The organism is Fundidesulfovibrio sp. (assembly GCF_058402725.1).
This window is the reverse complement of record NZ_JBZVFJ010000005.1, coordinates 1-57,671: the sequence shown is the minus strand read 5'-3', so window position 1 is coordinate 57,671 and position 57,671 is coordinate 1. Positions and strand designations below refer to the sequence as shown.

Here is a 57,671-nt window from a genome sequence, read left to right as displayed (position 1 = left end):
GATCTCCCGGGCCGTGAGCAGGAGCCTGGCCGAAAGCCTGGCCGTCACGTCGGGACGCGGCACGCCGAAGGAGGCCCCGCAGCATTCCACTTTCAGGGGGAAGGGCAGCACCGAGGCCCCGGCGGCCTCCATGAGGAGGTCCATGGCCATGGGGTGCTCGGGGTCGTCGAAGGCCATGAGCTCGGGGGGCCGGTTCATGATGCAGCCGTAGTAGGCCGCGACCTTCATTCCCTTGAGGGGCTTGACCACCGAGGCCCGCACCATCTCCATGCCGACGTCCTCCACGATGGCCTGGAGCACCGACCGGGCGCGCACGCCGCCCTTGTAGGGGGCGTCCAGCAGGGCGTTGGCCCGTGCCGCGAAGGCCTCATCCCGCATGCGATGGTCGGCGGTGCGCAGGTTGGTGAGGCAGCTGGGGCATGGCGTGAGCACGTCGGACCGGTCCATGGCGCGCACGCGGGCCAGGTTGCGGGCCGAGAGGGCGGCCGAGAGGGTGTGGTCCACGGCATGGGCCGGGCTTGAGCCGCAGCAGCTCCAGTCTGGCACGTCGGCGAGCTCCATGAAGAGGGCCTTGCACACGGCCCGGGTGGAGCTGTCGTACTCGACCGAGGTGCCCAGGCCCGAGCAGCCGGGGTAGTAGGCGTAGGAGAGCCCGCTCATGAACGCCCCTCCTGTTCCGCGAAGCGTTGGAAGATTTTGGCCATTTCGGCCTGCCCTTTGATGACGTGGGGTTTGAGCCCCAGCTTGTTCTTGGGCAGGATGCGCGGGGCCAGGTCCGCGTCGGTCCAGAAGCGGCCGGTGAGGAAAACGTAGCGCGCCAGCAGGCCCGCCTCGAAGACCCTGCCGTGCTTGCGCACCGAGTCCAGGAAGCTGTCCCAGAAGACCTTCACGTTGCGCTCGGTGGCGAAGCCTTCGCGCCGGGCCATGTGGCGCAGCACGTCCATGATCCGGGCCACGTCGATGTCGTTGGGGCAGCGCGTGGTGCACGATTCGCACGTGGCGCACAGCCAGATGGAGCGGCACGAGAGCGCCGCGCGACGCTGCCCCGCCTGCACGAGCCGCATGATGCGGCTCACGGGGATGTCGTAGGCGAAAGTGTAGGGACAGCCGGCCGTGCAGTTGCCGCATTGGTAGCAAAGCGCCGTGTTCTGCCCGCTCTCGGCCTGGACCCGGGCCACGAAATCCGCGTCGTACGACGCGCTCAAGTCGAGGACGTCCATGGAATGCCGCCGTGTCTTGGGGGTTTTCCGGGCAGTCCGGGATGGGATGCGTAAGGCTACAGGGCCGCGGTGTAGATGGCTTCCACGTCCTTGTCGGTGGGGCAGCGGGGGTTGGTGAAGCCGCAGGCGTCCTTCTGGGCGTTCTTGGTCATGGTGGTGATGTCCTTGGCCTGCACGTCCTTGCCGTAGCGCTTGCCCAGTTCCACCAGGCCGGCGGGGATGCCCACGTCGGTGGAGAGCTTGCGGATGGCGGAGAGGGCCAGCTCGGCGGCGGCGCGGGGGGAGAGCCCGGCGATGTTTTCGCCCATGAGCTCGGCCATCTTCACGAAGCGCTCCACCTTGGCGATGAGGTTGAACTGCTCCACGTGGGGCAGCAGGATGGCGTTGCACTCGCCGTGGGGCAGGTCGTAGAAGCCGCCCAGCTGGTGGGCCATGGCGTGCACGTGGCCGAGGCTGGCGTTGTTGAAGGCCATGCCGGCCAGGTACTGGGCGAAGCACATGCCTTCACGGGCTTCCACGTCGCGGCCGTTGGCCACGGCCTTGCGCAGGTACTTGAAGACCAGCTCGATGGCCTTTTCGGCGCAGGCGTCGGTCATGGGGGTGGCGATGGTGGAGACGTAGGCTTCCACGGCGTGGGTCAGGGCGTCCATGCCGGTGGCGGCGGTCAGGGCCGGGGGCATGCCCACCATGAGCATGGGGTCGTCGATGGCGATGTTGGGGGTGACGCGCCAGTCGACGATGGCCATCTTCACGTGGCGGGAGAGATCGGTGATGATGCAGAAGCGGGTCATTTCCGAGGCGGTGCCCGCGGTGGTGTTCACGGCCAGGTAGGGAGGCATGGGCTTGGTGGACTTGTCCACGCCTTCGAAGTCGTGGATCTTGCCGCCGTTGGCCACCACGAGGCCCACGCCCTTGCCGCAGTCGTGGGAGGAGCCGCCGCCCAGGGTGATCAGGGAGTCGCAGCCGTTCTTCTTGTAGACTTCCACACCCGCGTGGACGTTCTCGTCCGTGGGGTTGGGGATGGTGTCGGAGTAGACCACGTACTCCATCTTGGCCGCGTCGAGCAGGTCGGTGATCTGCTTGCAGATGCCGGCCTTCACGATGCCCATGTCGGTCACGATGAGGGGCTTGGAGCCGCCGAGAGCCTTGATCTTCTCGGGGATCTGCTTGGAAGCGCCAATGCCGATCAGGGTAACGCTGGGGATGAAGAATCCGTAGACTTGTTCGATGACGGCCATGACTTGCTTCTCCTTGGGTTGGGGTTGCGGTCCTGGGCCAGTGCCCGTGTCGGTCCCCAAGAGGCAAGTTTCAGGCCAACATTAAACATACATCATTTCAGTATGTTAAAAGACAGGCTTCCCGGGCGCAGCCTCTCGGCGCTTCCCATCGGCCAGGCGGACATGCGCAAAAGGCTCGCCGGAAGAGTCCGCTGCGCCCCATCAAAGGAAAATCCTGCGGCAAAACGAGCGCTTAGAGCTTCCGTGGCAAAATGACCGCGAAATCGTCACGCTCTGTGGCAAAATGACCCCTCGCAAGCGGCAGGGACGGATGAGGGAGTGATCGCGCCGGGGCGTCGTGGAAATTCAAGCAAGAGTGGCTGGCCCGCAGGCTGCGGCCAGGGGGAGAATGACCGGAAATCCGGGGTGTTTCCGTGTTCCTTTCCAGAACGCCAGGCGATGCGCGCCCGTACGGCACGCCCCGGCCGCGTTGGGGCAGGCCGCCCTGCCCCGCTCAGGGGCGGACGCCGGGGAGGCGCACGATGAAGCGGGCGCCGTGTCCCGGCGAGGATTCCACCTCGATCGTCCCCTTGTGGGACTCCGTGACGATGAAGAAGGAAACCGAAAGCCCCAGTCCCGTGCCCTCGCCCGGGGCCTTGGTGGTGTAGAAGGGCTCGAAGACGCGCCCGCGCACCTCTTCGCTCATGCCGGGGCCGTTGTCCGCCACTTCCACGGCCACGCAGTCTCCGTCGCGCCGGGCGCGCAGCGTGATGCGCGGACGCCACCCCTCGCCGGAGGCCCGGGCCATCGCCTGGGCCGCGTTCTTGAGCAGATTGATGAACACCTGCTCCATCTGGGTGGCGGTGCAGGGCACGGGGGGCAGTTCCGCGTCGTACTCGCGCTCGATGAGGATGTTGCGGAAGTCGTACTTCTTCGTGAGGTCGTAGTCGCTGGCGCAGAGTTCGACGGCCTTGTCCAGGAGCACGCGCATGTCGCAGGGCGCGCGGTGGGATTCGCTGCGTCGGCAGAACTCCAGCATGTTGGCCACCACGCGCGCCGCCCTGGCCGCGGCGTCGCGGATGCCGGTGATGATGGCGTCGAGTTCACGGTGGCCCAGGTAGGCGCGCAGGGTCTCCAGGGAGCAGCCGCAGTGGGCGGCGGCCTCCCTGTTGCGGGCCGTATCCCCGAAGAGCCGGGACTGGAGCACCTGCACCCCCTGAAGGATGCCGCTCAGCGGGTTGTTGATCTCGTGGGCCATTCCGGCGGTGAGCCCGGCGATGCACATCATCTTTTCGGTCTGGACCATGAACTCCTGCAGGCGCTTGCGCTCCGCGATGTCGATGCCGATGCCCGCGAAGTAGCTTTTGCCCTCCAGCGTCAGGGGAACGGCCGTGAAGTAGTAGAGGCGGTGGCTGCCGTCCTTGTTGCGCAGGTTGCCCTCGGCGCTGGAGAAGCCGTCGCTGCCGATGCGCTCCACGGCCTTGACGATCTTCTCCATTTCTCCGGGATCGTCCCTGTACCAGTCCATCAGGGTCATGCGGGAGAGTTCCTCGGAGGAATAGCCCGTCAGCTCCTCGTGCTTTTTGTTCCAGCGCACGAGACGCCCTTCGGCGTCGTAGAGATAGAGCAGTCCCGGGACGCTGTTCATGATGGCGTCGGTGAAGGCCTTCTCGCGCTGGGCCTCCTCCTGGGCCAGTTTGCGGCCCGTGATGTCGCGGGCCGAGACGAGCAGGCGGTCCTCGCCGCCGACACACGCCCTGCGGATGCTCACCTCCTGCCAGAACAGGCTGCCGTCGCGCTTTCTGGCCCTCCATTCGAAGCGCTGCCGCTCTCCCCGCGCGGCGCGTTCCATGAACTGGCGAGCGTGCTCCTGATCGTAAGGAGGGACGCAGGAACTCAGCTCCGCCACGTCCAGCCGGAGCATTTCCTCCTTGGTGTAGCCGTATTCCTCGCAGGCGCGGCGGTTCACGTCCAGGATGGCCCCGGTGTCCGGGTCGTGGACGAAAAGGCATTCGGTGACGGAATCGAAGATGGTGCGGAACTTCCTCTCGCTCTCCAGATGGCGCAGGGCCACGGCGCGGCTGGAGCGCAGCAGATCCTCCTGGCGGCGGATCAGGTAGGCTTGGCGCGAAAACATGTTGGCCATCAGGGAGAGGGCCTCGGCGACCTTGCGGAACTGCTCCTCGGACATCACGGTCACTTCGTCCAACGCCTCGCGGAACTGTTCCCTGTCCGCGCCGATGACGTCGGCGTAGGCCAGCAGGTCCCCCAGCGTCTGGGACTCGTCGCGCACCTGCCCGATGAGCCAGTTGGCCACGTGGCGCCCCTCCACGTGGATGCTTGCCCCCGCGTCCCAGAGGCCGCCGCTCAGGCAGGGCTGCACTACGGGCCCGGCGGGGTCGTAGCGCCCCAGGCACGCGTCGGAGCGGCGGCAGTTCTCCCGGCCCTTTTCGGTCTGGCGGATGATGTCCTTGCAGAGACGGCAGAAATTGCTGGGCCGGGTGACCGGCGTGCCGTCGGGAAGCGTGATGAGAGAGGCCACGCCCGTGGCCTGGGCGAAGGCGTCCTGGATGCGCTGGAGTTCGTCCAGGTCGAAAAGGGAAGCGAAGTCCGGCTCGCGGGAGCCGTTGCCGTCCGTTGCCATGCGGGCCTCCCGGAAACTGGCGCGCCCGAGAGGCGTCCTGCGGGGAGACCCAGGGACGCCGGGCGTAGGAGTCGATTACCCCCTAAAGGACGCTTCGGGCAACACAAGATTCGCCCCCGCTTGGATGCGGACGCGCGGCGACACGGCGGACAGGGAGGAACGGCTACTTGTCCAGGCGGTTCTGGATGAAGGCCAGGGTCTTCTCGGGCAGGGCCTTTGGGGACGCCTCGCCGCCCAGTTCCGAGAGGTCCTGGGTGATGGTGAGCATCAGGTCGGTGAAGCGCGACTGGTTGCGCAGGCGCTCCCGGGCGTCCTCGCTGAACCAGGCCTCCTTGAGCAGTTCCGAGGCGTGGTGGTGGATCATCAAGGCGATGGGCTTGGGCATGGAGGCGTAGGTTTCGAGCATGCCGGCCTTCATTTCGTCGATGCTGTCGAGGAATTCGGCGAACTGGGTGGTCTGGCGCTCCTCTTCCAGGCGGATGCGGTTGCGCTCCTCCCGGTAGCGAATGTCCATGGATTCCAGGGCGTGCTTGAGCTCCAGGCGGGCCACCTCGCGGTCGTGCTGGAGCTTGTCCAGTTCGGGCAGGTTGGCCTTCTGCCACTCGGCGGATTCGCTCTTCAGGGTGCTCATGAGCCTGCCGATGAAGCGGCCCACGCGTTCGGAAAAGGCCATGGTCACGTCTCCTGCCGGAGGAAGCGCTCCAGCTCGCGGGAAAGCCCGTCCTGCGCGCTGCCTTCGATCAGGGCGTGCAGGGCGTGGAGTCTCTCGAAGTCGAGCCCGGCCACGGCCTCGCGCACCAGGGACTCGGCCTCGTGACGGACCCAGGGGGACAGCTCGCGGCGGCGCATTTTCAGACCTGCACGGACCAGGGACGACAGTTCCTTGATGTTGCGCCGTTGCGTCTTGTGCACCAGAAGCTTGCGGCGCTCCAGGGACTTCTCGCGCAGCCTGCGGCAGAGGCGTTCGTGCCGGGCGGCGGCCCCGCGCAGCAGGGACTCCCGCTTGTGGACGAGCACCACCAACCCCACGCCCACGGCCAGCGCCAGGGCGTAGCCCAGCACGGCCGAGGAGGCCAGGGAGACGAGCAGGAGCTCCCGGAAGTCCATGGCCCGCCCCGGCGCTGGGGGACCGCCCTCCCCTAGCGCTTCTTGGCGGCGCGCCTGGCGCGCAGCCAGTCGTACCAGGGCTCGAGGCCCTCGCCGGTGCGGCAGGACACGCCGAAGACGGTGATGTCCTTGTTGAGGGCGCGCATGAAGCCTTCGGCGCGCTCCATGTCGAAGTCCACGTAGGGCAGCAGGTCCACCTTGTTGAGCAGCGACACGGAACTGAGGTTGAACATCAGCGGATATTTCTCGGGCTTGTCGTCGCCCTCGGTGACGGAGAGCAGCGTGACCTTGGCGTCCTCGCCCAGGTCGAACTCGGCCGGGCAGACCAGGTTGCCCACGTTCTCGATGAAGAGGATGTCCAGCCCCTCGATGTCCAGCTGCTTGAGGGCCTCCAGGATCATGGAGCCGTTGAGGTGGCAGCCGCCCTCGGTGTTGATCTGCACGGCCTGCGCGCCGGTGGCGGCCACGCGGCGGGCGTCGTTGTCGGTCTGGAGGTCGCCCTCGATGACGGCCATCTTGAACTCGGGGGCCAGGTCGCGCAGGGTGCGCTCCAGGAGGCTGGTCTTGCCCGCGCCGGGGGAGCTCATGAGGTTGAGCGAGAGGATGCCGCGCGCGGCCATCATCTCGCGCAGTTCCCCGGCGAGGCGGTCGTTGGCTTCCAGGACGTTGCGGATCACGGATACTTTCATGCTCACTCCGCTTCGATGAAGTCGATGTAGAGTTCCTTGCCCGAGAGCACGGCGTGGCCGAACTCCTCGCCGCAGGCCGTGCAGGGGACGAGCAGCCGGTTCGTGCCCTCGGGCGTGAATTCGGCGGCGCACTTGAAGCAGCGGTAACGGGCGGGGATTTCTTCCAGCTCGAACACGGCCGATTCCAGGGGCGTCTGGGCCGTGAGGGCCATGAAGCCCGTGTCCAGGGCCTCGGGCACGGTGTTGGTGAGGCGGCCGAACTTGACCTTGACCCGGATGAGCCGGGTCAGGCCGTTCTTCTCCATTTCCTGCTGGACGATGTCCAGGATGGACTGGGCGATGGACATTTCGTGCATGGCGGCCCCGGTTGTGGCTCAAATGGGTGTGAAACACAAGGCCGCGGCCCAGGCCAGGGCGGGCAGCAGGTTGCCCACCTTGATGCGGGCCAGCCCCAGGAGGTTCACGCCGATGGAGAGGATGAGGAAGCCCCCCACGCTGGAGAGCTGGGCCAGCAGCTGGGGCGTGGCGAACTCGCGCACGCTGCCCGCCGCAAGGGTGATGGCCCCCTGGTAGAGCAGGATGGGGACGGCCGAGAACATCACGCCCACGCCGTAGGTGGAGGCCAGAGGGATGGACGCGAAGCCGTCCAGGGTGGCTTTGGTGAAGAGTATGGTAGGGTCCTGGCGCAGGCCGTCGTCGATTGAACCCAGGATGGCCATGGAGCCCACGCAATAGATGAGCGAGGCGGCCACGAAACCCTCGGTGAAGAGGGCGTTGCGGGAGCGGGCCAGGGCCTTGAGGCGCTCGCCCATGGACTCCAGGCGGTCCTCGATGCGCAGAAGCTCGCCGCAGATGCCGCCCAGCACCAGGCTGAAGACCATCAGGAGCGGACGGTCGAAGGCCAGGGCCATCTGGAGCCCGATGACCAGGACGGCCAGCCCCAGCCCCTGGAAGACGATCTTCTTGACGTTCTCCGGGAAACGGCCGTGCATGAGCAGGCCCACGAGGCTCCCGGCCACGATGGCTCCGGCGTTGGCGAGGGTTCCGACTGGCATGTCCATGGGGCAACCGGGCTACCAGCAACCGGGCGCAAGCTCAAGCGATTCTTGACAGCGCCCGGAGCTTGACCTAGATAGACAGACCCTTGCCGGGATGGCGGAATTGGTAGACGCAGCGGACTCAAAATCCGCCGGTCGCAAGGCCTTGGGGGTTCGAGTCCCCCTCCCGGTACCAAGCAATGACGCGGGTTGCGGGCGGCTTAGCTGGTGAAGCTAGGCCGCCCGCTTGCTTTTTTGCCGCCTTGCTGTTCCCCGTCCGGCATCTCTGACGCAAGCCTAAACATTCGGTTCGCGGAGCCGATAGGAAACGTTTGAGGACGTTTCCGACCGCACCGAGAGTTCCGCCCGCAGATGCGCGGCAAGATTGGAAGGCTTGTCGGACTGGCACTGGACGGCACGCGTGGGAAAGGTTACAGGTAGCGATACTAATTCAGTGAATTGCACACGCTCGAACGGCAGGAAGCATTCCCGAGGGGACCGGGACCTGAACCACCCATGTAAATCAGGAGTAAGGCCATGGCGACGTTAAGCGGCAGCGGTGGACTCTTCGACTTTTCCAGCCTGTTCGCGAACCTGGGGGGCACAGGTTTGTCCGGCACCGTGGTCGGCGGCACGGGTTTCGACCTGACCTCCCTTTTCGGCGGCGGGACCAACTCCACAGTTGTCGGCGGAACCGGATTCACCGTAGGCTCCCTGTTCGGGCAGGGCACCACCGGCACCGTGGTCGGCGGCACGGGTGTCGACCTGACCTCCCTCTTCAGCGGCGGGACCAACACCACAGTTGCCGGCGGAACCGGCTTCACCGTGGGCTCCCTGTTCGGGCAGGGCACGACAAGCACCGTGATCGGCGGCACGGGTGTCGACCTGACCTCCCTCTTCGGCGGGAGCGGAAGCACCGTTGTCGGCGGCACGGGCCTGGACCTGACTTCGCTTTTCGGCGGCTCGTCCAGCAACCTTTTGAGCGGCTTCGCGTCGTCGGGCAGCACCCTGGACTTCTCTTCGCTCTTCGGCAGCGGCGGAACCACGTTCAACTTCTTCAGTTAGCGCCGCCTGTCACGGCAGGGCGCAAGGGCCTCCGGCCAAGCTCCGTACGTGGTTTCGGTGGAGAGGCTCTCGTATCATGCAGGACAAGCGAATGGATGTCTTCGGCCTCTGCTCGGCGGAGCACCTCCCGACCTTCAAGGGCGTTCTCGAGGCCAACGCACCCGCGGGCTGCCAAATCCATCTGGTCGGCAACCTCTCCGCCCTCCGGCTTGCCCTCGACAAGGCGGGTCCGGGGGTTCGCCTGCTCTCCTACCTGCACCACGAGATCATCCCCGCCGATGTCCTGCGCCGTTTCGATCTGGGGGCCTACAATTTCCACCCGGCAACGCCGGACTATCCCGGCACGGCCCCGGAGGCCTGGGCCTGCTACGAGAAGGCACAGACCTTCGGCGCAACGCTCCACGAAATGACCGAGAGGGTCGACGAGGGCCCCGTCCTCGACGTGGCCCGGCTCCCCGTCCCCCCCGGATCGCACCGTCTGGTCTACGCCGAAACCGCCCGCCGGATGGCGCACTCCCTCCTCTGCAAGCTGGCCAGGCAGCTCACCTCGCCCGGCATGATCCCCTCCGCCTCCGGATACGCCTGGACGGGAACGAAGCGGACCACGGCGGACTACCAGGCGATGGTGCAACTGCGCCCGGACATCGCCCCTGACGAGTTGCACCGGCGCATTCTCAGCTTCGGCCCCCCGGAAGTGGCTGGCTTTTCCCTGGAGTTGCACGGCGTGCGGTTCGTCATGCTCACGTCCTCGGGCATCAAGGGCCATTTCGACCCGATCCAGCACGACGCCGTGAGCGGATGGGCCCTGCACATGGCTTTCCCCACGCGGCGGCTGGACATGAAAATCACGGTGGACGGCAACCGGGATTTCACCGTGCGGGCGGATCGTTACCGCGCGGACGTGCTGGAGGCCGGGCACGGCGACGGCTACTGCGGCTTCAACTGGGAGATTCCCCTCGAATACCGGGACGGGCTGCCCCACAGCATGGAGGTCAGCGTGGCCGGAACCCCGCTGATGGGCGGGCCTCGCCTTTACTCCCACGCCCCATGCCCAACCCCTCCCGGCCAGTCATGACGCCAGACGATCCGGTCTCCCTCAGATTCCGACAGGACGGCGAGGAACAGAACGCCAAGACGCCCTCGGAGCCGGTGTTCGAGAAGCACAACTTCGGAACTTCGTCGCTCTACGGCCGCACGGAACGCAACATCACGTTCAGGCAGCGCGGCGTGCACGACGAGAACAAGTACGAAAGCGCCTTTCCCCGTGCCTATCTGGAAATCCTGCGTTCCGCATTCCGGATGGTTTCCATGTTCTTCAAAAGATAACGACGCAGCCCAGACTGGAAGCCGTTCATGTCCGTATCCTTCGACCAGCCCAACTCCGGCCTGCTCTGCCTGGTCCTGGTCCTTCGGCATTACCATCAGGACGTCACGCCCGAGAGCCTGATCCATAAATACACCCTCACGGAAGAGCAGATCGATCCCGCCCTCATGCTCAGGATCGTCCGCGAGCACGGCTTCAAGAGCAAATTGACCAAACTCACGTCGGAGAAGCTGTTCCGCCTCGGCGAAGCCTACCCTGTCATCGCCCTCCTGAAGGACGGGCGCTACATCATCCTCTCCGGCGTGCGCGGCACCAAGGACCAGGGCGACATCGCCTACGTGGACCCCGCCAGCGGGGTGATGCAGTTCCAGTTCTGGACCAGGGAGCAACTGGATGCCGTCTGGGACGGGAAGATCATCTTCCTCAAGAAGGAATACCGCGTCACGGACGAGGACCAGCCTTTCGGCCTCTCCTGGTTCATCCCCGAGATGTTCCGACAGAAGAAGGTGTTCCGCGACATCGCCCTGGCGACGCTGGCCACCAACGTGCTCAGCCTGTCCTTCCCCATGTACATGCAGATCGTGCTGGACAAGGTGGTGGGCAACCAGAGCGTTCAGACGCTGACGGTCCTTTCCGTAGGCCTGCTGGGCGTCTACGTCATCGAGGGCCTGCTCAACTACCTGAAGCGGTACATGCTCCTCTTCGCCACCAACAAGATGGACCTCAGGCTGGCCAAGGTGGTCTACAACCACATGCTCCGGCTTCCCATCGACTTCTTCGACCACACGCCGTCGGGCGTGCTGCTCAAGCACATCGCGCAGAAGGACCGCATCCGCGAATTCATGACCGGACGCGTGTTCATGTCCGTGCTGGACATGTCGATCCTGCTTGTCCTCTTGCCGCTCCTGTTCTTCTACAGCAAGGTCCTCACGGCCGTGGTGCTGGGCATCGCACTGATCATCGCCTGCATGATGGGCCTGGCCATGCGCTCCTTCCGCACCAGACTCAAGACCCACTACCGCGCCGAGGCGCTGCGCAACTCGCACCTTGTGGAATCGGTGCGCGGCATCCACACCATCAAGTCCCTGTCGCTTGAGCCCCTGCACACCAAAACATGGGAGAACTCCAGCGCCAAATCGGTGATCACCTCGTTCGGCGTCCAGAAACTTTCGGCCATCCTTGCCTCGTCCACGGGGTTTCTCAAGCAGCTCACGGGCCTGCTCATCGTCTGGATCGGCTCCACGCTCATCTTCGACAACGAGCTCTCGGTCGGCTCCGTGGTGGCCTTCCAGATGCTGGGCAGCCGCGTGACCGAGCCGCTCGTGCAACTGGTTTCGATCATCCACGAATACCAGGAGATCGGGCTGTCGGTGACCATGCTGGGCGAGATCATGAACCGGCCGACGGAGCGCCCGCTCAACTCGCGCGGGCTCGTGCTGCCCATCGCGGGGAGCATCGCCATCGAGCGGGTCACCTTCCAGTACGCGCCCGGCGCCCCGCCCGCGCTGGAGGACGTGTCCCTGCACATCCCGCAGGGAGCGGTGATCGGCGTCGTCGGGCGCTCCGGCTCCGGCAAGTCCACCCTCACGCGGCTGATCCAGGGGCTCTACCCGGTGCAGCGGGGCAGGATCGCCGTGGACGGCAACGACCTGCGCGACATCGAGCTCTCCCATCTGAGGCGCTCCATCGGGGTGGTCCTCCAGGAGAATTTTCTCTTCCAGGGCAGCGTCCGGCAGAACATCGCCGCCGCCAACCCCAGGGCCACCTTCGAGGAGATCGTCATGGCTTCCCGGCTCGCGGGGGCCGACGAATTCATTCAGAGGCTGCCCCAGGGGTACGACACGGCCATCGTGGAGGGCGGCGCGAACCTCTCGGGCGGGCAGCGCCAGCGCATGGCCATCGCCCGCGCCCTGCTCATGCAGCCGCGCATCCTGATCCTGGACGAGGCCACCAGCGCGCTGGACGCCGAGTCCGAGTCCATCATCCAGGCGAACCTGGCCGGCATCGCGCACGGGCGCACGATGATCATCGTGAGCCACCGCCTCTCCATGCTGGCCTCTGCGCACAGCATCGTGGTTCTGGACCAGGGAAAACTCATCGCCAACGCGCCGCATCATGAATTGCTCCGGTCGTGCAAGCTCTACGCGGACCTGTGGCACAAGCAGAACAGGCACATCGTGAGCGCATCGCTGAACGCGCCAGGCGTGTGAACGGAACAGTATGGCCCAGAACCTGCCCAAGAAAATAGAGAACAAGAACAACGTCCTGGATATCTATCCGGAGGCGGTCCATTTCCTGCCGGACCACCTCGAAATCGAGCACGCGCCCCTGCCGAGGGCCGCGCGGCTCACCACCATCGCGCTGATCACGCTGATCGCCTTCCTGACTCTCTGGGCGTGCCTTGCCGATGTGGACATCGTGGTCAACGCCAAAGGGAAGGTGGTGGCGCAGGGCAAGGGCCTGACCATCGCCGCGCTCAACGACTCCACCGTCAAGTCGATCGAGGTGCGCATCGGTCAGATCGTCAAGCCCAACGAGGTGCTGGTCACCCTGGACCCGACGGTCCCCGAGGCCAACGAGGCCCAGCTGCGTTTCAACCAGGCCCGCGCGCGCCTCGTGCTGTCACGCTTGAGAAGCGAACTCTCCGACACGCCTTTCACGCCCTCCGCAGAGGCCTCACCCTCCGAGCAGTTCCTGCAGCGCAGGCTCCACGCCGACCGCCTGGAAGAGCACCGCGCCAGGTTGCGCGGTTACGATTCGCGCATCGCGGAGGTCACCGGCAACGTCCAGTCCCTGGAGCGCCAGGTGGCCACGTCGGCACGCCAGGAGAACATCGGCCGAGAGGTGCTGGGCATGCGTTCCGAGGTGTACAAGCAGGGCGTGGACTCGAAACTCTCCTATCTCGACGCGCAGAACGCCCACGCCAACCTGATCGCAAACAACGAAAGGACCAAAAAGGACCTGGAGGCCTCCAAGAAGCTGCTGGTCCAGATCCAGGCGGAAAGGGAAGCCTACGTCAAACAGCGCCACAGCAGCCTCTCGCAGGAGATCGCCGACAACGACAAGGAACTGGAGGCCATCGGCAACGAGCTGGCCAAGGCAACCCGCCAGAGGGAGCTTTCCACGCTCACCTCGCCGGTGCAGGCCATGGTTCTGGACATTCAGAAATATCCGAGCTCCAGCGTGGTGAAATCCGGCGAGCCCATCCTGGTGCTTGCGCCCATGCAGTCGCCTCTTGAGGCGGAGGTGTACATCGAACCGCGCGACATCGGCTTCATCAGGGCCAACGACCCCGCCGCGATGAAACTGGAGGCCTTCCCGTACCACCGGTACGGCATCATGCACGGCAAGCTCCGATCCGTGGGCGAGGACTCCCTCGTCAAGGACGCCGCCGGACACGGCCCGACCGCCTACTACCCGGCGCGTCTGGAGATCAGCGACGTTTCGAAGCTCAGGAACCTTCCCGGCGATTTCAGGCTCATTCCGGGGATGACCCTGGAGGCCAACATCACCGTGGGGCAACGCAAAGTGATCACCTACCTGCTGTACCCCATACTGCGAGCCATTGACGACTCGATCCGCGAACGCTAGCCCGACACCCGAGGAGCGCACGATGGACACTTCCGCCAGCCACTCGCCGCACGCCGCAGGCAACCACACCCCCCCCCTGCTCGTGCCGGAGTTGAACCTCATCCCCTTTCCGCCAGGACGCTACCTCGTCTCCATCGCACGCATGGACCATCCCCCGCGCGAAATCGTCGGAGTCCAGTTTCCCAACGTGCTCGCGGCGGCCCTCCCCTCGTCCGCCTGCGCGACCGTGGACGGCAAGCCGTCGGCCTGGATCATCGGAACGGGCAATCCCGTCACGGTGGAAGTGGGCGCGCCGGGGGCGATCGTGGCCTTCATCACCCTGAGGCCCGGCGACTTCGCCACGAGCGGGGTGCACGTGAACGTCGTGAAGCTGGGGCCCGCCCCGGTCCGTGAGCAGCCGGGCCAGGCGCCTGATCCTTTCGCGGCCAATGCGCCGGGCAGCCCCGGCGGCCACTTCGCTCCCTTGCACGGAAGCCCCTCGGCTGCGGCGACCGGACGTCAGGACCCCGCGCGGTCACTGGCCTCGCCTTTCGGCCCGGGCGTCGCCCCCCCAAAGGCAACCTGGGCAGGCAATTCCGCTCCGGGAGCCCAGCCCCGGCCTGCGGCGTCGGACCCACGCACCCCGGCAGGGCTCCCCCAGGCCAGGCCTTTTGTCAGCCCCTACGCGCAGCAAGGCTTCAAACCTCCCTTCGATGCCGCCTGCGGAGCTGGCGCGCCCCCCGTACGGCCGGCAGGCGGTTTCCATGCGCCGCGCAACGCCCCGATGGTCCAAACATGCGGACACATCCAGAGCCGGGGAGACGTGATGGCCGAGTCGGGGAGGCCCGTCGGCTCGCCCCAGTCGCGCCTGCGGCTCGAGGCCGTGGCCTTCAAGCCGGAAGGCATCCCCGCCGGAGACCTGGAGTACGCGACCGTTGCCCACGACGGCGCCATGAGCCCCTGGACCTCGTTCCCGTACTTTTCCGGCTCAAAGGGCATGGGATTGCCCCTCTCCGGGTTTGTGGCACGGCTTGGCGGGGAGTCCGCCGAACGCTACGACGTGGTTTATTCCGGCACCTTCATTCAGGCCGGGCAGTCGGCCGAATGCGTCAACGGCCAGTTCCTTCACTCCAACGTCCCCGGAGACGCGCTGGAGTCCTTGTGGCTGCGGATTGTCCCCAGGCGCTGACCCCCTCCTGCACGGGGGAGCGCGAAGCATGATCTCCGTGCTTTTCGTCCACCGGAGCTTTCCAGGCCAATTCATCGGCCTGGTTTCGCATTTTCTCAGGCGCGGCGACGCCCATGTCGCCGCGATCTGCGAGCGCTCCGGCGCGGCCCCCGTCTTCGGCGTTCGTTATTCCGCTTATGACGCGCCGGGCCGGGCCGGCACGGGCGTCCATCCGTATGCGGAACACACGGACCATCACGTGCGGCGTGGAGCCGCCGCCTTCGATGCGGCGCTCGCCTTGAAGGACGCCGGATTCTACCCGGACGTCATCTATGTCCATCCCGGCTGGGGTGAGGCTCTGTTCCTGCACGACGTGTTTCCGCGAGCAAAGAGCATCGTCTACTGCGAGCATTTCTACAGAATGCACGGTGCGGACGTGGGGTTCGATCCGGAGTTTCCCCTGCCCCTCATGCAGGCTCCTCTGCTGGCGCTGCACAACCTGCCAACCCTGCACGCGCTCAACGCATGCGATGCCGCCGTGAGCCCGACCCTCTGGCAGCAACGGGGCTTTCCCGCCCATTGGGCCGACAGGATCAAGGTGCTCCACGAGGGCGTGGACACAGACCTGATCAAGCCCGACCCGCGGACGTGTTTCACGCTTCCCGGCGGTCGCGTCCTGCAATCCGGCGACGAGATCGTCACGTTCCTCTCCAGGACTCTGGAGCCATACCGGGGGTTCCACATCTTCATGCGCGCCCTGCCCCGACTCCTGGAGCTTCGTCCCAACGCACAGGTGCTGGTGGCCGGCGGTGAAGGCCGCGGATACGGACCCCGCCCGCCCGACGGCGCGCAAGGCTGGCGGGAGGCGTGCCTCCGTGAGAATCCCGTCGATCTGGACCGGGTGCATTTTCTCGGCCCCCTGGCCTATCCAGACTTCCTCAAAGCGCTCCAGGTATCTGCCTGCCATGTGTACCTCACCTACCCCTTCGTGCTCTCCTGGTCGCTGATCGAAGCTCTCGCGGCTGGCTGTCTGGTGGTCGGTTCCTCCACGCCGCCGCTCCTGGAGGTCGTCGAACACGGACGCAACGGACTGCTCACGGACTTTTTCGACGCCCCAGCCCTGGCCCGCATCATCGCAGAGGCGCTCGCAGACGATGCGTGCAGCGCCGGGATACGCCGTGAAGCCCGCCGGACGGCAGTCGAACGATTCGACCGTCACAGGGTCTGCCTACCGGCGCACCTCGAACTCCTCAAGGAACTGCTCGGAGGACGTGCGCAGTGACGCTCCGGCGCGCAGACCCGCCCCTGTCCGGATCCCTCGAAAAGGATCTGGCCCAGGTCGAGGCGCTCCTCGCCCGGGGAGATGTACAGGCGTCCATCGACCGATCGCACAGGCTGCTCGGCAACCAGGCAACCCATGCGGAAGCCTTGTTGCGCCTTTGCCTGCTCTACCGCAGGGCAGACTTGCACGGCCAGGCGTTGAAATTCTCGGACCGCATGGCCAGACTCGCCCCGAAAACGCCGGAGACGCGGAGCCTCAACGCCAGTTGCCTGTTCGACGCCGGGTTGCCGGGGCTGGCCCACAGAGAAGCGCTTGCCGCCCTTGCTCTTGATCCCGTGGACCTCGAAGCCCTGCGTGTCGTCCTGAAATCATCGCCCGCAGCCGAAGACGGAACATGCCTGGAAGCGCATGCTGCGACGCTGCTGCGCGAAGGCGACCCGGAAAAGGATGCAGCCCTTGTGCTGGCCTACCTGGCGAGCATAAGCCAGGGGGCGCCGTTCGGGATGGTTTTCGCGTCAGACGGCATGCTCACGGGGTTCGCCCTGTGCCTGGCCAACCCTGACGAGACGTTCGAGGTTGAACTGTCGCTGGGGAATATCTCCCTGGGCAACCTGAGGGCAGATCAGGACCACTTGGCGTTGCGTCTGGCAGGGCTGCCGGGGGACCATGCTTTTGTGCAGCACATCCCCCCGGAACTCATGGACGTGGAACTCACGGCAAGGATTGCGCCCGGCAAGCTCTGCACGGGTGCTCCGCTCCGTCCATCCGACGCCCGGATGCACGTCGAGGGGCGTGTTTTCACTGAAGAGGACGGGACGATCGTTGGACATGCATGGCAAAGGGGCAAGCCCGGGAAAAGGCTCGTCGTCGAATTGGAGGGCGAATCGGGAAAGCGTCAGCGTGTCTTGGCGTCCTCTTTCCGGGAAGAGTTGGTGGACGAGGGAGTTCACGACGGCAAGCACGGCTTCAGGGTCCGTTGGCCCTTGACCGATGGAACGGCCTGCGAAACCGTGCGGGTTCGTGAACACAGGTCCAATCAGGAATTACAGGGCTCCCCGTTGGTCGTGTTCGACGCGGACACACTTGCGGACGCACTGCAAGAGATGAACGGCTGGCTGAGGCAGGTGGGCGAGAATCCGGACGATCCCCCGCCATTGCCTGCATCGTGCCGCAAACCCGTTCTGGACCTTTTGCGAAACAGACAGGCCAAATGGATCCGCTTATTGCAATCATTGACGGCAAAAATGCAGCAAGGTTGACGGTTTCGTGGTCACAAAAACTGTTGACGTCATCATTCCTGTCTACAAGGATTATTCAGCAACGCGAACATGCATTCGCTCTGTACTCGCTGCAGAGAACAATACTAACACGAACGTTATTGTCATCGATGACGCCAGCAGCGACATCCGCATCAAATCTTTTCTTCGCACCCTTCACAATGAAAACAAATTAACACTCATCACAAATTCAACAAACAGTGGATTCGTCAGGTCTATCAACAGGGGCATCGCTGCAAACACAGTACACGATGTAGTTCTGCTGAATAGCGACACAATAGTATATTCCACATGGATTGACAGACTGGTTCGCTCTTCATATTCATCGCCAACGATTGGTACGGCAACTCCATTCTCTAACAACGGCTCGATTTGCTCCTATCCTTCTCACGACACAAGCACCGCCTCGACAGCCAGTTACCGTGGCGACGACCTCGACAGCTTGTTTGCATCCTGCAACGCTCATGAAACATGTGAAATTCCAACTGGCGTCGGATTCTGCATGTACATCAAGCGAGCATGTATCAACGATGTCGGGCGATTCGATGAGCACATGTTCGGCAAAGGATACGGCGAGGAAAACGATTTCTGCCTGCGCGCAAGAGAACTTGGCTGGCGCAACATAGCTGCAGCGGATGTATTCGTAACCCATATCGGCCGAACATCTTTCGGTGAATCTCACAAGTCGGCGCTGGAATGCAATCTGGCCCGCCTGAACAATAAATATCCAAGCTATCAGGGAACCATCGACAAGTTCATCCGGAAGGATCCATTGAGACGATTCCGCAGGAATGTCGACGTAAGCCTCATCAAGGCGATGACTTCACGGCCCTTTGCGCTGCGAATATGCCACAACAGAGGGGGAGGGACAGCCAGGCGCTTGAGGGAGGAGGCGGTCGAACTACTGAACAACGGCTACATGGTGGCGACCTTGCAACCCGTATCGACAGACTCGAAACACTTGACGCAACTGATTGTCGAGAACGCCCCTGAGCTGGCCAACTTGACTTTCGAACTGCCAGAGGAATTCGACTTCCTGCTGGCCCTGCTCCGAGACATCAACACGTCCGTTGTACATTTTCACCATCACATTGACATCCATGCATGCATATTGAAAATTCCATCCAGCCTCAACATACCACACCACATCATGATACATGACTTCGGGTGGTACTGCCCAAGAATCAACCTCCTTGATGCGAACAACATCTACTGCGGCGACAAAGATCAATCGGATTGTATAACATGCCAAACAGCTGACGCACCGAAACTTGCCGCTGAAAACATGGATGACGCATATGCGTTGATGTCACAATCTTCAAGCATCGTGACTCCCAGCAACGACACCGCCGAACGATATCACCGTCGAACGCTGTCAAACAATATCATCGTGAAGCCGCACTCGAGAGACACCCTCAATCTTGGGGTGATGCACACATTCGGTGCAGGCGGCAGATTTCGAATCGCCCTGTTCGGGTCCATCGGGAAGCACAAAGGGTACGATATCACGTTGAACTGTGCGCGCGATGCTCGTGCTCGCGACCTCCCACTGGATTTTGTGGTGATCGGCCACACCCTTGACGACTACAAACTATTTGAAACGGGACGTGCATACGTTACAGGTAATTACTCAGAGCTTGAAATCTCAGAAATGATTGCGCTTCACCATCCTGTCGCAGCGCTCTATCCATCTCAATGGCCAGAAACATGGTGCTACACGCTAGACTTCGCATTCGAATACAATATCTTACCAGTCGCTTTCGCCATAGGTGCACCCCGGGAAAGAATCCTCAATACCGGCTTCGGCTCTCTTCTGCCACTGAATGCCACAGCGACAGAGATAAACGACACACTCCTGCACATTGCATTAACACGACGCATGAACATGCAATAAACGATGCGCCACGAAACTGTACATCCATAGACTCACCAGATAACCTCCAAACACAACATGCGACGACAAGTTACGCGATCACTTGCTGCGCCAACCATTTGCAACAGCACATCCATCATACTACGAGCGACAAGCATGGCTAAAAAGACTCAACTTGCACGCGAGTTATACTTCGCCTGGCTACTCAGAGACGACATCCGCCAACTAATTCCCGACACAGACCCGCAGTGGCAGACAAACATGGAATTATGGTGGTTGTTGAACGCAGACACAGAGTACCCTGCGGCATCCAAGCGCATCAACCCATCAAACTTCCACAACATCAATGACCCCGTAGTCCCCGCAGCAGACCAGCACAGCTTCCCGCTCACACACCTGATGCTGTACATCTGGAATGTACGTGACGACGTTTTAAGGCGATACCCACAGGACGACATTTGTGGACTCACAAACTTTTTACGATGGTTCTTTGTTTTCGGCGTCCCTGAACACAACCTCTTCAACTCCATCACAAACGAGACAATCACAAAACTATTATCTCCATATTCATGCAAACTGGAATCTTATCCATACCACAATATCCTCACTAACTACACATGGAAATCACTGCAACATCTTCAAGATGAATTTGACATAACAAGCCAAAAAGGAGAATTTCGTTACCTTGCATGGTATTACATGGATGGCATCAACGAACTGGGACACGCTCCTTACTGGTCGCATCACCCTCCGCACTGGCTCGACCAACCATATCCTGCCTATCCGCACCTGACGCACGCCACCGTACTGACATGGCTCTGGCGCTTTCCACAATCCAACCTGCTCGATCTGACATCAGGCACCACCCGGCGCGACGTTATCCATTGGTACGCATCACAAACTCAATTCCATGACACAATTAGTCGACTACTGAATAAACCGGCAGACACACAACGCAAAGAAGGCGCCATCCGTCGAGTCTTGCCGCAAAAGAAAAGACCCGCTGGCGTCAACATCATCGGTTATGCGCGAGGCGAGTTGGGGATTGGCGAAGACTCACGCATGGCGGCCCTGGCCATGACCCGAGCGGGAATACCATTCTCCGTCGTCAACATCCCCTGTGGATCCGACACGAGACAGGAGGACAACACTCTCGATGACTATCTTTGCGAAGAAGCACCATATGCAGTAAACCTATTCTGCCTGACAGGAATGGACACATCCAGGGTATGGCTAGAACGTGGCGAGGAACTCTTCCACGACAGGTTCAACATTGGCTATTGGCCATGGGAACTTCCCGATTGGCCGACGGTCTGGCACGAAGCATACAATATCGTCGACGAAATCTGGTCTTCAAGCAGATTTACCGAAATGTCTTTCAGCAGATCGGCAACCGTTCCAGTGCTATTCATGCCCATGGCTGTCCATGTGGAACAGTCTTGTCAACTTGCCAAACGAGATTTCGGCCTTGACAACCATGCGTTCCACTTTCTCTACGCATTTGACTTCAACTCCTACATGGCACGAAAAAACCCCTGGGCAGCACTCCGTGCCTTCAAGAAAGCCTTCCCCTTGGGCACGGAACCCGCTTGCCTGGTGTTGAAAACCATGAACAGCAAGACGCTTTCTCCCCTTTGGCTATCATTTGCCCACGAAGCATCACACGACCACCGCATTCTCATGATCGACGGGACCATGGCGAAAACAGATTTGACAGGCCTCTTTTCCGCATGCGATGCATACGTATCGCCGCACCGCTCTGAAGGTTTCGGCCGCACCTTGGCGGAAGCAATGCTCCTCCGAAAACCCGTGATCGCCACTGACTTTTCCGGAAGTACAGACTACCTGTCTGGACGCACGGGATTTCCGGTTCGAAGCCAACTCGTTCCGGTCGGACGCGACGAGTACCCATTTAGCGACGGCATGCACTGGGCCGAACCGGATATTGATCATTTGGCGTGGCGCATGAAACAAGTCGTTTTGAACAGCGACATTGCTTCATCACGAGCACACTGCGGATTCCGGCACATTACAACTCATTACAACCCGACACACATCGGACAACAATACGCAATAAGACTGTCGCACATACTAAAGAAAACTACATCACCACTATAAACACATTGAAGCGTCACCATCACTCATTCTTATCACTACACGCAACGCAACTACCACCAATAATTGACGCGTTCCCTGCATGTGCATTTCCATGCAACAAGGATGCTCACCCCACATCCGAATAAAGAGGAATTCCATGAGCAAAGATTCGCTACCCGGAGCAGACGGAATCCATTCTTCGTGGGCGATGTGGTCTACCAATACACTCGACAAGGAACCACACCAACAGAAGGAATCGCCCTCTTCCTTAAACGCGCAAGAGTTAGCAGCCACCCCCGCCTACGACACAATAATATTGCACAATGAACTGCTTGCTCGCGAAAACGAACTCCTTAGACAACGGCTTGCGATTGCGGACAAACAGATCGAGGTCAAGGATTCCCTTATCAACGACTTCAAAATCATGTCGGAGAATCTCTCAAAACAAAACAGTGTGCTACTGATGCTGACACAGGGAGTACCGATCAACAGAATATTGAAGCAACCACCTACAGACATCAGCGCGACTACGGAACATACAACAGCAAGCGACTTATCTGCCATCATACCCAAGACATTACGCGAGACACTTCATGCGCGGAAACAGACTGCCTTGAAAATTATTGACGAATGTCTTCAACAGGGCATGTCTTACAGACAGATCGCTGACAGACTCAATACAGACAACATATCCACACTGTCAGGCAAGGGCTTGTGGAACAGAAAACGTGTCGGCAACATGGTCCGTACCGAATGACAAGCAGGTCTTAAACACCAGGAGTGAACTTTCGATGCGCGTCCGGCTGCGGAAGGACAATTCACGTAAATCCTGTCGTTTTTATTCGGCCAATACACAGCAAACACTCGACAAGAGAAAGCATTGTAGCAACATCTTCTCTGTATCGCTTAAAATATCCCCGCCTGCAGCGTTCATGTACCAGTGGATGGCCCCACGGAGACGGGATGCGGCCCGGGCGGCCAACGCCGGAATCCGGACGCGCCGCGCGAGCCTCAAGAACGTCTAGAGCCCGCCTGCCTGACGTCGGGCCTTCATCTCCCGCACGAAGGGCTGCCACTCGCTCAGCGAGAGCCTGCCGTCGCGGTCGGCGTCGGCCTGGGCGAACATCTCGCCGGTGAAGCCGGGGAACTGCTTCTGGATTTCCGCCTTGGTCAGGAAGCCGTCCTGGTTGGCGTCCATGCGGTCGAAGAGCCGGTGTTTGCCTGCGGGTTGGGCCTGGACGGACGGCGAAAGGACGGAGAGGACGCAGGCCACGGCCGCGAGGGCGAAGAGATGACGCATCTTGGGGACTCCTTGGGTTTCGCGCCGCGTGATGCGGCGCACGGACAGGAGTCGGACGTTTGGAGGACGCGGTTACGGTCGGGGGCGTGCTGCCCGGCACCGTCCCGGACAGTTCGGGGCGTCCGCCCGCCCACACCAGCGCTCCGGCACCATCTCCCGCCCGGTCAAGAACGCCCCATCGGAAAAAACAAAGCGCCGGACGGCCACAGCCCCCCGGCGCTTTCGATCATTGTCCCGAAAGGCGTCGTCCTTCCCGGCGTGCGGCCCTGGCCTAGCTTTCGTAGTAGCTGCGCAGGTGCTGGCTGCGCACGGGGTGGCGCAGCTTGCGCAGGGCCTTGGCCTCGATCTGGCGGATGCGCTCGCGCGTGACGTTGAAGAGCTTGCCCACTTCTTCGAGGGTGTGGTCGCTCTTCTCGCCGATGCCGAAGCGTTTGCGCAGCACCTGCTCCTCGCGGGGGGTGAGGTCCGAAAGCACGCGGGCGATCTGCTCCATGAGCTTGGTGTTCACCACCTCTTCGGCCGGGGCCAGGGCCTTCTTGTCCTCGATGAAATCGCCCAGGCTGGAATCCTCTTCGTCGCCGATGGGGGTTTCCAGGGAAATGGGCTCCTTGGCGATCTTGAGGACCTTCTTCACCTTCTCCAGCGGGTAGTCCATGCGCTCGGCGATCTCCTCGGGGGTGGGGTCGCGCCCGAGTTCCTGCACGAGGTAGCGGGAGGTGCGGATGAGCTTGTTGATGGTTTCGATCATGTGCACGGGGATGCGGATGGTGCGGGCCTGGTCCGCGATGGCGCGGGTGATGGCCTGGCGGATCCACCACGTTGCGTAGGTGGAGAACTTGTAGCCCCGCTGGTACTCGAACTTGTCCACGGCCTTCATCAGGCCGATGTTGCCCTCCTGGATGAGGTCCAGGAACTGCAGACCGCGGTTGGTGTACTTCTTGGCGATGGAGACCACCAGGCGCAGGTTGGCCCGGATGAGCTCCTGCTTGGCGCGCGAGGCGGCGTTGTTGCCGCGCTTGATGCGCCAGAGCACCTCCTCCAGGTCCGATACGTGGTGGCAGCACTTGTCCTGGAGGCGGTGGAGGATCTCCATCTTGGCCATGATCATTTCCTTGAAGGAGAAGACCTCCTCCACGGTCATGGACAGGGACTCGGCGGCCACCATGGGGTTGATGTCGCGGGCTTCGAGCTGCTGGAAGAGGCTCTGGATTTCCGACTGCGTGCGCCCGGTGGAGAGGATGTAGGCCGAGAGGTCGCGCTGGCAGTTGTGCATCTGGCGCACGTAGTCCTCGACGGTCTCGATGACGCGGTCGATGAGAGTCTTCTCCAGCTTGATGTCTCGCAGGCGGTTGACCACCTCGTCCTTGAAGGCCATGATCTCGCGTTGCACGCCCGCCACGCGGCGTTCCAGGCAGGCGCAGGAATCGAGCTTGCAGTACACCTTGCGGCGCTTCTTGAAGATGGCCTTGAGCTCGTCCAGGAGCAGAATGACCCGCGAGCGCTGGTTCATCTCGTCTTCGGAGGGGTCGTCTTCCTCGATGGTCTTGACCACGTCCTTGAGCTTGATGCGGCCGAGCTTGAGGTCCTCGCCCACCTGGATGAGCTCTTCCAGAGCCACGGGCACCTCGACGAGGGCGTAAAGCACGTCCATCTCGCCGTTCTCGATCTTCTTGGCGATGTTCACCTCGCCGTCGCGGTCGAGCAGCGGCACCGCGCCCATCTCGCGCAGGTACATGCGCACGGGGTCGGTGGAACGCGAGGAGTAGTCCAGCGCGTCCTCGCTCTCGGTGAGTTCCAGACCGCCCTCCTCGGGGGCCTCCTCGCCCTCGGCGGGCATGACCTCGATCTTGCGCATCTCCTTTTCGGAATCGACGATGGCGATGTCCATGGAGTCGAAGATGGAGATCACTTCCTCGATCTGGTCCGGATTGGCGGACAGCTCCGTGGGCAAGGCCTTGTTGACTTCCTCGAAGGTGAGAAAGCCCTTCTCCTTGCCCTTGGCGATGAGGGTTTTGATCTGCTGGATGTCCTTGATGTTGCTCACTGATTCCTCCCCACAAGCTCGCTGAATGCAGCCATGAGGCGCTTTTCCTCTTCGGAGTCGCCCCTGTCGCGCGCCACCCGCATGGCCTCGATAAGCTCCCGCCTGCGCTCTTCGGCCCGCACCTTGCCGGCATGGGCCGTTATGTCTTCCCACCAGCTCCGGGCCTCCTCCTCGGGGAGAGGGTCCTTGCTGGCGCATTGTCCCCAGAAACGCTTCTGGCGCTCGTCCAGGTAGGGCAGCACGTCGCTTTGCCCGTACCTGGCCAGAAGACGCCAGAAAGCCCTGGCCCTCTGCGTGGCCAGGGTCTCGAACACTCCAAACCGCTCCATCTCCGGAAGAAAATCCGGACAACGGATGGCGAATTCCAGCACCTGGGCGTCGGCGCGGGCCTCGACGCTCGGGGCGCGCTCCTTGCCGCCGGAAGGCGCGCCCTTGGCCCCCTCGCCCGCCCTGCCCTGTGCGCCGCCCTGCTCGCGGCCCTTACGGGAGCGCGCGCCACGCCGCGCCGCCAGGTTGCGCAGTTCGTGCTCGCCAACGCCCAGGCCGTGGGCCAGGCGCGTGAGCATGGCCGCGCGCACGGCGTCGGAGGTAAGCTCCTCCAGAAATTCCAAGGCCCAGTCCACCACCTCCTTGGACGAGCGCGAGGCGCGCACCGTGGAGAGGCAGAAATCGAGCCCCTCGCGGGCCTCGTCCAGACAGGCCTGGAAGGCCTGCGCGCCTCCGGCCTTGAGAAGGCTGTCGGCGTCCTCGCCCTGGGGCATGAGCGCCACCCGGCACTCGGCGCCCTGGGCGAGAAGCATCCGGGCGCTGCGCAGCCCGGCCTTCAGGCCCGCCGCGTCGCCGTCGAACACCAGCGCCACCTGGCGCACGAAACCCGTGAGCCGCTTCACCTGCTGGGGCGTCAGCGCCGTGCCCAGCACCCCGCAGGCCTCCCGGAAGCCGTGCTGGTGCAGGGCGATCACGTCCAGGTAGCCCTCGGTCAAGAGCGCCCGGCCCGCCTTGGTGAAGTGGGGCCTGGCCTGATGCAGGCCGTAGAGGTGCTCCCCCTTCTTGTAGACCGTCGAGTCCGAACTGTTGAGGTATTTGGGCTCTCCCTCGCCCATCACCCGTCCGCCGAAGGCCACCACCTTGCCCGAGACCTCGTGGATGGGGAACATGAGCCGGTCGCGGAAGCGGTCCCAGACGCGGCCGTCGTCGCCTTGTACCAGCAGCCCCGCCTCCACGGCGTCCTGTTCCCGGTATCCCTTGCGCCGCAGAAGCCCCTCCAGGCCGTGGTAGTCCGCAGGGGCGTAACCCAGCTGGAAAAGTTCCGCCGTCTCGGGACTCACGCCGCGTCGCTCCAGGTATTCCCGGGCATGGCCGCCCTCGGGGCCGCGCAGGCGATCGCGGTAGTGGTCGCGCGCCAGGGAGTGCATCAGCGCGCCGGCCTGGCGTTGCCTGCGGCGCTGCTCCTCCTTGGGGTCCGGCTTGTAGTCAGCCAGGGCCACGCCCGCTTCACGGGCCAATTGCTCCAAACCCTCCCGAAAGTCCAGGCCGTTGATACGGCAGTAGAAATCGATCACGTCGCCCGAGGCCTGGCACCCGAAACAGTAGAAGACGCCCTTGTCCGGATTCACGGAGAACGACGGCGTCTTTTCGTTGTGAAATGGGCACAGCCCCACAAGCCGCGACCCCGCAGGCTTGAGCGCCATGTACCGCCTGATCACATCGGCGATGCCCATTCTGGACTTGAGGGCCTGGATGGCCCGCGGGTCGCTTTTCATGCTCCGCCGTGGTTTGGGTTGGGCTCAAGCTAAGTCCGTTTCCACCGGGGGCAAGCCCCGGGCGCGTCTATTTCAGTTCCACCATGGTCATGCCGTCTCCGCCGCGCTCCTCATTGGCCAGTGCGAAGGAGGCCACGGCGGGAAAGTCCTTCAGGAAGGCGTGCACCTCGCGGCGCAAGGCCCCCGTGCCCCGGCCGTGCACCACCTCCAGCGAGCCCACGCCGCGCAGGATGGCCTTGTCCAGGGCGCAGCCGAGTTCCGAAAGGGCCGCGTCGGCGCGCAGTCCGCGCAGGTCCACCACCATGGCCGGGCCGGACGGGGCAGGCGGGGCCTCCTGGCGGCCTGGCTCCTGGGCCTGTCCCGAGACGGCGCGAGGCTTCGCGGCGGCCTGGGTCGCGGAGGCGGCGGCCTGGGGCGAAACGTCCTCGAAGGCGGCCCAGAGGCTCACGCCGCCCATGTCCACCTTGAGGGCTCGGCGCTTCTCGTCCTTTTCGCGCACCACGCCCGCCTTGTCCCAGCCCCTGAGGCGCACGCGCGCGCCGGGCTGGGCGTCCTCCCAGTTCCAGGCCGGGGCGGCAGGGGCCTGGGCGGCGGTTTCATCGCGTCCCAGGGATTCCACGGAGCGGCGGGTCTCGGCCAGGTCCTTCAGGGCCTGCTTGCGCCCGATCTTCTCCTGCTCGGCCTGACGCAGAATGACGCGGGCCTGCTGGCGAAGCTCTTCAAGGAGCCTGCCCCGTTCCTTCTCGAAAGTCTCGGCCAGCTTGCGGCGGCGCTCCTCCAGCTTGAGCTTCTCCTTGGCCAGGGCCTGGATCTCGCGCTCGCGCTCCAGGGCCAGCTCGTTGAGGCGCTCGAAGAGGCGTCCCGAGTCCTCGCCGCCCAGGAGAAGGTACTTCTGGGCCTGCTCCAGCACGGCGTCGTCCAGGCCGCAGTCGCGGGCAACGTCCAGGGCCACGGACGCGCCCACCTGATCGTAGGCCAGCACGTAGAGCGGCTTCTTGCTGGAGGGATCGAAGAGCATGGAGGCCGAGCGCGCCCCGGGCTTGGTGAGCCCGTAGGCCTTGAGCGCCGGGAAGTGTGTGGCGGCGGCCGCGAACGCGCCCTTTTCCAGAAGCTTGTCCACCACGGCCTGGGCCAGCGCCGCGCCCTGGGCGGGGTCTGTGCCCGCGCCGAACTCGTCCAGGAGCACCAGGCAATGCGGGCCAAGATCGCCCCAGACGCCGCTCAGATGGCTGATCTGTGCCGTGAAGGTGGAGAGGTGGTCCTCCAGGCTCTGTTCGTCGCCCATGAAGACGTGCACGGCGTTCCAGAAAGGGATGCGGCTGCCTTCGCGGCAGGCTGCGGGCAGACCGGCCAGGGCCATGAGGGCCGTGAGTCCCAGGGTCTTCAGGCACACGGTCTTGCCCGCCGCGTTGGCCCCGCTGATGATCAGGGCGCGCTGCTCGGGCTTGAGCAGGATGTCCACGGGCCGGGCCTTGCGCGGATCGGCCAGGGCCAGCAGGGGGTGGCGCGCGGCGAAGAGTTCCACGGAGCCCTCGCCGCCCACCTCCGGGGCGTGGCCGTCCAGGAGCGAGGCCAGCTCGGCCTTGGCCAGGAGCACGTCGAACTCCACTGCCAGGGAGTATGCGGCGCGCAGGGCGTCCTCCTCCAGGCGAGCCAACTCCGTGAGGAAGACCAGGACCTTCTGCTCCTCCTCGCGCTCCTCGCGCTTGAGTTCCTGGAGGCGGTTGTTCACCTCGACCAGGAAGAGGGGTTCCACGTAGCAGGTCTCGCCGGTCTGGGAGTAGTCGTGGATGATGCCCTGGACGCGGCCCTTGAAGTTGGTCTTGAGGGGCAGCACGTAGCGGTCGGACGAAATGGTCATGAAATCGTCCTGGAGGTAGACGGTGAGGCCCTCCTTGGAGACGAAATCCTTGACCTGGCTGGTGCAGCGCTGGTGGATTCGCCGGATTTCCTGGCGCACGGAGAAGAGTTCGGGGCTGGCCTCGTCGCGCAGGCCGCCGTCGCGGGCCAGACAGCGCTTGAGGGCGGGGTGCAGGCGCTGGGGCCAGGGGGCGTCCAGTGCGGTTTCGGCCAGGAGCTGCCACCGGACGGGCTCCTGGCTGCCGGAGAAGTGCTCGCGCAGGGCGTGGGCGGCCTCCAGGGCCTCGCGCACGGCCCAGAGGCCGTCGGCGTCCAGGACGCGGTGGGCCTGGCCCAGGTAGCGCAGCACGCCCTCCAGGGAGGGGAAGGCCCTGGAGCGCAGGCCCGTCTCCTGGGCGCAGGCCCGGGCCTGACGCAGGAGTTCCTGGGCGCGGGAGAGTTCGGCCGGGTCTTCCATGGGGACCACGGCGAGGCAGGCGTCCGCCCCGGGCTCGCTGACGGCAAGCCGGGCGAGATGAGCAAGAACCTTGTTGAATTCCAACTGAATGAGTGCGCGGGAGTGCATGTGGGATCAGCTCGCGAGGGCACGCTCAGGACGTTGGGATTCGTCGCGGCGCGGAAGACGAGGATTCATGGCGAGGCCCCGAATGGATGACGGTCCGACCGGTTGCGCCGCAGCGTGCGGCGCGGCTTCGCGTGGGGACGGCGCTCCCGACGGCCAGGGCCTCAGGAGGAGAGCCTTGCTTTGACGAGTTCGCCGGCGGCCTTGCCGTCGATGCGGCCCTTGTGCCGGGCCATGAGCGCCTGCATCACCTTGCCCATGTCCTTCATGGAGGCGGCTCCGGCCTGGGTCACGGCCTCCTCGACAGCGGCCGCCAGGGCCTCCGCAGAGAGCTGCTCGGGAAGGTAGCCCTTGAGCACGGCCATTTCGGCCTCTTCGCGATCGGCCATCTCGGCGCGTCCGGCCTTGCGGAACTGCTCCACGGACTCCAGGCGCTGCTTCACCTGCCGCGCCACGACCTCCAGCACCTCCTCGTCGGTGAGGGGGCGCAGGAGTTCCACCTGACGATTCTTGGCGGCCGTCTTGAGCATTCTCAAGACGGCCACCTTGATTTCGTCATGGGCCTTGTAGGCGGTCAGGCAGTCCTGTTCGATCCGCTGGAGCAGGCTCATGATGGGGTTCTCTACATCTGGTTGATCTTGCGCATTTTCTTGAGCAGACGCTTGCGGGCGGCCGCCTTCTTCTTCTTGCGCATGACGCTCGGCTTTTCGTAATGCTGACGTTTCTTCAGCTCCGAGAGGATGCCGGCCTTCTCCACCTGCTTCTTGAAACGGCGCAGGGAGATGTCGAAGTTGTCGGACTCTTCAAGATAGACACCGGGCAAAGAGATCACCCCCTCGTTCGGTCCGGCAGCGCCGGACACCCAATATATTCCAGGCAAAGAGGCTGACTACCCAATTGCTCATGGAAGTTCAAGCATTCATTTTGCAAATCGACAAACAATGTGGCGCGGACGAAAAACCGCCCGGCCTTTCGACCGGGCGGCGATCTGGCGTACCCCAGCAGGTAGGCCCCGATGCTCAAATCTCTTCGCGCTGCCACCCCCCGGACGGCCGACGGTTTTCCGCGCCTGTCGGCATTCCGTGCGGCTGCGCTTTGGAGAAGCGCCGAGCCCTGGACGGCGATGCCGTCCGTCGAACTACTTCACGGAATCCTTGAGCAGCTTGCCGGGGCGGAACTTCACCACCTTGGAGGCGGGAATCTTGATCTCGGCGCCGGTACGGGGGTTGCGGCCGGTGCGGGCCTGGCGCTCTTCCACCAGGAAGGTGCCGAAGCCGGTCAGGGTCAGCTTCCCGTCGGAAACCAGCGTGCCCTCCACGGCGTCAAGGAAAGCGTTCAGGGCGCGTTCGGCGTTGGCTTTGGTGATGCCGGCCTTCTCAGCGATTTTGACTACCAGGTCAGCCTTCGTCATCGGTCCTCTCCTCCTCGGGTTCTGTTGCGATACGCCCTCGGCGCATCGGGGCTAGCAGGCGAAAAAACATGTATTCCGACCGAACATCCGGCCGCATAGCGGCGACGCGCCGCCAAGCCAGACGAACGGAAGACGGGTCAGGCTTATAGCAATCATGGGGTGTTGTCCAGCGGGAATGCCCTGTTTTTGCGGCCTCCTGGGCTCTGGGGGGGGCCTCCGCGCCCCCTCTTGCGCCGTTTCGGGCATCAAGCGTCGCCCATGGCATGCATCAGAAGAACGATCTGGCCCGGCGTGAGCTCCTCGGGTCTGCAGCGGGTCGAAAGCCCTTGGGACTCCAGGAAGGCTCCCGCCGTTGGGGTGATGTCCGCGCCCAGGATGCGCCCCAACTGCTTGCGTCGCATTGAAAAAATGCGCTTGACGAACCGCGCCAGCCGTCCGGGGTCGCGGGGTCGTTCGCTGACGGGGCGAGGCGTGAAGGCCACCACGGCCGAATCCACCTTGGGCCTGGGCGTGAAGACGTTGGGCCCCACCTTGAAGAGCTTCGCGGGAGTGACGAAGCTCTGCAGCCATACCGAGAGCCCCCCGTAGTCCCCCGTTCGCGGGACCGCCACGATGCGTTCGGCCACCTCCAGCTGCACCATGAAAACGGCCCGCGCGAAGCGTTGCGAGAGCCAGGCCAGATCCCACATGATGGGCGAGGCCACATTGTAGGGGAGGTTGCCCACCACGCGCACCCTGGGCAGGCGGTCGAGGCGCTGCCAGTCGAAGCGCATGGCGTCGGCGTTCACCACGCAGAGCCCCGGGAAGCGCCGGGGCAGCTCCGGGGCCAGGTCGCGGTCTTTTTCCAGGGCCAACACCCGCCCTGCCCCGGACTCCATGAGAAACCCCGTGAGCGCGCCGCGTCCGGGGCCGATCTCCAGCACTGCGTCGCCGGGCTCCACGCCGAGCGACGCAACGATCCGCCGGGCCACGTTGGGGTCCGTGAGGAAGTTCTGGCCGAGGCTCTTCTTGGGCCGCCCCCCGAAGCTCCCGGGGGCGGCCCCGGCTCGAACGCCCTGCTTGCCCCTCTCCTTGCCCTCTTTCACGACTGGCTCGCCGCCAAGGCCTGGTCCAGGTCCGCCATGATGTCGCCCGCCGTCTCCAGGCCCACGGAGATGCGCACAAGATCCGGCGTGACCCCCGCGTCCAGCTGCTCCTGGGGCGTGAGCTGCGAATGGGTGGTGGAGGCAGGATGGATCACCAGGGTCTTGGCGTCCAGGATGTTGGCCAGGTGCGAGCAGAGCTTCACCGAATCGATGAACTTGCGCCCGGCCTCGATGCCGCCCTTCACCCCGAAGCCGAACACCGCGCCCGGCCCCATGGGGAAGAAGCGCCTGGCGCGCTCGAAATCCTGGTGGCCGGAGAGTCCGGCGTAGTTGACGAAGCTCACGGCCGGGTGGGTCGCCAGGAAGGACGCCACTTTCATGGCGTTCTCGCAGTGGGTGCGGGCCCGCAGGGGCAGGGTCTCCACGCCCTGGAGGATCAGGAAGGCGTTGAGGGGCGCAAGGCAGGCCCCGGTGTCGCGCAGGAGCCCGCAGCGGATCTTGAGGGTGTAGGCCATGCAGCGCAGCTGGTCCTCTTCGAGCCCGCAGAAGCTCTTGAAGAAGTTCATGCCGTGGTAGGTGGGGTCGGGTTCGGTGATCTCGGGGTAGCGTCCGCCTGCGGTCCAGTCGAACCCGCCCTTCTCCACGATGGCCCCGCCGATGGAGTTGCCGTGGCCGCCGATCATCTTGGTGAGCGAGTAGACGCACACGTCGGCCCCGAGGTCGAAGGGATTGAGGATGGGCGGCGGAGAAACGGTGTTGTCCACGATGAGCGGCAGCCCGTGGGAGTGGGCCACGCGGGCGATGGCCTCCAGGTCGTCCACGTTGCAGCGGGGGTTGCCGATGGACTCGGTGAACACCAGGCGCGTGTCCTTGTCGATGGCCTGGGCGAAGTTGGCGGGATCGGCGGACTCCACGAAGCGCGCCTCGATGCCGAAGCGCTTGAGGGTGTGGGCGAAGAGCGTCACCGTGCCGCCGTAGAGGTTGGACCCCGCCACGATGTTCTGCCCCGCCTGGGCGATGGACGTGACGGCGTAGAAGATGGCCGCCATGCCCGAGGCCACGGCAAGTGCGGCCGTGCCGCCGTGCATGGCCGCCAGGCGCGTCTCCAGCACCTCGTTGGTGGGGTTCATGATGCGCGAATAGATGTAGCCCGCCTCCTTGAGGGCGAAGAGGTCGGCCGCGTGGTCGGAATCGCGGAAGGTGTAGGAGGTGGTCTGGTAGATGGGCACGGCCCGGGACCGGGTCTGGCTGTCGGGGGTCTGCCCGGCGTGCAGGGCCAGGGTTTCAATGCCGGGTTTCCTGTTGTTCATGGCTGGCTCCTTGATGGTCGTGGCCCATTCTCTACCCGCCGCGCGGGGAAAAGAAAAGAGTGTTGAACCCCAACGCCGTCCTCGGCTAGGGTGAGGTTCTATGGGCATCTTCCGGAAACTCATCTCCGCCATGGCGGGCAAGGACGCAAGCATGGACAACCACGCCCGGGACGAGGGCTGGCAGCTTCCCGAACGCAGCCGCGAAGAGTTGCGCCACCTCTTCCAGCAACTCGACAAGCCGGTGAACCTCCACGCCTTCACCCGCGAAGGCGAGAATGACGTGTTCAACCGCTTCCTGCTGGGCTTCCTGCGCGACCTGGCCCGGCTTTCCGAGCGCATCCTGGTGCACGAGCACGTCCTGGGCGGCGAGGAGGCCCTGCGCCACGGCGTCACCCACTCCCCCACCGTGCTCGTGGAGCCGGAGCGCCTGCGCGCGCGCTTCGTGGGCGCGCCCCTGGGCGAGGAGGGCCGCACGTTCCTGGCGGTCCTTCTCATGGTGTCGCGGGGCGATTCGGGGCTCGCCAAGACCACGCGGGAGATTCTGGCGGGGCTCACGGAAGAGCGCGTGGTCAAGGTTTTCGTCACGCCCACCTGCCCCTACTGCCCCGGCCAGGCCGTGCACGCCTTCCGCTGCGCCCTGGAGCGGCCGGATCTGGTGGAGGCATGGTGCGTGGAGATCGGACAGGCCCCGTACCTGGGCGAGCGCCACCGCGTGAGCAGCGTGCCCCAGACCAGCTTCAACGGAGTGCTCGACGTCCTGGGCCTTGAACCCGAAGAGCGTTTCGCGGCGGAACTCGTCGCGCTCAAGGAGCAGCGCGAGGCCCCGCGCCCCGCCCGCTACAAGCCCGGCGAGACGGTGCGCGTGGACATCTTGATCCTCGGGGCCGGTCCGGCTGGGCTCACGGCGGGCATTTACGCCGGGCGCGCAGGCCTGAGCGCCCTGCTGCTGGAGCAGGGGGTGATCGGCGGACAGGTGTCGCTCACGCCCGTGGTGGAGAACTACCCGGGGTTCGCCAACATTGCGGGGCTGGCCCTGGTGGAGATCATGGCCGCCCAGGCCAGGCTCTACTGTGAGATCGTGCCCGGCGAGGCCACGGAACTCTCCATGGAGGACGGCGTGGTCCGCGCCCGGGCGGCCGGACTCCAAATCGAGGCCCGGGCGCTGCTGGTGGCCACCGGGGCCACGTGGCGCAAGCTTGATGTCCCCGGCGAGGCGGAGTTGTTCGGCCGCGGGGTGAGCCACTGCGCCACCTGCGACGGTTTCTTCTACAAAGGCCGCCGCGCCCTGGTGGTGGGCGGGGGGAACACGGCCGCCACCGACGCCCTGCACCTGAAGAACCTGGGCGTGGACGTGGCCCTGGTGCACCGGCGCGGCGAACTGCGCGCGGAGAAGCATCTTCAGGATTCCCTGGCCCGCGAAAACGTGCCCCTGCTCCTGAACCGCGCCGTGGAGGCCGTCTTGGGACAGGACCGGGTGAAGGGCGTGCGCCTGCGCGACGCCCTGACCGACGAGACCTCCGAGGAACCGGCCGACGCCCTCTTCGTGGCCGTGGGCCAGACGCCCAACACCGAACCGGCCGTTCGCCTGGGCTGCTCCCTGGACGCCGACGGCTGCATCGCAGTGGACAAGGCCATGCGCACCAGCGTGGAGGGGGTCTACGCCGCAGGCGACGTGACCGGAGGCGTACGCCAGATCGTCACCGCCGTGGGCCAGGGGGCCACGGCCGCGCTCACGGTCTTCGAGGATCTCAAACGGCGCGAGGCGCGGGGCCAACCCTGATCCCACGGCGCGCGCGAAGCGCATGCACGGCCCTGCCCAGGGCTCGCCGTCGAGGACAGCAAGGGGACATCCCGGCTGGCTTGCGCGCTCCAACGTCAACGCGCCGCTCAAGGGGCGAGGCCGACGAGCATGCGCACGCCGGGGACGCGGCCGCAGGCGCTCCCCGATCGCCGCAGGCCGGGCGTTGCTCTCTAGGGATGCGCCCTCACGGTCCTTCCGGGTGGACTGCATTGACCGACACGAAATCCCTCTGATTCAACCTGCGGGATACATTCCACGCCTTTCACAATCGCAACTCTAGCGGTGGATGCGGTGGGCGTGCGCGCACGCGCGCAGGGCGTCCAGGGCCTCGCCCACGGTGAGCGCGGCGAGAAGCGTCCAGCAGAGGGCCACGGCGGCAGCGCTGCCCAGCCTGTCCCAGATGTGCATGTCATCCATGTTGGGTACTCCCTGATCGGGCGGGGCCGCGAACCGTGCGGCCCCGCCTTAGTTAGCCATCTAACAAACCGTCCCGGCCTTGTCGAGCCTGAGCGAACACGCTTCAACCATGACTACTTCGTCACGGTGGTGGACTTCTCCCAGCTCTTGGAGTTGCCGCCGGGGCCGGTGACGGACTTGTCCTTGGTCCAGGTATTGGTGGTGCTGTCCCAGTTGCCCGAGGACTGGGTCTGCACGGAATTGTCGCGCGGCCCGGTGGTGGCGGACGAACGCTGGTAGCCGGTGGCGGTCCGGTTGGCGTTCACGTTCTGGGTGACGCTACGACCGCCCTGCCCCGTCACCGACGTCGACCGCTTGTAGGCCCAGGCCTCGCCACCCGACAGGACGGCTGCGCACAAGAGCAGCAGGGCGGTGACGGTCAGGCTTTTCACGATGCGTTTCATGTCGTTCTCCTTTCCCTTGAGGGTGATGTCTCCCGGAAGGCAACGAACGGGCCAAAGGCGTAGCTCTCCATAAAAAGCAACAACGACGGGACCTTGGTTCGACAATGATGCTGAGGCATTCAAACGCCTGGAATGACGGGACGTCAAATCTACGAAATGCCGCCACAGGAGGCTTTCCTCTCAAGTCCCGGAACGGCGGCGTACGGTTACATCTTATTCGTCGGGAAGCGAACAAATCGCCTCCGAAAGACTTCAGCCTTTGGAAATACCGAGCTTTTTGAGGCGGGAATCGAACGTGGAGCGGTTGAGCCCGGCCTGCTTGGCGGCCTTGCTCACGTTCCAGCGGTGGCGCTCCAGCAGACTGGCTGCGTAGGCGCGCTCCATCTCCTCCCAGGTCCAGGCGGCAAGCTCCGGCCCCTCGCCATCCTGGGGCAAGGAGGTCTCCGGCGAAGCGGCGCCCAAGTGGGCGGGCAGATCCGCGATCTCGACCACCTCGCCCTCCACCACGGTGAGGATGTATTTCACCACGTTTTCCATCTCTCGGATGTTGCCGGGCCAGCAGTAGTCCAGGAGCAGCTCCCTGGCCGGGGCCACGAGGCGCTTGGCCGGGATGCCCATGCGGCGGCAGTCGGCCTTGAGGAAGTAGTCGAGCAGTTCGCCCAGGTCCTCCCTGCGCTCGCGCAGGGGGGGCAGGTGCAGGGGAAGTACGTTGAGGCGGTAGAAGAGGTCTTCGCGGAACTCCCCTTCGGCCATGGCCTGCTGGAGATTCTTGTTGGTGGCCGAGATGATGCGCACGTCCACGGTGCGCGCGACCGCCCCCCCCAGGGGCTTGATCTCGCTGTTCTGAATGAGCCGCAGGATCTTGGCCTGGAGCGAGGGCGCCATGTCGCCGATCTCGTCGAGGAACACCGTCCCCCCCGCAGCGGCCTCGAAGAGGCCTGTCTTGTCGCGGTCGGCGCCGGTGAAGGCCCCTTTCTTGTAGCCGAAGAGTTCGCTCTCCAGGAGCGTTTCGGGGATGGCCGAACAGTTCTGCACATGGAAGGGCTTGTCGCGGCGGGGGCTGGCCTGGTGGATGGCCTGGGCGAAGAGTTCCTTGCCGGTGCCGGACTCGCCGGTGATGAGCACGGGGAAGTCGGTTCTGGCGTAGGAGTGCACCTTCTTCATGGCCTCCTGCACGGCCGGGGAGCGCCCGACGATGGGAGGAGCGCCCTTGAAGCGCTCCAGGGCGGTCTTGAGGCCCCGGCACTCGCGCTCCTTGTGCTCGAAGGCCAGGGCCTGTCCCAGGGCGATGGAGCCGATGCCCACGAGGTGTTCGAGCACCTCCAGGAAGTCCTTGCGCAGGTTGAGGCGGCTGCCCTGGGCCGAGGTGTCGATGAGCTCCAGGGCCCCGTAGACCGTGCCGTCGCGCAGGATGAGCGGATAGCACAGGATGAGCGTGCTCTTGGCCGCGAGGCCCTGCTCCAGGTCCTTGTAGTGGCGGGGGTCCTTGAGGGGTTCGGAGATCGTCATGCGGGCGTTCTCGATCACCCAGCCCACCACGCTGGCGCGGCCCGTGGGAATCTCCACGCCGAGAATCCGTTCGCTCTGCTCCCCGGCGGCCTCGATGCACGCGATGGTCTCTCCGCGCTTGACCCAGAGCGACCCCCGCTCCACGTTCTGAACGGCCAGAAGCGCCTCCAGGAAGCGGCGCTGGAAGGCCCCCGGGGCCATGTCCTCGAAGATGGAGCGGGTGAATTCCAAAACCTTGGCGAACATGGCGTCTCCGGATCGGAAAGGGATGCGGTCGTCTTCTTCAGTCCTTCTTGTTCGATACCAACCGGAAGCGCCAGGAGCAATACGTGTCGTCCGGCAGGGGGTCCGGGGGGCAGGCGATGCATTCGCAGCGGATGCGCGGGTCCACGAAACGGGCGAAGCCGGAATACTCCGTCACGCCCGCCGAGCGGCAGGGGTAGTCGGCCAGCCCCTTGCGCCGCCTTGCGGCCTGCACGCGGCAGGTGACGGTGCGGAGCACCAGGGCGTCGGGCTCGCGCTCGAAGGCCACCTCGTTGACGATGCTGCCGAAGCGCATGCGCAGGGCGGCCTCCAGGGCGTCCAGGCCGCCTGACGGGGCGAGCTTCAAGAGGGCCGACCAGCGCCGGGCCTCCAGGGGGGCGAAGCGCGCCCAGCAGGTGTCGTTGACGCGCTTGGCCGCGTCCATGCCCTCCAGGGTCTCCACGGCCTGGAACCACACGCCGTCCATGCCCAGCCAGAGCTTGGCCAGGGTCTCGCGCAGGGCCGTAAGCTGGGCCTCGTCCAGGCCCTCGAAGAGGTTGCCCTGATGCCCCAATCGCTTGAGGGCCATGTCCCGCACCAGGGAACCCGCGCGCTCCTCGGCCAGGAGCGCCTGTTCGATGCCGTGCTGATGGACGGTTTCCGCGAACCAGAGGCCGTGGTGGGCGGCCATGAGCCGGATGGTTTCGAGGATGGACGCGGCGAGGAGGTCTTTGCTTTCGGACATGGGCGCTCCTGGGGTTGGTCCGGGGAACGCCTGCCGCGCGCGACGGTCGATGCGCTGGTCCCGCGCCAAAGCCCATACACCGGAGCGCCCGCGAAGGCCAGGACGAGCCTCTCGCGGGCGTGAGCCACCCGTGGCGCTCCGTCCCGGGGAACGCTTGCCGGGCCGGGGCTGCGGCGTCTGCCGCACGGCGCAGCCCGCATGAACGGCCGACGCGCCCTGACCTCCTGCAGGGCGCGGGGCGGGAGGCGGCTGGACCTCAGACGCCTACTGCAGGGGACCGCCCGCGTGGACGGCCTGGCGGTGGCCGAACTCGACATGGGCGAGGAGCGCGTCCACCACTTCGCCGCGAGGAAGCATGGTGCGCCGACAGAGGCTGTCGATGCAGCCTTCGACGGTGTACTCGTCCACGCCCTGCCGGAAGCTGAGCCCGCTCACGGCCATCCAGAAGCTCAACAGGTGGCCGCGCTGGGCCACGCAGGCGCAGTCCCAGACCTTGCGCAGGAGACGCTGGATCAGACGGTTCGCCCGGGGCGAGGTGACGTGGAGCCGCGTGCGCACCAGCACCTCTATCCACCTGCCGTAGGCCGTCATGCCCGAGGCGACGAAGGCGTCGACGTCCTCCGGTGGGACGCGCGCGAGGATGTCGTCCATGGCCTTGGCGGCCTCCTGCCAGCGCTGCCCGTCCAGGGCCTCTTCCAGTTCGAGAATGGTCCGCATGATGTCGTGATCCGGCATGATGTCCCCTTGGGCGCCTGCTGCTTCGCGCGCAACGGCTCGCCATCCGCCTTCAACCCCCGACGAGGAACATGTTGTCGACTGCGGCTGAAAAACGGTCGGGATGAAGGCGCTTTCGCCTGTACACCCGGATTACGCCCGATTGCGAAGGGAGCGTAGGTAGGAACCCCCTACTTCGGCATACCTGAAAACCCATTCTTCCTCTTGGGGAAGCACGGCCATGGATTCACGCGCATCAAGGACCGCGACGCGCTGTCATGAAAACGCGAAAGCGCCCCGTCCGAAGGCGAACGGGGCGCAGTAGAGGTAGACGATACACTGTCTTTTTTCTGTTGATGCGAAATTTGGCTTTGCCTTGCCTGTAGGGCTTTGCGGTTTCTCCGCAGAGTGTGCCTGGACTGCATTTGCGTCCTATGGCTTCTTGGCGCCCTACCCTGGTTGATGCTGTTCTTCGTCAGACTGACCCAATGGACTTCCCTCCGTTCGGGTTGATCCGTCTGTCGCCTTCGTACAATTTCAATATAATCCTCGCCCAAGCGGTTGTCCAGTGCGTGCGGAAAAATTTATTTGAAATGGTGAACGACGCAAAAAAACGCCCCGGCCGTCTCCGGCCGGGGCGCTGCATGTCTCAGGTTATCGAAACGTTTCGCTTGGTCTGTTGATTGAAAACTGAGCGTGCCTCATCTGTAGAGCAGTGCGGTTACTCCGCTTAGTTTGCCCGGATCAATCGCCTTGCGTATCCTGGGCCGGGGCTGCTCTACCTGGTGAAATGCTGCTGTTCATCCGACTGGCCCAACGGTCTTCCCTCCGTTCGGGTGAATCCAACAGTCGCCTGGGACACGATTACTTTATAGGCCCCTGCCCGACGATTGTCCAGTGGGACGTCTTGAAAAAAACGCGGCCCCCTGCCGCATGACGGACAGGGGGCCGGAAGAATTAAGGAATTTTTCCGGGAAAGGATCAGCCCCGCGCGAATTTGCGGTACTTGATGCGGTGGGGCTGTTCGGCCTCTTTGCCCAGGCGGGCCTTGCGGTCGGCCTCGTACTCGGAATAGTTGCCGTCGAACCATACGGCCTTGGAGTCTCCCTCGAAGGCCAGGATGTGGGTGGCCACGCGGTCCAGGAACGAGCGGTCGTGGCTCACGATGAGGGCGCACCCGGCGAAGTTCAGCAGGGCCTCCTCCAGGGCGCGCATGGTGTTCACGTCCAGGTCGTTGGTGGGTTCGTCCAGGAGCAGCACGTTGGCCCCGCTCTTGAGCATGCGCGCCAGGAACACCCGGTTGCGCTCGCCGCCCGAGAGCACGCTCACCTTCTTCTGCTGGTCCGGCCCCGTGAGCCCGAAGCGCGCCACGTAGGCCCGGGAGTTCACCTCGCGCCGCCCCAGGGGGAAGGAGTCCTTGCCCTCGCTCACGGCCTCCCAGACGGTCATGTCGTCCTTGAGGGCCTCGCGGGACTGGTCCACGTGGGCCACGCTCACGGTGTCGCCCAGTTTGATCTCGCCGGAATCGGGCTTTTCCACGCCCGTGAGCATGCGGAACAGGGTGGTCTTGCCCGCGCCGTTGGGGCCGATGATGCCCACGATGGCCCCGGGGGGGATGAGGAAGTTCAGATCCTCCACCAGGAGCCTGTCGCCGAAGGCCTTGGCCACGCCCACGGCCTCGATGACCTTGTTGCCCAGGCGGGGACCGGGCGGGATGAAGATTTCAAGGTCCTTGGCGGCCTTTTCTGACTCCTGGGCGGCCATGGCCTCGTAGGCGCTGATGCGCGCCTTGCCCTTGGCGTGGCGGCCCTTGGGGCTCATGCGGATCCACTCCAGCTCGCGCTCCAGGGTCTTCTGGCGCTCGTGCTCGGCCTTTTCCTCGCTCTTCAGGCGTTCCTGCTTCTGCTCCAGCCAGGAGGAGTAGTTGCCCTTCCAGGGGATGCCCCGACCGCGGTCCAGTTCCAGGATCCAGCCGGCCACGTTGTCCAGGAAGTAGCGGTCGTGGGTGACGGCGATGATGGTTCCGGGGTAGTCGTGCAGGTGGTGTTCGAGCCAGGCCACGGTCTCGGCGTCCAGGTGGTTGGTGGGCTCGTCCAGCAGCAGGATGTCGGGCTTCTTGAGCAGGAGGCGGCACAGGGCCACGCGGCGCTTCTCGCCGCCGGAGATCACCTTCACGGGGGTGTCGGGCGGGGGGCAGCGCAGGGCGTCCATGGCCATTTCCAGGCGCGAATCGATGTCCCAGGCGTCCAGGGCGTCGAGCTTCTCCTGCACCTGGCCCTGGCGCTCGATGAGCGCGTTCATGGCGTCGTCGTCCATGGGTTCCGCGAACTGGGCGTTGATCTCCTCGAATTCGCGCAGCAGGGCCATGGTTTCCGCCACGCCCTCCTCCACCACCTCGCGCACGGTGCGTTCCTCGTCGAGCAGGGGCTCCTGCTCCAGGTAGCCGATGGTGTAGCCGGGGGCCAGCACGGTCTCGCCCTGGAAGTCCTTGTCCACTCCCGCCAGGATGCGCAGAAGCGAGGACTTGCCCGAGCCGTTGAGGCCCAGCACGCCGATCTTGGCCCCGTAGAAGTAGGAAAGCGAGATGTTCTGCAGGATGGGTTTCTTCTCGTGGAATTTGGAAACCCGGATCATGGAATAGATGATCTTGTTCGGTTCGTTGCTCATGGTCTGGTCACGTCCGTGGTTGAAGCCCCCGTTCCGGCGCGCGGCCCGGGGGACGTTGTCGTTGCGTTGCGATGTCGGGACCGCCCCGGTCAGGAGCGGGAAAAGGCCAGCCGCGCCGCAGCCAGGTCCAGGGCGGCGTGTCCAACGCCCTTGTAGAGCACGGGGCCGGACAGTTCAAGCCGCGCCTCCACGGCCTCCAGGGGCGTCACGCGGGAGAAGTCGACGCCCGCGCGCAACAGGTCGCCCGCCTCGGCCTGCGCGGCGGCGAGGTCGTCCACGAAGAGACGGCAGCGGCGCACCAGCGCCTCGGGGATTTCGGCCCGCTCCGGCTGGAAGGAGCCCACGGCCGCCAGGAAGGCGTCCTCCCGGACCCTCTCCCCGATCACGGGCTCCGGGCTCGCCGTGGCCGTGACCACCAGCGCGGCCCGCTCCAGCACGGCCGAGGGCGAATCCACGGCCCGGGCCTCTGTCCCCAGGGCGCGCAGCCTGTCGGCCAGCGCCTCGGCCCTGGGCAGGGAACGGGCGGCCACGTAGACCTCGCGCACGCCCAGCACCGTTGTGAAGGCCATGGCGTGGGCCAGGGCCTGCACGCCCGCACCCACCACCAGGAGCGGCCCCTCCGGGTCCGGGGCCAGAAGCTGCGCCGCCAGGAGCGAGGCCGCAGCCGTGCGCCGCGCGGTCACCTCCGGGCCGTCCAGCACGCCCAGGCGCACCCCGGTTGCGGCGTCCACGGCCACCACCTCGCCCTGGATGAGCGGCAGGCCCCGGGCGGGGTTGCCCGGGGAGACGCTCACGATCTTGGTCACGGCCAGTTCTGGGTCCGAGGCGGGCATCACCAGGAGCGTGCCGCCTCCGGGCAGGGGCAGGGCCAGGCGTTGGGGGGCGTGCACCAGGCCTCGGGCCTTGCGGGACAGGACGGCGGCGACGGAGTCGGCCAGGGGCGCCCAGGGGAGCAGGCGCGCCGTGGCGGCGGCGTCGTGGACGGCAAGGGTCATGGGGCTCCTCGGCCGGAGGCTCCGGCGCGGCTGCCCGGCCGGGGCCGGGGCTCAGAGTGATTCGCCGGAGGCGGCCACCACGCGGTCGCGCCCCTGGCGCTTGGCCTCGTAGAGGGCGTCGTCGGCCAGGCGGAAGGCGGCGTCCAGGCTCATGCCCGGACGCAACTGGACCACGCCGAAGCTGATGGTCACCTTGATCTTCGCGCCCTCCCACTCCGGCTCCAGGCGGCGCACCACGTCCAGGATCTTCCCGGCGGCGGAGAAGGCGTCCTCCTGGGGGGTGTCGGAGAAGAGCAGCATGAATTCCTCGCCGCCCCAGCGGGCGCAGAGGTCTTCGGCGCGCAGGTTGGCGCGCATGGCCCCGGCCACGGAGCGCAGCACGTGGTCGCCCGCCGCGTGGCCCCGGGAGTCGTTGATGCGCTTGAAGGAGTCCAGGTCGCCCAGGGCGATGGAGAAGGGAGCGCCGCGGCGCATCATGCGGGCGTATTCCACGTCCAGGCGGTGGGTCATCTCCCAGCGGTTCACCAGGCCCGTGAGCACGTCGGTGCGTGCCAGCAGCTCGAGGCGCAGGGAGAGATCCTTGAGCTGGGACTGGTAGGAGTCGCTGATGCTCACGGTCTTGGCGAAGCGCCGGGCAAGCTTGGCGTGGAGTTGCGCGAAGCGTTCCAGGCGTTCGCCCAGTTCGGGGTCGTTGCCGGAGGCTTTCGTTGCCAGGGCGCGCATCTCGCGCACGGCCTCCTCCTCGGCGGGCGTAAGACGCGCCGGAGGCTTCGCGCCGACCGGCGCGGGCGCGCCGAAGGTGGGGCGGATCTCGCTCCCGGCGCGCAGGGCCTCGTGCCCTGCCTGGACGCACTCGGAGCACAGGGCCTGGGCGAAAAGGGTGTCCACGTTGTCGCGCAGGAAGGTCTCGATCTGGCGCCAGTAGTCGTCGTCGAGGCGGATCTTGCGGCACTGCACGCAGATGGGCAGCGTGAGTTCCTGGAGATGGCGGACCTTGGCGGCCATGCGCTCCATGTTGGCGGCCATCTCGCGGATCTGGAGCTGGTAGGTGTCGCTGATGCGCAGGGTCTTCTCGAAGCGGCGCACAAGCTCCCCGTGGGCGTCGGCAAGGGAGGCGAGCCCCCGGGCCAGTTCCTCGCGGGAGGCTTCGCCGGAGAGGAGCGCGCGGGCGCTGACGGCCGGCGCGTCGGCTTCCGGGGGCCTGCTGCGTCTGGCGGCCATGGCCTCTAGGACTCCACGGCGACGATGTCGAAGGGGAAGGTGACCTCCTCCTCGAATTCGTGGGCCAGATCCAGGGCGCGGGGGTTGGCGGCGTCGTAGCGCCATTCCACGCGCACGGGCGCGCCCTGCCCGTGGGCTTCCTCCAGCAGGTCCAGGATGTCCAGCATGCACTTGGTGCTGCTGCTGTTCATGTAGCTGATGTCGATGACCACCGAGAGGCCCTGGCCCGAGACCAGGCGCTCCTTGAGCCAGGCCATGACGGGCTGGTAGAACTCGAAGGAATATTCCGGGTAGGACTCCCCCTCCATGCGCAGGACGGCCTCTTCGGGCTCGAAACGGATGAGCGGAGAGGTGTGGGTTGCCGGGATGTCCAGAAACTGCATGCCCCTACTCCTTGCAGGATACGTAGGCGGTGAGGCTGAAGAAGGCCATGGCCTCGTCCATGTCGCTGACCGCGTACGTCATTTTTTCGGTGGAACGCCTGGCCATTTCCAGGATGCCGAGCCCTGCCCCCAGGGCCTCGGGGGGCGTCTCGCGGCGCATCTGCTCCTTGTAGAGCTTGCGCAGGCCTGCGGCGTCAAGGCTGTTGACGGAATCGATGGTCTCCGTGAGGGCGGCAACGTCTTTGCGGCATACCACGTTGCCCGAGGTGACGGCGTAACGGCCGTCCTTACGGGCGATGGTGATGATGGCCGAGCTGGCCTCGTCGGGGGGGATATCGCGTACCTTGTTGTAGTTTTTCACGTTCTGCGCCAGTTCGATGAAGATGGCGAACACGTCCAGCACGGCGGCCTTGGTAAGGTTCTGCGCCGTGAGGTGGTTGCGCACGGCGATGCCGATCTCGTCGATGATGCTGTGGGAGAACGGCCCGTTGAAGCAGATCATGATGCCCGCCTTGCCGAACGCCTCGCGAATCCTGAACAGATCCATGCCTTGCTCCGCCGCGCGGACCGGGACGCGCCCCCTCGATGATGTCTCCTCGCCCCCCTCCCCCACCCCCGCAATCCACCGCGAAAACAACAAAAATGACATCGTCGCGCTTCTTGCGCGGGCCCAAATACCCCTTCAGCGTCTCTTTGAAAAGCTCCGCCTGGGCCTCCAGAGGCGCGGCGGCGTTCGCCAGGAGCATTTCCTTGAAACGCCCGGCCCCGAACCCGTAGCCCTGCTCGCCGCCTCCCTCGTCCAGAAAGCCGTCGGTGGTGGCGTAGAAGCGCATGCCGGGCTCAAGGGGGATCACGTGGTTCACGTGCTCGCTGCGGGGCTTGCGGCCCCTGTAGCCCAGGTTCTGCCGGTCCCCGCGCACCTCTTCCAGCGCGGCGCCCCGCAGCACGTGGAGCGAGATGCCCGCCCCCGCGAAGACCACCCTCCCCCTGGCGGGCTGGCACAGGCACAGGGCCATCTCCAGGCCGCAATCCAGGGCCTCTCCGCCTTGGCGGTCCATGCCCAGGGTGGCGCGCAGCTCGCGGTCGGTCTCGGCCAGGATGCGCGCCGGGTCGTCGGAGCAGACCACGCTGACCACATGCCCCAGCACCGCGTGCACCGACATGGACATGAACGCCCCGGGCACGCCGTGGCCGGTGCAGTCCATGACGCCGATGAGGCAGCCCTCTGCCACCTCGCGGAAATAGTAGAGGTCGCCGCCAACGATGTCGCGGGGCAGATAGAGGGCCATGTGCCCGGGGAAGGCCCTGTCCAGGGCATCCCGGGGCGGCAGGATGGAGCGCTGGATGGCCTGGGCGTAGCGCAGGCTTTCGAGCATGCGCTGACGGGAGCGGTCGAGATGCTCGTAGGCGGCCGTAAGCTCGGCGGTGCGCTCCTGGACCTTGCGTTCGAGGTTGCGCGTGTGGTCGAGCACTTCCCCGGCCATGCGGTTGAAGCTGGCCGAGAGTCTGCCGATCTCGTCCTGCCGGGTCACGGGGAGGGTCTGGCCGTAGTTGCCCCGGGCCATCTCGGCCGAGGCCTCGGTGAGGGCCGCAAGGGGCTGGATGACCATGCGCCCGAGCAGGTACGTCACCGCGCCCAGCACCACCACCAGCGAGAACACCGTGAGCGCCGCCAGGGGCCTGAAGAAGCCGCTGCCCGCAGCGCGCGAGATGTCCACCAGCACCAGGCTGTACCAGCCCAGGTCCGGCAGGGCCGTCATGGCCGCCAGGCGCTCCGTCCCTTCCAGGATCAGGGGGAAGCGCTCCACCACGGAGGCCCCGGCGTCCAGGCGCTGCAGGGCCTCCTCCACGGCCTTGGCCCCCGGGCCGTGGCCCAGCAGGCCCTGGATGGTGATCTTGCCCGCGTCTGAGGTGGCGCGGGCGTTGTGCGTGACGATTTCCAGGTCCGGGTGGGCCTGGATGGCCCCGACGCGGTCCACCACGATGGTGGAGATCTCCGCGTCGCCTTGGCTGACGATCTCCCGGAAGAACTCGGTCACGTCGATGCCGCTGCCAGCGATGCCAAGCTTGGCCCCGTCGGCCCCGCGCAGCACCACGTTGATCCAGACCTTGATGGAGTTGAAGGCGCGGTCGTAGTCCAGGTTGAGGGCGTAGTCCTCCACCTGGGTTATGGAATAGAAGAACCAGCGGTCCTTGGGATCTTCCCGGTTGAGGGTGATCATGGCGAGGCCCTGCTCGGGTTTCGTCCCGTCGAAGAACCAGTAGTGCTTGGTGCGCTCCACCGCCAGGAAGTAGCTCTTGTCGCGCAGCAGGGTCCGGTAGTTCTCCAGTTGGGACCGGGCGGCCTCCTTGACGGCGGGATCGGCCTCGTTCTGGACGAAGCGCCCCACTAGGGCGTCCCGGGCCAGGGCGCGGGCCAGCGCCACCTCACGGTCGATGACGGAGGCGATCTTGTTGCGCTCCAGCAGGGCCTGCTTCACGGCCAGGCTTCCCGCGAACCCGGTGACAACCTCCCTGGACGTCACGGCCAGGAAGGCGAGCACCACGCAGAGCGTGGCCAGAAACAGGCCTGCCACGGCCAGGTTGAGCCTGGACCTCAGGGACGTGCGGACGGAGACTGACGACATGCTGCCCCCCGGTGGCGGTTCGTGACGGCCCGGAGAATCACTACCGGGCGCAATCCACTCTGCCCGCGCCGCAGAGCCTTGTCCAGACACGGCGGAGGACGCCCGGAGGGCCGACCTCCGGACCGGACGCCACGCCACGCGCCCTTCAGGCGCGCCCGGACATCCAGGTTCCTCCACGGAGCGCCCTCCCGGACGTTCCGGGCGGATGCTCGGGGCGACCGCCCCGGTCCTGGACCTCCCCGAGAGCCATCTAGCACGTTTTCATCGCCGATGCACTAGCCTACGAGCGAACAGCCAGGCGGCGCTTGAACCATCCCTGGAGGTCGTCCAGGTAGGTGTAGGCCACGGGGGTGAGGTAGAGCGTCACCACCTGGGAGATGGCCAGGCCCCCGGCCACGGCCAGACCCAGGGGCTGGCGGGCGTCGCCGCCCGCGCCGTAGGCCAGGGCGATGGGCATGATGCCCGCGACGGCCGCCACGGTGGTCATCATGATGGGGCGAAAGCGCGTCACGCAGCCCTGGAAGGCCGCCTCGCGCGAGGTCATGCCGGTCTTTTCGGCCTCGATGGCGAAGTCGATGACCATGATGGCGTTCTTCTTCACGATGCCCATGAGCATGATCACGCCCACGAAGCCGTAGAGGTCCAGCTCGCGGCCGAAGGCCAGCAGGGCCAGGAGCCCGCCCAGGGCCGCCGAGGGCAGGCCCGAGAGGATGGTCACGGGGTGGACGAAGCTTTCGTAGAGCACGCCCAGGATGATGTAGATCACCACCACCGCCAGGAGCATCAGAAAGGGCACGCTGGAGGCCGACTCCTTGAAGGCCGTGGCCTGGCCCTCGAAGGTGCGGCTCACGGCGCCGGGCAGCTCGCGGTCCGCCAGGGCCTCGATGGCTGCCACGGCGTGGGAGAGCGAGTAGCCCGGCGCGGTGTTGAAGGAGATGGTCACGCTGGTGAGCTGCCCGGTGTGGTTCACGGTGATGGGTCCCACGCCCTCGTCCATGGCCACCAGCCCGGCCAGGGGCACGAGCTTGTCCTTGTTCTTGTCCTTGTTGTTCTCCAGGTCGGGCTGCACGTAAAGCTTGCCGAGCAGGTCCGGCGAGCGCTGGAACTCGGGCGCCACCTCAATGACCACGCGGTAGGTGTCCGTGCTGGCGTAGACGTTGGAGATCTGGCGCGCTCCGTAGGCGCTCCAGAGGGCCGTCTCGATGGCCCTGGCCGAGACGCCGTAGCTTGCGGCCTTGTCGCGGTCGATGCGCATGAACACCTGGGGGCCGTCGATCTGCATGTCGGAGTTCACGTCGCGCAGTTCCGGCAGGCCGCGCATGAGCTCCTCCATGCGCCTGCCCGCCGCGTAGAGGCTCTGGGTGTCGGGCGAGAGCAGCGTGAACTGGTAGAGCGCCCGGGTGGAGCGCCCGCCGATCTGGATGGCCGGGGGGTTGAACATGAAGAGCCGCAGGTTGGTCACCTGGGAGAGCGCGCCGCGCAGCTGGCCCAGCACGGCGTCGATGTCGTCCTGGCGTTTCGAGGCGGGCTTGGTGAGCGTGAAGAAGGCCGCGTTGTTCATGGAGGTGTTGGGGCCGCCCACACCCACGATGCCCACCACCTTGTGCACGTTGGGGTTCTCCGCCACGATCTTCGTGACGTTGAGCACGCGCTCCTTCATGGTCTCGAAGGAGGCCGACTGTTCGGCCTGGGCGTAGCCGTAGATGAAGCCCGTGTCCGTGGTGGGGATGAAGCCCGTGGGCACGCGGGTGAAGAGCCACAGGGTGAGCCCCAGCACCGCGAAGCTGGCCAGGAGCACGGCGAAGCGGTGCTCCAGGGCCAGGCGCAGGCTCTTTTCGTAGGCCGTCTCCAGGGCCTTGAAGAAGCGCCCCGAGTGCCCCACCCTGCCCTCGCGCAGGAAGCGCGAGCAGAGCATGGGCGTGAACGAGAGCGTCACGAAACCCGAGACGAAGATGGCGATGGTGATGGTGACGGCCAGCTCGTTGAGCACGCGGCCCAGGATGCCCGCCATGAACATGATGGGCACGAAGACCACGGCCAGCGAGAGCGTCATGGAGACGATGGTGAAGCCGATCTGCCCCGCGCCGTCCAGGGCCGCCTCCATGGGCTTCTTGCCCATCTCCATGTGGCGCACGATGTTTTCGAGCATCACGATGGCGTCGTCCACGATGAAGCCGATGGCCAGCGTGAGGGCCATGAGCGAGAGGTTGTCCAGGGAGAAGCCGAACTGCTTCATCACCGCGAACGTGCCGACCACGGCCACGGGCAGGGCCAGGCAGGCGATGAGCGTGGCCCGCACGTTCTTGAGGAAGGCGAACACCACGAGCACCACCAGGGACACCGAGAGGGCCATGGTGAACTTCACGTCCTCCACGGACTCCTTGATGGTCTGGGAGCGGTCGTACATCACCTCGAATTCGATGGACTGCGGCAGGGTGGCCTGGATGGCCGGAAGCTGGTCGCGGATGCTCTCCACGAGCTTGATGGTGTTGGTGCCTGGCTGGCGGCGCACGGCGATGGTCAGGGAGGGCGACTGGTTGTGGTAGGAGGCGTTCTTGTCGTTGAGGGTGGAGTCCACGGCCGTGCCCACGTCGCCCAGGCGGATGGGCTTGCCCGCGCGCCAGGCCACGATCTGGTCGATGTAGTGGCGGGCGTTCATGAGCATGCCCTTCACCTTGATGGTGAAGAGCCGGGCCTGCCCGTAGAGCGATCCCGTGGGCAGGTTGACGTTCTCGGCCTGGATGGCGTCGGCCACCTGGGTGATGGAGAGGTTGTAGGCGGCGAGCTTGTCGGGGTCCAGGCGCAGGCGCGGGGAATAGGTCTGGTCGCCGTAGATGGCCACCTGGGCCACGCCCGAAACCATGGAGATGCGCTGGGAGACGTAGGTCTTGGCGTAGTCGGTGAGCTTGTAGAGCGGCAGCGTGGCCGAGCGCATGCCGATGAAGAGCACCGGGGCGTCGGCCGGGTTCACCTTCTGGTAGGTGGGCGGGTTGGGGAGGTTGGGAGGCAGGTAGCCCGAGGCGGCGCTGATGGCGGTCTGCACGTCGGAGCCCGCGCCGTCCATGTTGCGGCCCAGCTCGAACTGGAGCACGATGGTGGTCTGGCCCAGGGTGTTCACCGAGTTCATGGACGTCACGCCCGCGATGGTGGCGAACTGCTTCTCCAGGGGCGTGGCCACGGAGGAGGCCATGGTCTCGGGATCGGCTCCGGGCAGGTTGGCCGAAACCTGGATGGTGGGGAAGTCGATGGCGGGCATCTCCGACACGGGCAGGGCGAAATAGGCCGTGAGCCCCAGGAACACCAGCCCCAGCGTGACGAGCGCCGTGGCCACGGGGCGGGTGATGAAGAGCCGGGTCACTGCCCGCCGCCCTTGCCCAGGTCGGGAGCCTTCCCGGGGTCCCGGGCCGCCCCGGCGGGCTTGTCCTGTCCCTGCCCCGCCCCGGCGGGCTTGTCCTGTCCGGAGCCCCCCGGCCCCGCCCCGCCCTGCACGAGCACCGCGCCGCCCGGGGCCACGCGCACCACGCCCTCGCTGATCACCGTCTCGCCGGGCGAAAGCCCCTCCTCCACCACGATGCGCGTGCGCTCCACCATGCGCCCGGTCCTCACGCGGCGCAGCTCCGCCGTGGACTTCTCCGTGACAACATAGACGAACGAGCCGTCCTGGCGGTTCATCACGGCGTCGTAGGGCAGCACGATGCGGCCCTTCTCCACGTCCAGGGTGGCTATCACGTTGACGAACTGGCCCGGCCAGAGGGCCAGCTCCCTGTTGTCGAAGCGGGCCTGGAGGCTGATCATGCCGGTCTGCACGTCCACGGCGTTGTCGATGGCCGTGAGCGTGCCGAATTCCTTGAGGTCCTGCTCCTCCTTGGGCACGCGGGCCGACACGGGCACGGGGCGCGCGCCGAAATGGCGGCGCACCAGGGCCAGGTCGCCCTCGGTGACGGAAAAGCGCACAAACACCGGCCGAACCTGGTTGACCGTGAAGAGCGAGGTGGTGTTGGCGGTGACGATGTTGCCGGGCTTCACCTGCTGGTAGCCCGCCACGCCTTCCAGCGGAGAGAGGATGCGACAGTAGCCCAGGTCGATGCGGGCCGACGCCAGGGCGGCCTGGTCTGCCTTCACCTGCTGCCAGGCGGCCTCGAAATCGGCCTTGCGCTGGTCGAAGTCCTCCTGGCTGACCACCTGCTTGCGGATGAGTTCCCGGTAGCGCAGGTAGTCGCGGGTGGACTGGTCGGCCTTGGCCCAGTCGCGCCCGAGGGTTCCCACGGCCTCGTCCACGCGGGCCTGGAAGGGTTGGGGGTCGATGGAGGCCAGCAACTGGCCCTCGCGCACCCAGTCGCCCTCGGCGAAGTGCATGGCCTGGAGCTTGCCCGTCACCTGGGGGGCCACGGTGACGGTGCGCATGGCCGTCACGTGTCCCACGCCGCGCACCGCCAGGGGGGCGTCCGCCAGTTCGGCCCGGGTCACGCCCACGGGGGCCGGGCGCTGGGGCGGGGCCTCCTTCTTGCGGTCGCACCCGGCAAGGCAGACCAGGCACTGCAACAGGGCCAGCAGCAGGGGCAGGACGGCTCGGGGCATGCATTCCCTCCGGCGGACAATGCACCGGGAACTATCCCCTTTCGCACACGGCGTCCAGAAGCGTGGGCGCGCGCTCTTGTGGTTCGCGCCCGCGCGGGCTACAAGGCGCGCAAAGAAGCGGTCCCGGGGGACCGCATCGCAAGCCGGAACACCGGAACCTCTTCGCTTATGGGCAAACTGATCTCTCTTCTGCTGTTGATCGTCCTCGTCGGCCTGGGCGTCGGCGCCTACCTCTTCACGCGCGACATGGCCGCGCCCGAAGTCTCCCTCGCGCCTGAGCGCGCGGCCACGGGGGCCAAGCGGGAGTTCACCCTCCAGGCCAGGGACCAGGCCTCGGGCGTCAAGACCGTGAAAGTCTCCGTGCTCCAGGCCCAGAAGGAGACCACAGTGCTCCAGAAGACCTTCGACCCGGCCCCCGCCGAGGTCCGCGAGGCATTCACCCTGGAGCAGGCCGGGCTGCGCGAGGGGCAGTTCGACATCATCGTGGTGGTCACGGACAAGTCGGTGTTCAACTTCGGGGCGGGCAACACCACGCGCGTGACGCGCACCATGACGCTCGACAACCGCGCCCCCGTGATCTCCGTGCTCTCCCAGGCCCACCACATCAAGCAGGGCGGCGCGTGCGGCGTGGTCTACCAGGTGAACAAGGACGTGGAGCGCTCCGGCGTCTACGTGGGCGAACGCTTCTATCCCGGCTACAGGCTCCCCAGCGGCAACTACGCCTGCATCTTCGGCTTCCCCTGGAACCTGGACATCAAGGCCTTCCAGCCCAGGCTCTACGCGGAGGATCTGGCGGGCAACGAGCGGGCCATCAGCTTCCGCTTCAACGCCAAGCCCACCAAGTTCAAGCACGACTCCATCAACATCGGGGACGAGTTCCTGCAGTCCAAGATGCCGCAGTTCGAGGCCGCCTACCCCGACATCAAGGACCCCGTGCAACTCTATGTGAAGGTCAACCGAGACCTCCGCAAGGAGAACGTGGCCAAACTGGGCGAGTTCGCCAGGAACACCGCGCCCCAGATGCTCTGGGAGGGCGTGTTCCTGCGCCTGCCCAACGCCGCGCCCCGCGCGGGCTTCGGCGACGGCCGCACCTACCTCTACAAGAACCAGAAGATCGACGAAGAGACCCACCTGGGCGTGGACCTGGCCTCCCTGGAGAACGCCCAGGTGCCCGCCGCCAACTCCGGCCGGGTGATCTACACCGGCTTCTTCGGCATCTACGGCAACGCCGTGATCATCGACCACGGCTGGGGCCTGCAGTCCATCTACTCGCACCTCTCCCAGATCACCGCCAAGGAGGGCGACACGGTGCGCAAGGGCGACATCATCGGCAACACCGGGGCCACGGGCCTCGCCGCCGGCGACCACCTGCACTTCGGCATGATCCTGGGCGGCATCGAGATCCAGCCCATCGAATGGTGGGACCCCCACTGGATCAAGGACAACATCACCGACAAGTTCCAATAGCCTTCCCAGAAGGCCTCCCGGATGGTATGGATGCGCATCCGTCCGTCCGGGAGGCCTCATGCGCGCTCAACTCCTCAAATCCTTCGGCGACACGCCGGACTTCCAGACCGCCGACATCCCCATCCCCGGCGTCACCCCGGGCCACGTGCTCGTGCGGGTGGCCGCCTCGGGCGTGAACCCCATCGACCTGAAAATCCGCAAGCTCAAGCCCGCCTTCGCGCCCGCCCTGCCCGCCGTGCTGGGCATGGACATGGCCGGCGTGGTGGAGGCCGTGGGCGACGGCGTGACGGACATCGCGCCCGGGGACGCCGTGTTCGGCTGCGTGGGCGGCCTGGCGGGACTCCAGGGAACCCTGGCCGAATACGTTCTGGCCGACGCGCGCCTGCTGGCGCGCAAGCCCGCCTGCCTCTCCATGGTCCAGGCCGCCGCCCTGCCCCTGGTGACCGTCACCGCCTGGCTGGCCCTCTTCGACCGCGCCCGCATCCGGCCCGGCCAGCACGTGCTCGTCCACGCCGGGGCGGGAGGCGTGGGCCACGTGGCCGTGCAACTGGCCCGCGCCTTCGGGGCGCGGGTGGCCGCCACGGTCTCGGGGGCCGAAAAGGCCGCCCTGGCCGAACGCTTCGGGGCCAACGACGCCGCGGACTACCGCCGGGAAACCGTGGAGGCCTACGTGGAACGCCTCACCGGCGGACAGGGGTTCGACGCCGTGTTCGACACCGTGGGCGGCAAGACCCTGGACGACTCCTTCCTTGCAGCCCGCGCCGGGGGGACCGTGGTTTCCATCAACACCCGCTCCACCCACGACCTCTCGCCCCTGCACGCCAAGGGGCTCACCCTTTCGGTGGTGTTCATGCTCCTGCCGCTGGTCACGGGGCAGGGGCGGGAGCGCCACGGGGAGATCCTCCGCCGGGCGGCCGCCCTGGCCGAGGAAGGAAAGCTCGCGCCGCTCCTGGCCGCGCGCCGCTTCCGCCTGGAGGAGGCGGCCCAGGCCCACGACTACCTGGACTCGGGCCAGGCCGTGGGCAAGGTGGTGGTGGAGGTGGCCTGACACGTCCGGCTGCGGCGCCTCGCGCACGACAACCCCAACCCTGGAGACACCCATGAGACTTCTCGCCACGGCAGCGCTTTTCGCCCTTCTCCTGGCCGCTCCGGCCCTGGCCCAGCAGCCCGGGGCCATCCCCAACATGGTGGGCACGTGGGAGGCGGGCCCCTTCGAACTGCACCACAAGAGCCACGGCTTCATCAAGAGCAAGGGCCAGACTGCCAGGCTGGTGGTCACGGCCCAGGAGGACCGCGTGTTCCACGGCTCCGTGGAGTGGGGCAACAAGGCCCCGGGCAAGGACACCTTCTCCGGCGTCATCGACAAGGACAACGTCACCTTCTATCTGGCGGGACACGAAGAAGGCCTGCGCCTGGGCAAGCTGGAAGGCCCGGACGCCTTCACCTTCTATTACCTCGTGCCGGGCGGGAAGAACCCCAGGGCCGGGTACGTGGAATACAAGCGCAAGAAATAACGAAACCGGGGCCGCCGGAAGTTCCGGCGGCCCCGGCTTCGGAGCGATGATTCCCCACACGGGCCAGGCGGCCCGCCTCGTGTTGCGCCTTCACAATCCGCCCAGGCAGATTATCAAGGCAACCACCCAAAACCATTCACTTTCTGCTTAACAAACCTCTCCCTGTTTATCCAAATCGCGACACTAGACGGTGGGCTCCGGGGTCTTGCCCTCGTCCTTGGCGCGGATCTCGGCGCGCTTGATCTTGCCGCTGATGGTCTTGGGCAGCTCGGGCACGAACTCCACCACACGGGGATACTTGTACGGCGCGGTGACGCGCTTCACATGGTCCTGCAACTCCTTGACCAGACCCGGCGAGGGCGCGAACCCGGGGGCCAGCACCACGGTGGCCTTGACGGCCTGGCCGCGCTCGGCGTCGGGGACGCCGGTGACGGCGGCCTCCACCACGGCTTCGTGGGTGATGAGCGCGCTCTCCACCTCGAAAGGCCCGATGCGGTAGCCGCTGGACTTGATGAGATCGTCGTTGCGTCCCAGGAACCAGAAGTAGCCGTCCTCGTCCATCCAGGCCTTGTCGCCGGTGTGGTAGGTGCCGCCGAACATCACGGAGGCGGTCTTCTCGGGCTCGTAGAGGTAGCCGTCGAAGAGGCCCACGGTCTTGCCGTCGCCCAGGCGGATGCAGATCTCGCCCTCGTCGCCCGGGGCGCAGACGCGGCCCTTCACGTCCAGGAGCACGATGTCCCATCCCGGACAGGGCTTCCCGATGGACCCGGGCTTCACGGGCATGTTGGGAAAGGCCGCGATCTGAAGGGTGGTCTCGGTCTGGCCGTAGCCCTCGAAGATGGTCAGGCCGGTGATCTTTTTCCAGGCGTGGAACACGCCTTCGTTGAGCAGTTCGCCCGCCGTGGTGCAGTGGCGCAGTTTGGAGAGGTCCCAGTCGGCCAGGTTCTCGCGGATGAGGAAACGATAGATGGTGGGGGGGGCGCAGAAGGTGGTCACGCCGTGCCTGCTGATCACGTCCAGCAGCTCGGCGGGCACGAACTTGCCCCTGTAGTCCCAGGTGAAGACGCAGGCTCCGGCCATCCACTGGCCGAAGAACTTGCCCCAGATGGACTTGCCCCAGCCGGTGTCGGCCACGGTGAGGTGGAGGTCGCCGGGGCGCAGGTCGTGCCAATGGACGCCGGTGGTGATGTGTCCCAGAGGATAGTTGTGGTTGTGCACCACCATCTTGGGCATGCCCGTGGTGCCCGATGAGAAGAAGATGAAGGACACGTCCTCGCCGCCCGCCGCGCGTTCCGGGCGGGGGAAGACGTCGGGGTGGGCGGCCTCAAGCGCCTCCCAGGCCAGCCAGCGGCCCTCAGCGGGGCGTGCGCCCACGCGAACGAAGCCCTGGAGCGTGGGGCAGGAGGCGGCCACGGCGTCCACGCGCTCCATGAAGTCCTCTTCCACCACGCAGGCCTTGATGCCGGCCTTGTTCACCCGGTATTCCACGTCGTGTGCGGTGAGCAGATGCGGCGAGGGCACGGGCACGGCCCCCACCTTGTGCAGGGCCAGCACGGCCAGCCAGAACTCCACGCGCCGCTGGAGCACGATCATCACCTTGTCGCCCTTGCCCAGGCCCATGGCCTTGAAGGCGTTGGCCATGCGCGAGGAGCCCTTGCTGAAGAAGGCCAGATCCAGGTCGCGGCGCTGTCCTTCAGGTCCTACATGCACCATGGCGGGGCGTTCCGGCGCCTGGGCGGCCTGTTCGTCGAGGAAGTCGAAGGCGAAGTTGTAGGCCGGGGGCACGTCGACGGCGTAGTTGGCGCGGAAGTCCTCGAAGGTGTCGAAGCGTTGGTATTGGGGCAGCATGACCTTGTCCTCGTTAGTTGATCACGTCGAGAAAGAGGGCTTCCTTGCCGTCGAGTCCGCGCATGGCGTGGGGGATGGTGGAGCTGAAATAAAGGCTGTCGTGCGGGTTCATCACCACCACGTCCTTGCCCAGGAGCAACTCCAGGCGGCCCTCCAGAAGGTAGATGAACTCCTCGCCCGCATGGTGGTTGAACTCCAGGTCCTCGCGCTCGCGGGGCGGCACCGTGACCAGGAAGGGCTCCATGGAGGGGCGGTTGAAGCGGTAGGCCAGGGCCTGGTACTTGTAGGCCTTGCGCCTGGTGACGGCGAGGCCCTGGTTCTTCTTCACCAGGCAGTATTGGTGGAGCTTGGCCTCGGAGCCCGTGATGAGGGCCGTGAGGTCCACGCCGGTGGCCTTGGCCAGGGCGTAGAGGTAGCTGACGGGCACTTCTCCCGAGCCGGACTCGTAGGCGGTGATTTCCTCGGCGGTGCAGCCGATGCGCTGGGCGAGCTCATCCGGCGTGATGTCGAGGGCGTCCCGGAGATCCTTGATGCGCCGGGAGATGTCGCGGTCGAAGGTCGAAGGCAGGCTCATGGTGCTCCTCCTTGTGGTGCTCGGAGGGGGGTAGCGCAAAACGGTCACAATTTCGAGTTTTTTCGTCCGCGATCCCCCTTGCGCCCGGGGCCGCCGGTCTTATATGAAGGGGCATGACACATCCCTGGGGGCGCACCGGTTTCGACGGGGATAGTGACGACAAGGTTGCAGGCCGAGGTTCCGCGAGGCCTCGTTAAACACGCGGAAACAAGATAATCGCCAACGATTACGACTACGCCCTGGCCGCTTAAGGCCAGCCTCCGTCCGGCCCACGCCTGGTAAGCTGGAACCGGGGGACACCCCATCAGGCTGGCGCGCTCCGTTGTCCGTTGAGGCGCGCGCGAGAACCTAAACGGTCTGGGATCGGGATGCCCGTCAGGGAGGCACGTCCGAGCCGAGATCAAATCCCTTTCTAAGCCTGTAGACGCTTTGCCCGAGCGTTCTCGGACGGGGGTTCGACTCCCCCCGCCTCCACCACCAACAAGTCCGGCGCAGTCCGGCAAAGTCCAAAAACCCCCAGGATTTCTAGGAAAAAGGCGGCTCCGGTGGGCCGCCTTCGTCCGTTTTGGGCCGTTGGCAGCCAACAACTTTGTGAGTACCCCCGCGAGTAACAAAGGCAACTTGCGCAGAGGCCTGCGAGTAACACCCTCAGGCCGCGCCCCTGCTACTTCCCGACCCAATGGAGGTTACTCACATGGCGCTCACCGACTTGGCCGTGATGAACGCGAAACCCGGCCCACTCTCGTCAGAATCGCCGACGACAGGGTGCTTTGCCAAGAGATTGCTCCCAGCGGGGGGAGGCGATGGAGCTCTCGCTATCGTTTCAACGGCAAGGCCAACATGCTCTCCCTTGGCGCTGACCCGGACGTCAGCCTCAAGGATACGCCGCGAGCGCCGTGACGAAGCCCGGCCTCACTCAAGCCTGGGAAAAATGACCCCGAAGGCCTACACGGAGATGATGGGCAGTGGAGTAGCCCCCGTTTAGACCGGACATCCTGTCCAACCGAAGAGGTAGGGCTA

47 protein-coding genes, 1 tRNA gene, 1 other RNA gene and 1 pseudogene (1 of these 50 running past the window's edge) are annotated in these 57,671 nt (G+C 65.4%); 17 read left to right on the top strand and 33 right to left on the bottom strand.

Annotation, left to right across the window (positions count from 1 at the left end; all coding sequences use genetic code 11):
* The 9 genes from ACV4UX_RS01655 to ACV4UX_RS01615 form a co-directional block, all read right to left on the bottom strand.
* Positions 1–660 carry the 5' portion of a CoB--CoM heterodisulfide reductase iron-sulfur subunit B family protein gene (locus tag ACV4UX_RS01655; RefSeq protein ID WP_491591592.1) on the bottom strand. The gene continues 249 nt to the left of window position 1, outside the view, so 660 of the gene's 909 nt are visible here — the first part of the coding sequence; its start codon is at positions 658–660; its stop codon lies beyond the left edge, outside the window.
* On the bottom strand, positions 657–1,220 hold the full coding sequence (locus ACV4UX_RS01650) for a 4Fe-4S dicluster domain-containing protein (RefSeq protein ID WP_491591591.1): 564 nt from the start codon (positions 1,218–1,220) through the stop codon (positions 657–659). The genes ACV4UX_RS01655 and ACV4UX_RS01650 overlap by 4 nt, the downstream gene beginning before the upstream one ends.
* A gap of 56 nt (positions 1,221–1,276) precedes the next feature.
* Positions 1,277–2,458: an iron-containing alcohol dehydrogenase gene (locus ACV4UX_RS01645; protein WP_491591590.1), complete on the bottom strand. Its 1,182-nt coding sequence runs from the start codon at positions 2,456–2,458 to the stop codon at positions 1,277–1,279.
* 493 nt (positions 2,459–2,951) lie between these two features.
* A complete protein-coding gene (locus tag ACV4UX_RS01640) occupies positions 2,952–5,081 on the bottom strand; it encodes a PocR ligand-binding domain-containing protein (RefSeq protein ID WP_491591589.1) in 2,130 nt (709 codons plus the stop codon).
* Positions 5,082–5,244: 163 nt separating this feature from the next.
* Entirely contained in the window at positions 5,245–5,754 is a 510-nt protein-coding gene (locus ACV4UX_RS01635) for a hypothetical protein (RefSeq protein ID WP_491591588.1), read from the bottom strand.
* 2 nt (positions 5,755–5,756) lie between these two features.
* The gene (locus tag ACV4UX_RS01630) at positions 5,757–6,188 is read right to left on the bottom strand and encodes a hypothetical protein (RefSeq protein WP_491591587.1); all 432 of its coding nucleotides are present in this window, start codon (positions 6,186–6,188) and stop codon (positions 5,757–5,759) included.
* A gap of 32 nt (positions 6,189–6,220) precedes the next feature.
* Positions 6,221–6,877: a hydrogenase nickel incorporation protein HypB gene (gene hypB, locus ACV4UX_RS01625; RefSeq protein WP_491591586.1), complete on the bottom strand. Its 657-nt coding sequence runs from the start codon at positions 6,875–6,877 to the stop codon at positions 6,221–6,223.
* A 2-nt stretch (positions 6,878–6,879) separates the two neighbouring features.
* On the bottom strand, positions 6,880–7,233 hold the full coding sequence (locus ACV4UX_RS01620; RefSeq protein WP_173080134.1) for a hydrogenase maturation nickel metallochaperone HypA/HybF: 354 nt from the start codon (positions 7,231–7,233) through the stop codon (positions 6,880–6,882).
* Between the two features lie 18 nt (positions 7,234–7,251).
* Complete coding sequence (locus tag ACV4UX_RS01615) at positions 7,252–7,938, bottom strand: DUF554 domain-containing protein (RefSeq protein ID WP_173080136.1); 687 nt, start codon at positions 7,936–7,938, stop codon at positions 7,252–7,254.
* Positions 7,939–8,023: 85 nt separating this feature from the next.
* Between ACV4UX_RS01615 and ACV4UX_RS01610 the strand changes: the two genes are divergently transcribed.
* From ACV4UX_RS01610 to ACV4UX_RS01555, 12 genes are all read left to right on the top strand, one after another.
* Positions 8,024–8,110 (top strand) — tRNA-Leu (locus tag ACV4UX_RS01610).
* Positions 8,111–8,451: 341 nt separating this feature from the next.
* The gene (locus ACV4UX_RS01605; RefSeq protein ID WP_491591585.1) at positions 8,452–8,979 is read left to right on the top strand and encodes a hypothetical protein; all 528 of its coding nucleotides are present in this window, start codon (positions 8,452–8,454) and stop codon (positions 8,977–8,979) included.
* A 76-nt stretch (positions 8,980–9,055) separates the two neighbouring features.
* Positions 9,056–10,054, top strand: a complete 999-nt coding sequence (locus tag ACV4UX_RS01600) for a formyltransferase family protein (RefSeq protein ID WP_491591584.1) — start codon at positions 9,056–9,058, stop codon at positions 10,052–10,054.
* Entirely contained in the window at positions 10,051–10,305 is a 255-nt protein-coding gene (locus tag ACV4UX_RS01595; RefSeq protein ID WP_491591583.1) for a hypothetical protein, read from the top strand. The genes ACV4UX_RS01600 and ACV4UX_RS01595 overlap by 4 nt, the downstream gene beginning before the upstream one ends.
* Before the next feature lie 27 nt (positions 10,306–10,332).
* Positions 10,333–12,513, top strand: a complete 2,181-nt coding sequence (locus tag ACV4UX_RS01590) for a peptidase domain-containing ABC transporter (RefSeq protein ID WP_491591582.1) — start codon at positions 10,333–10,335, stop codon at positions 12,511–12,513.
* 10 nt (positions 12,514–12,523) lie between these two features.
* The gene (locus ACV4UX_RS01585; protein ID WP_491591581.1) at positions 12,524–13,894 is read left to right on the top strand and encodes an HlyD family type I secretion periplasmic adaptor subunit; all 1,371 of its coding nucleotides are present in this window, start codon (positions 12,524–12,526) and stop codon (positions 13,892–13,894) included.
* A 22-nt stretch (positions 13,895–13,916) separates the two neighbouring features.
* Positions 13,917–15,062, top strand: a complete 1,146-nt coding sequence (locus ACV4UX_RS01580) for a hypothetical protein (protein WP_491591580.1) — start codon at positions 13,917–13,919, stop codon at positions 15,060–15,062.
* A 28-nt stretch (positions 15,063–15,090) separates the two neighbouring features.
* Positions 15,091–16,323: a glycosyltransferase gene (locus tag ACV4UX_RS01575; protein ID WP_491591579.1), complete on the top strand. Its 1,233-nt coding sequence runs from the start codon at positions 15,091–15,093 to the stop codon at positions 16,321–16,323.
* A complete protein-coding gene (locus ACV4UX_RS01570; RefSeq protein ID WP_491591578.1) occupies positions 16,320–17,582 on the top strand; it encodes a hypothetical protein in 1,263 nt (420 codons plus the stop codon). Before ACV4UX_RS01575 ends, ACV4UX_RS01570 begins: the two co-directional genes overlap by 4 nt.
* A gap of 7 nt (positions 17,583–17,589) precedes the next feature.
* Positions 17,590–19,494 carry a glycosyltransferase gene (locus tag ACV4UX_RS01565; RefSeq protein WP_491591577.1) on the top strand — a complete coding sequence of 635 codons (1,905 nt, stop codon included), beginning with the start codon at positions 17,590–17,592 and terminating at the stop codon, positions 19,492–19,494.
* A 135-nt stretch (positions 19,495–19,629) separates the two neighbouring features.
* Positions 19,630–21,591, top strand: a complete 1,962-nt coding sequence (locus tag ACV4UX_RS01560) for a glycosyltransferase (RefSeq protein ID WP_491591576.1) — start codon at positions 19,630–19,632, stop codon at positions 21,589–21,591.
* 136 nt (positions 21,592–21,727) lie between these two features.
* On the top strand, positions 21,728–22,327 hold the full coding sequence (locus ACV4UX_RS01555; RefSeq protein WP_491591575.1) for a recombinase family protein: 600 nt from the start codon (positions 21,728–21,730) through the stop codon (positions 22,325–22,327).
* 264 nt (positions 22,328–22,591) lie between these two features.
* Here the strand turns inward: ACV4UX_RS01555 and ACV4UX_RS01550 are convergent, their stop codons facing one another.
* The 9 genes from ACV4UX_RS01550 to ACV4UX_RS01510 form a co-directional block, all read right to left on the bottom strand.
* Positions 22,592–22,870: an EF-hand domain-containing protein gene (locus ACV4UX_RS01550; protein ID WP_491591574.1), complete on the bottom strand. Its 279-nt coding sequence runs from the start codon at positions 22,868–22,870 to the stop codon at positions 22,592–22,594.
* A 271-nt stretch (positions 22,871–23,141) separates the two neighbouring features.
* Complete coding sequence (gene rpoD / locus ACV4UX_RS01545) at positions 23,142–24,914, bottom strand: RNA polymerase sigma factor RpoD (RefSeq protein WP_173080223.1); 1,773 nt, start codon at positions 24,912–24,914, stop codon at positions 23,142–23,144.
* Complete coding sequence (gene dnaG / locus ACV4UX_RS01540; RefSeq protein WP_491591573.1) at positions 24,911–26,677, bottom strand: DNA primase; 1,767 nt, start codon at positions 26,675–26,677, stop codon at positions 24,911–24,913. The genes rpoD and dnaG overlap by 4 nt, the downstream gene beginning before the upstream one ends.
* Positions 26,678–26,744: 67 nt before the next feature.
* Positions 26,745–29,102 (bottom strand): endonuclease MutS2, encoded by a 2,358-nt coding sequence (locus ACV4UX_RS01535; RefSeq protein WP_491591572.1) that lies wholly within the window; start codon positions 29,100–29,102, stop codon positions 26,745–26,747.
* A 161-nt stretch (positions 29,103–29,263) separates the two neighbouring features.
* Positions 29,264–29,710: a GatB/YqeY domain-containing protein gene (locus ACV4UX_RS01530; RefSeq protein WP_491591571.1), complete on the bottom strand. Its 447-nt coding sequence runs from the start codon at positions 29,708–29,710 to the stop codon at positions 29,264–29,266.
* Positions 29,711–29,721: 11 nt separating this feature from the next.
* On the bottom strand, positions 29,722–29,922 hold the full coding sequence (rpsU, locus tag ACV4UX_RS01525; RefSeq protein ID WP_173081155.1) for a 30S ribosomal protein S21: 201 nt from the start codon (positions 29,920–29,922) through the stop codon (positions 29,722–29,724).
* 315 nt (positions 29,923–30,237) lie between these two features.
* Positions 30,238–30,510, bottom strand: a complete 273-nt coding sequence (locus ACV4UX_RS01520) for an HU family DNA-binding protein (RefSeq protein WP_173080231.1) — start codon at positions 30,508–30,510, stop codon at positions 30,238–30,240.
* 245 nt (positions 30,511–30,755) lie between these two features.
* Positions 30,756–31,595 carry a 16S rRNA (adenine(1518)-N(6)/adenine(1519)-N(6))-dimethyltransferase RsmA gene (rsmA, locus tag ACV4UX_RS01515; protein ID WP_491591570.1) on the bottom strand — a complete coding sequence of 280 codons (840 nt, stop codon included), beginning with the start codon at positions 31,593–31,595 and terminating at the stop codon, positions 30,756–30,758.
* A complete protein-coding gene (locus ACV4UX_RS01510) occupies positions 31,592–32,905 on the bottom strand; it encodes an O-acetylhomoserine aminocarboxypropyltransferase/cysteine synthase family protein (RefSeq protein ID WP_491591569.1) in 1,314 nt (437 codons plus the stop codon). The genes rsmA and ACV4UX_RS01510 overlap by 4 nt, the downstream gene beginning before the upstream one ends.
* Before the next feature lie 100 nt (positions 32,906–33,005).
* On the opposite strand from ACV4UX_RS01510, the gene ACV4UX_RS01505 reads away from it, so the two are divergent.
* A complete protein-coding gene (locus tag ACV4UX_RS01505) occupies positions 33,006–34,685 on the top strand; it encodes an FAD-dependent oxidoreductase (protein ID WP_491591568.1) in 1,680 nt (559 codons plus the stop codon).
* Between the two features lie 297 nt (positions 34,686–34,982).
* Here the strand turns inward: ACV4UX_RS01505 and ACV4UX_RS01500 are convergent, their stop codons facing one another.
* From ACV4UX_RS01500 to ACV4UX_RS01440, 13 genes and pseudogenes are all read right to left on the bottom strand, one after another.
* Positions 34,983–35,123 carry a hypothetical protein gene (locus tag ACV4UX_RS01500; RefSeq protein WP_491591567.1) on the bottom strand — a complete coding sequence of 47 codons (141 nt, stop codon included), beginning with the start codon at positions 35,121–35,123 and terminating at the stop codon, positions 34,983–34,985.
* Between the two features lie 113 nt (positions 35,124–35,236).
* Positions 35,237–35,566 carry a hypothetical protein gene (locus ACV4UX_RS01495; protein ID WP_491591566.1) on the bottom strand — a complete coding sequence of 110 codons (330 nt, stop codon included), beginning with the start codon at positions 35,564–35,566 and terminating at the stop codon, positions 35,237–35,239.
* Between the two features lie 252 nt (positions 35,567–35,818).
* Positions 35,819–37,321: a sigma-54 interaction domain-containing protein gene (locus ACV4UX_RS01490; protein WP_491591565.1), complete on the bottom strand. Its 1,503-nt coding sequence runs from the start codon at positions 37,319–37,321 to the stop codon at positions 35,819–35,821.
* 37 nt (positions 37,322–37,358) lie between these two features.
* Positions 37,359–38,063 carry a DUF6125 family protein gene (locus ACV4UX_RS01485; protein ID WP_491591564.1) on the bottom strand — a complete coding sequence of 235 codons (705 nt, stop codon included), beginning with the start codon at positions 38,061–38,063 and terminating at the stop codon, positions 37,359–37,361.
* Positions 38,064–38,327: 264 nt separating this feature from the next.
* On the bottom strand, positions 38,328–38,798 hold the full coding sequence (locus ACV4UX_RS01480) for a hypothetical protein (RefSeq protein WP_491591563.1): 471 nt from the start codon (positions 38,796–38,798) through the stop codon (positions 38,328–38,330).
* A 960-nt stretch (positions 38,799–39,758) separates the two neighbouring features.
* Positions 39,759–41,444, bottom strand: a complete 1,686-nt coding sequence (gene ettA / locus ACV4UX_RS01475) for an energy-dependent translational throttle protein EttA (protein ID WP_491591562.1) — start codon at positions 41,442–41,444, stop codon at positions 39,759–39,761.
* An 89-nt stretch (positions 41,445–41,533) separates the two neighbouring features.
* A complete protein-coding gene (locus tag ACV4UX_RS01470) occupies positions 41,534–42,439 on the bottom strand; it encodes a delta(1)-pyrroline-2-carboxylate reductase family protein (RefSeq protein ID WP_491591561.1) in 906 nt (301 codons plus the stop codon).
* Between the two features lie 51 nt (positions 42,440–42,490).
* Positions 42,491–43,660, bottom strand: a complete 1,170-nt coding sequence (locus ACV4UX_RS01465) for a diguanylate cyclase (RefSeq protein ID WP_491591560.1) — start codon at positions 43,658–43,660, stop codon at positions 42,491–42,493.
* Between the two features lie 5 nt (positions 43,661–43,665).
* Complete coding sequence (locus tag ACV4UX_RS01460) at positions 43,666–44,043, bottom strand: DUF1987 domain-containing protein (RefSeq protein ID WP_491591559.1); 378 nt, start codon at positions 44,041–44,043, stop codon at positions 43,666–43,668.
* Between the two features lie 4 nt (positions 44,044–44,047).
* Complete coding sequence (locus ACV4UX_RS01455; RefSeq protein WP_491591558.1) at positions 44,048–44,545, bottom strand: SiaB family protein kinase; 498 nt, start codon at positions 44,543–44,545, stop codon at positions 44,048–44,050.
* A 133-nt stretch (positions 44,546–44,678) separates the two neighbouring features.
* Positions 44,679–45,653 (bottom strand): annotated as a pseudogene (locus ACV4UX_RS01450) (SpoIIE family protein phosphatase); the annotation flags it as partial.
* A gap of 1,297 nt (positions 45,654–46,950) precedes the next feature.
* Positions 46,951–50,028 (bottom strand): efflux RND transporter permease subunit, encoded by a 3,078-nt coding sequence (locus tag ACV4UX_RS01445; RefSeq protein ID WP_491591557.1) that lies wholly within the window; start codon positions 50,026–50,028, stop codon positions 46,951–46,953.
* Entirely contained in the window at positions 50,025–51,248 is a 1,224-nt protein-coding gene (locus tag ACV4UX_RS01440) for an efflux RND transporter periplasmic adaptor subunit (RefSeq protein WP_491591556.1), read from the bottom strand. Before ACV4UX_RS01440 ends, ACV4UX_RS01445 begins: the two co-directional genes overlap by 4 nt.
* 168 nt (positions 51,249–51,416) lie before the next feature.
* Here ACV4UX_RS01440 and ACV4UX_RS01435 point away from each other — a divergent pair, with 168 nt between their 5' ends.
* Genes ACV4UX_RS01435 through ACV4UX_RS01425 form a run of 3 tightly spaced genes read left to right on the top strand, consistent with a single transcriptional unit; the run spans position 51,417 to position 54,229 of the window.
* Complete coding sequence (locus ACV4UX_RS01435; protein ID WP_491591555.1) at positions 51,417–52,715, top strand: M23 family metallopeptidase; 1,299 nt, start codon at positions 51,417–51,419, stop codon at positions 52,713–52,715.
* Between the two features lie 58 nt (positions 52,716–52,773).
* A complete protein-coding gene (locus ACV4UX_RS01430; protein ID WP_491591554.1) occupies positions 52,774–53,763 on the top strand; it encodes a zinc-dependent alcohol dehydrogenase family protein in 990 nt (329 codons plus the stop codon).
* Positions 53,764–53,815: 52 nt separating this feature from the next.
* A complete protein-coding gene (locus tag ACV4UX_RS01425; RefSeq protein WP_491591553.1) occupies positions 53,816–54,229 on the top strand; it encodes a hypothetical protein in 414 nt (137 codons plus the stop codon).
* Between the two features lie 183 nt (positions 54,230–54,412).
* Here ACV4UX_RS01425 and ACV4UX_RS01420 read toward each other — a convergent pair whose 3' ends face one another.
* Both ACV4UX_RS01420 and ACV4UX_RS01415 read right to left on the bottom strand, forming a co-directional pair.
* Positions 54,413–56,077 carry an AMP-binding protein gene (locus ACV4UX_RS01420; protein WP_491591552.1) on the bottom strand — a complete coding sequence of 555 codons (1,665 nt, stop codon included), beginning with the start codon at positions 56,075–56,077 and terminating at the stop codon, positions 54,413–54,415.
* A 13-nt stretch (positions 56,078–56,090) separates the two neighbouring features.
* Positions 56,091–56,651 carry a helix-turn-helix domain-containing protein gene (locus ACV4UX_RS01415; protein WP_491591551.1) on the bottom strand — a complete coding sequence of 187 codons (561 nt, stop codon included), beginning with the start codon at positions 56,649–56,651 and terminating at the stop codon, positions 56,091–56,093.
* Positions 56,652–56,777: 126 nt separating this feature from the next.
* On the opposite strand from ACV4UX_RS01415, the gene ssrA reads away from it, so the two are divergent.
* Positions 56,778–57,128: a transfer-messenger RNA gene (gene ssrA / locus ACV4UX_RS01410) on the top strand.
* The last annotated feature ends 543 nt before the right edge of the window (positions 57,129–57,671 follow it).

Coding starts and splice junctions, on each gene's coding strand:
- ACV4UX_RS01650 (WP_491591591.1), bottom strand. CDS start 1,220: ATGGACGTCCTCGACTTGAGCGCGTCGTACGACGCGGATTTCGTGGCC.
- ACV4UX_RS01505 (WP_491591568.1), top strand. CDS start 33,006: ATGGGCATCTTCCGGAAACTCATCTCCGCCATGGCGGGCAAGGACGCA.
- ACV4UX_RS01480 (WP_491591563.1), bottom strand. CDS start 38,798: ATGCCGGATCACGACATCATGCGGACCATTCTCGAACTGGAAGAGGCC.
- ACV4UX_RS01600 (WP_491591584.1), top strand. CDS start 9,056: ATGCAGGACAAGCGAATGGATGTCTTCGGCCTCTGCTCGGCGGAGCAC.
- ettA (WP_491591562.1), bottom strand. CDS start 41,444: ATGAGCAACGAACCGAACAAGATCATCTATTCCATGATCCGGGTTTCC.
- ACV4UX_RS01440 (WP_491591556.1), bottom strand. CDS start 51,248: ATGCCCCGAGCCGTCCTGCCCCTGCTGCTGGCCCTGTTGCAGTGCCTG.
- ACV4UX_RS01495 (WP_491591566.1), bottom strand. CDS start 35,566: ATGAAACGCATCGTGAAAAGCCTGACCGTCACCGCCCTGCTGCTCTTG.
- ACV4UX_RS01530 (WP_491591571.1), bottom strand. CDS start 29,710: ATGAGCCTGCTCCAGCGGATCGAACAGGACTGCCTGACCGCCTACAAG.
- ACV4UX_RS01425 (WP_491591553.1), top strand. CDS start 53,816: ATGAGACTTCTCGCCACGGCAGCGCTTTTCGCCCTTCTCCTGGCCGCT.
- ACV4UX_RS01415 (WP_491591551.1), bottom strand. CDS start 56,651: ATGAGCCTGCCTTCGACCTTCGACCGCGACATCTCCCGGCGCATCAAG.
- dnaG (WP_491591573.1), bottom strand. CDS start 26,677: ATGAAAAGCGACCCGCGGGCCATCCAGGCCCTCAAGTCCAGAATGGGC.
- ACV4UX_RS01580 (WP_491591580.1), top strand. CDS start 13,917: ATGGACACTTCCGCCAGCCACTCGCCGCACGCCGCAGGCAACCACACC.
- ACV4UX_RS01585 (WP_491591581.1), top strand. CDS start 12,524: ATGGCCCAGAACCTGCCCAAGAAAATAGAGAACAAGAACAACGTCCTG.
- ACV4UX_RS01485 (WP_491591564.1), bottom strand. CDS start 38,063: ATGTCCGAAAGCAAAGACCTCCTCGCCGCGTCCATCCTCGAAACCATC.
- ACV4UX_RS01510 (WP_491591569.1), bottom strand. CDS start 32,905: ATGAACAACAGGAAACCCGGCATTGAAACCCTGGCCCTGCACGCCGGG.
- ACV4UX_RS01645 (WP_491591590.1), bottom strand. CDS start 2,458: ATGGCCGTCATCGAACAAGTCTACGGATTCTTCATCCCCAGCGTTACC.
- ACV4UX_RS01620 (WP_173080134.1), bottom strand. CDS start 7,233: ATGCACGAAATGTCCATCGCCCAGTCCATCCTGGACATCGTCCAGCAG.
- ACV4UX_RS01520 (WP_173080231.1), bottom strand. CDS start 30,510: ATGACGAAGGCTGACCTGGTAGTCAAAATCGCTGAGAAGGCCGGCATC.
- ACV4UX_RS01500 (WP_491591567.1), bottom strand. CDS start 35,123: ATGGATGACATGCACATCTGGGACAGGCTGGGCAGCGCTGCCGCCGTG.
- ACV4UX_RS01560 (WP_491591576.1), top strand. CDS start 19,630: ATGGCTAAAAAGACTCAACTTGCACGCGAGTTATACTTCGCCTGGCTA.
- ACV4UX_RS01555 (WP_491591575.1), top strand. CDS start 21,728: ATGAGCAAAGATTCGCTACCCGGAGCAGACGGAATCCATTCTTCGTGG.
- ACV4UX_RS01460 (WP_491591559.1), bottom strand. CDS start 44,043: ATGCAGTTTCTGGACATCCCGGCAACCCACACCTCTCCGCTCATCCGT.
- ACV4UX_RS01435 (WP_491591555.1), top strand. CDS start 51,417: ATGGGCAAACTGATCTCTCTTCTGCTGTTGATCGTCCTCGTCGGCCTG.
- ACV4UX_RS01465 (WP_491591560.1), bottom strand. CDS start 43,660: ATGGCCGCCAGACGCAGCAGGCCCCCGGAAGCCGACGCGCCGGCCGTC.
- ACV4UX_RS01595 (WP_491591583.1), top strand. CDS start 10,051: ATGACGCCAGACGATCCGGTCTCCCTCAGATTCCGACAGGACGGCGAG.
- ACV4UX_RS01420 (WP_491591552.1), bottom strand. CDS start 56,077: ATGCTGCCCCAATACCAACGCTTCGACACCTTCGAGGACTTCCGCGCC.
- ACV4UX_RS01615 (WP_173080136.1), bottom strand. CDS start 7,938: ATGGACATGCCAGTCGGAACCCTCGCCAACGCCGGAGCCATCGTGGCC.
- ACV4UX_RS01635 (WP_491591588.1), bottom strand. CDS start 5,754: ATGGCCTTTTCCGAACGCGTGGGCCGCTTCATCGGCAGGCTCATGAGC.
- ACV4UX_RS01590 (WP_491591582.1), top strand. CDS start 10,333: ATGTCCGTATCCTTCGACCAGCCCAACTCCGGCCTGCTCTGCCTGGTC.
- ACV4UX_RS01455 (WP_491591558.1), bottom strand. CDS start 44,545: ATGATCTGCTTCAACGGGCCGTTCTCCCACAGCATCATCGACGAGATC.
- ACV4UX_RS01605 (WP_491591585.1), top strand. CDS start 8,452: ATGGCGACGTTAAGCGGCAGCGGTGGACTCTTCGACTTTTCCAGCCTG.
- ACV4UX_RS01640 (WP_491591589.1), bottom strand. CDS start 5,081: ATGGCAACGGACGGCAACGGCTCCCGCGAGCCGGACTTCGCTTCCCTT.
- ACV4UX_RS01575 (WP_491591579.1), top strand. CDS start 15,091: ATGATCTCCGTGCTTTTCGTCCACCGGAGCTTTCCAGGCCAATTCATC.
- ACV4UX_RS01550 (WP_491591574.1), bottom strand. CDS start 22,870: ATGCGTCATCTCTTCGCCCTCGCGGCCGTGGCCTGCGTCCTCTCCGTC.
- ACV4UX_RS01535 (WP_491591572.1), bottom strand. CDS start 29,102: ATGCACTCCCGCGCACTCATTCAGTTGGAATTCAACAAGGTTCTTGCT.
- ACV4UX_RS01490 (WP_491591565.1), bottom strand. CDS start 37,321: ATGTTCGCCAAGGTTTTGGAATTCACCCGCTCCATCTTCGAGGACATG.
- hypB (WP_491591586.1), bottom strand. CDS start 6,877: ATGAAAGTATCCGTGATCCGCAACGTCCTGGAAGCCAACGACCGCCTC.
- ACV4UX_RS01470 (WP_491591561.1), bottom strand. CDS start 42,439: ATGACCCTTGCCGTCCACGACGCCGCCGCCACGGCGCGCCTGCTCCCC.
- ACV4UX_RS01430 (WP_491591554.1), top strand. CDS start 52,774: ATGCGCGCTCAACTCCTCAAATCCTTCGGCGACACGCCGGACTTCCAG.
- ACV4UX_RS01630 (WP_491591587.1), bottom strand. CDS start 6,188: ATGGACTTCCGGGAGCTCCTGCTCGTCTCCCTGGCCTCCTCGGCCGTG.